At 56.7% G+C, this 57,545-nt stretch carries 54 protein-coding genes, 1 tRNA gene and 5 pseudogenes (2 of these 60 cut by a window edge); 25 read left to right on the forward strand and 35 right to left on the reverse strand.

Features of this window, described 5'->3' with window-relative positions; all coding sequences use genetic code 11:
• From WM40_RS31125 to def, 7 genes are all read right to left on the reverse strand, one after another.
• Positions 1–97 carry the beginning of a sensor histidine kinase gene (locus WM40_RS31125; protein WP_024903466.1) on the reverse strand. 2,528 nt of this gene lie to the left of the window's left edge, so the window shows 97 of its 2,625 coding nt (coding positions 1–97); its start codon is at positions 95–97; its stop codon lies beyond the left edge, outside the window.
• Positions 87–659 carry a DUF4390 domain-containing protein gene (locus tag WM40_RS04150; RefSeq protein ID WP_036009765.1) on the reverse strand — a complete coding sequence of 191 codons (573 nt, stop codon included), beginning with the start codon at positions 657–659 and terminating at the stop codon, positions 87–89. The genes WM40_RS31125 and WM40_RS04150 overlap by 11 nt, the downstream gene beginning before the upstream one ends.
• A gap of 143 nt (positions 660–802) precedes the next feature.
• Positions 803–2,287: a 16S rRNA (cytosine(967)-C(5))-methyltransferase RsmB gene (gene rsmB, locus WM40_RS04155; protein WP_236693378.1), complete on the reverse strand. Its 1,485-nt coding sequence runs from the start codon at positions 2,285–2,287 to the stop codon at positions 803–805.
• 418 nt (positions 2,288–2,705) lie between these two features.
• Positions 2,706–3,566: a zinc metalloprotease HtpX gene (gene htpX, locus WM40_RS04160; RefSeq protein ID WP_046152239.1), complete on the reverse strand. Its 861-nt coding sequence runs from the start codon at positions 3,564–3,566 to the stop codon at positions 2,706–2,708.
• 239 nt (positions 3,567–3,805) lie between these two features.
• Positions 3,806–4,516: a LysE family translocator gene (locus tag WM40_RS04165; protein ID WP_024903470.1), complete on the reverse strand. Its 711-nt coding sequence runs from the start codon at positions 4,514–4,516 to the stop codon at positions 3,806–3,808.
• 111 nt (positions 4,517–4,627) lie between these two features.
• Positions 4,628–5,662 (reverse strand): methionyl-tRNA formyltransferase, encoded by a 1,035-nt coding sequence (gene fmt, locus WM40_RS04170; protein ID WP_024903471.1) that lies wholly within the window; start codon positions 5,660–5,662, stop codon positions 4,628–4,630.
• Positions 5,663–5,777: 115 nt separating this feature from the next.
• Positions 5,778–6,281, reverse strand: a complete 504-nt coding sequence (gene def, locus WM40_RS04175; RefSeq protein ID WP_024903472.1) for a peptide deformylase — start codon at positions 6,279–6,281, stop codon at positions 5,778–5,780.
• A 485-nt stretch (positions 6,282–6,766) separates the two neighbouring features.
• Here def and dprA point away from each other — a divergent pair, with 485 nt between their 5' ends.
• The 3 genes from dprA to WM40_RS04190 all read left to right on the forward strand — a co-directional run bounded on the left by dprA (position 6,767) and on the right by WM40_RS04190 (position 11,747).
• Positions 6,767–8,470, forward strand: a complete 1,704-nt coding sequence (gene dprA, locus WM40_RS27665; protein WP_162199032.1) for a DNA-processing protein DprA — start codon at positions 6,767–6,769, stop codon at positions 8,468–8,470.
• Positions 8,460–8,834 carry a thioredoxin family protein gene (locus tag WM40_RS04185; protein WP_052738163.1) on the forward strand — a complete coding sequence of 125 codons (375 nt, stop codon included), beginning with the start codon at positions 8,460–8,462 and terminating at the stop codon, positions 8,832–8,834. The genes dprA and WM40_RS04185 overlap by 11 nt, the downstream gene beginning before the upstream one ends.
• A gap of 231 nt (positions 8,835–9,065) precedes the next feature.
• Positions 9,066–11,747, forward strand: a complete 2,682-nt coding sequence (locus WM40_RS04190) for a DNA topoisomerase III (protein WP_046152240.1) — start codon at positions 9,066–9,068, stop codon at positions 11,745–11,747.
• Positions 11,748–11,835: 88 nt separating this feature from the next.
• On the opposite strand, the gene WM40_RS04195 is transcribed toward WM40_RS04190, so the two are convergent.
• Entirely contained in the window at positions 11,836–12,879 is a 1,044-nt protein-coding gene (locus WM40_RS04195) for a LysR family transcriptional regulator (protein ID WP_024903476.1), read from the reverse strand.
• Between the two features lie 557 nt (positions 12,880–13,436).
• On the opposite strand from WM40_RS04195, the gene WM40_RS04205 reads away from it, so the two are divergent.
• Positions 13,437–14,444, forward strand: coding sequence for a D-2-hydroxyacid dehydrogenase family protein (locus WM40_RS04205; RefSeq protein WP_024903478.1), 1,008 nt, complete (start codon positions 13,437–13,439; stop codon positions 14,442–14,444).
• Positions 14,445–14,483: 39 nt separating this feature from the next.
• On the opposite strand, the gene WM40_RS04210 is transcribed toward WM40_RS04205, so the two are convergent.
• On the reverse strand, positions 14,484–14,960 hold the full coding sequence (locus WM40_RS04210; protein WP_024903479.1) for an OsmC family protein: 477 nt from the start codon (positions 14,958–14,960) through the stop codon (positions 14,484–14,486).
• Between the two features lie 163 nt (positions 14,961–15,123).
• On the opposite strand from WM40_RS04210, the gene WM40_RS04215 reads away from it, so the two are divergent.
• A tRNA-Lys gene (locus WM40_RS04215) sits at positions 15,124–15,199 on the forward strand.
• 484 nt (positions 15,200–15,683) lie between these two features.
• Here the strand turns inward: WM40_RS04215 and WM40_RS32740 are convergent.
• From WM40_RS32740 to WM40_RS04230, 3 genes and pseudogenes are all read right to left on the reverse strand, one after another.
• Positions 15,684–15,852, reverse strand: a pseudogene (locus tag WM40_RS32740) (IS30 family transposase); the annotation flags it as partial.
• Positions 15,853–15,956: 104 nt separating this feature from the next.
• Entirely contained in the window at positions 15,957–17,114 is a 1,158-nt protein-coding gene (locus WM40_RS04225) for an FAD-dependent oxidoreductase (RefSeq protein ID WP_024903481.1), read from the reverse strand.
• Positions 17,115–17,550: 436 nt separating this feature from the next.
• Positions 17,551–18,279 (reverse strand): SDR family oxidoreductase, encoded by a 729-nt coding sequence (locus WM40_RS04230; RefSeq protein ID WP_024903482.1) that lies wholly within the window; start codon positions 18,277–18,279, stop codon positions 17,551–17,553.
• Positions 18,280–18,364: 85 nt separating this feature from the next.
• Here WM40_RS04230 and WM40_RS04235 point away from each other — a divergent pair, with 85 nt between their 5' ends.
• Together WM40_RS04235 and WM40_RS04240 are read left to right on the forward strand one after the other, a co-directional pair.
• Positions 18,365–19,324, forward strand: a complete 960-nt coding sequence (locus tag WM40_RS04235; protein ID WP_046152243.1) for a LysR family transcriptional regulator — start codon at positions 18,365–18,367, stop codon at positions 19,322–19,324.
• An 898-nt stretch (positions 19,325–20,222) separates the two neighbouring features.
• Positions 20,223–21,782, forward strand: a pseudogene (locus WM40_RS04240) (methyl-accepting chemotaxis protein); the annotation flags it as partial.
• A gap of 189 nt (positions 21,783–21,971) precedes the next feature.
• Here WM40_RS04240 and WM40_RS31130 read toward each other — a convergent pair.
• From WM40_RS31130 to bdcA, 4 genes and pseudogenes are all read right to left on the reverse strand, one after another.
• Positions 21,972–22,115 (reverse strand): annotated as a pseudogene (locus WM40_RS31130) (integrase); the annotation flags it as partial.
• Between the two features lie 94 nt (positions 22,116–22,209).
• A complete protein-coding gene (locus WM40_RS04245) occupies positions 22,210–22,581 on the reverse strand; it encodes a carboxymuconolactone decarboxylase family protein (protein WP_201779119.1) in 372 nt (123 codons plus the stop codon).
• Positions 22,529–22,969, reverse strand: coding sequence for a MerR family transcriptional regulator (locus WM40_RS04250; protein WP_024903486.1), 441 nt, complete (start codon positions 22,967–22,969; stop codon positions 22,529–22,531). The genes WM40_RS04245 and WM40_RS04250 overlap by 53 nt, the downstream gene beginning before the upstream one ends.
• A 297-nt stretch (positions 22,970–23,266) precedes the next feature.
• Positions 23,267–23,980, reverse strand: coding sequence for an SDR family oxidoreductase (gene bdcA, locus WM40_RS04255; RefSeq protein ID WP_046152244.1), 714 nt, complete (start codon positions 23,978–23,980; stop codon positions 23,267–23,269).
• 77 nt (positions 23,981–24,057) lie between these two features.
• Here bdcA and WM40_RS04260 point away from each other — a divergent pair, with 77 nt between their 5' ends.
• Positions 24,058–24,648 (forward strand): TetR/AcrR family transcriptional regulator, encoded by a 591-nt coding sequence (locus WM40_RS04260; RefSeq protein ID WP_046152245.1) that lies wholly within the window; start codon positions 24,058–24,060, stop codon positions 24,646–24,648.
• Between the two features lie 375 nt (positions 24,649–25,023).
• Here WM40_RS04260 and WM40_RS29900 read toward each other — a convergent pair whose 3' ends face one another.
• From WM40_RS29900 to WM40_RS04295, 7 genes and pseudogenes are all read right to left on the reverse strand, one after another.
• Positions 25,024–25,527, reverse strand: coding sequence for a hypothetical protein (locus WM40_RS29900; protein WP_236693379.1), 504 nt, complete (start codon positions 25,525–25,527; stop codon positions 25,024–25,026).
• A 20-nt stretch (positions 25,528–25,547) separates the two neighbouring features.
• Positions 25,548–26,051: an F-box protein gene (locus WM40_RS04270; protein WP_046152247.1), complete on the reverse strand. Its 504-nt coding sequence runs from the start codon at positions 26,049–26,051 to the stop codon at positions 25,548–25,550.
• A gap of 218 nt (positions 26,052–26,269) precedes the next feature.
• Positions 26,270–26,440, reverse strand: a pseudogene (locus tag WM40_RS31135) (alpha/beta fold hydrolase); the annotation flags it as partial.
• Between the two features lie 189 nt (positions 26,441–26,629).
• Entirely contained in the window at positions 26,630–27,421 is a 792-nt protein-coding gene (locus WM40_RS04280; RefSeq protein ID WP_046152248.1) for a substrate-binding domain-containing protein, read from the reverse strand.
• A 114-nt stretch (positions 27,422–27,535) separates the two neighbouring features.
• Positions 27,536–28,030 (reverse strand): DsrE family protein, encoded by a 495-nt coding sequence (locus WM40_RS04285; protein ID WP_052738164.1) that lies wholly within the window; start codon positions 28,028–28,030, stop codon positions 27,536–27,538.
• Positions 28,027–29,034, reverse strand: a complete 1,008-nt coding sequence (locus tag WM40_RS31140; protein WP_236693380.1) for a thioredoxin fold domain-containing protein — start codon at positions 29,032–29,034, stop codon at positions 28,027–28,029. The genes WM40_RS04285 and WM40_RS31140 overlap by 4 nt, the downstream gene beginning before the upstream one ends.
• A 7-nt stretch (positions 29,035–29,041) precedes the next feature.
• Positions 29,042–29,524: an MBL fold metallo-hydrolase gene (locus WM40_RS04295; RefSeq protein WP_236693381.1), complete on the reverse strand. Its 483-nt coding sequence runs from the start codon at positions 29,522–29,524 to the stop codon at positions 29,042–29,044.
• 100 nt (positions 29,525–29,624) lie between these two features.
• Between WM40_RS04295 and WM40_RS04300 the strand changes: the two genes are divergently transcribed.
• Both WM40_RS04300 and WM40_RS27670 read left to right on the forward strand, forming a co-directional pair.
• Positions 29,625–30,887, forward strand: coding sequence for an NAD(P)/FAD-dependent oxidoreductase (locus tag WM40_RS04300; RefSeq protein ID WP_046152250.1), 1,263 nt, complete (start codon positions 29,625–29,627; stop codon positions 30,885–30,887).
• Positions 30,888–30,962: 75 nt separating this feature from the next.
• Positions 30,963–31,403: a protein tyrosine phosphatase family protein gene (locus WM40_RS27670; protein WP_024903497.1), complete on the forward strand. Its 441-nt coding sequence runs from the start codon at positions 30,963–30,965 to the stop codon at positions 31,401–31,403.
• A 278-nt stretch (positions 31,404–31,681) separates the two neighbouring features.
• Here the strand turns inward: WM40_RS27670 and WM40_RS04310 are convergent, their stop codons facing one another.
• A complete protein-coding gene (locus tag WM40_RS04310; RefSeq protein ID WP_024903498.1) occupies positions 31,682–32,140 on the reverse strand; it encodes a MarR family winged helix-turn-helix transcriptional regulator in 459 nt (152 codons plus the stop codon).
• Between the two features lie 54 nt (positions 32,141–32,194).
• On the opposite strand from WM40_RS04310, the gene WM40_RS04315 reads away from it, so the two are divergent.
• The 6 genes from WM40_RS04315 (at position 32,195) to WM40_RS04335 (ending at position 35,999) form a co-directional block, all read left to right on the forward strand.
• Positions 32,195–32,563, forward strand: coding sequence for a VOC family protein (locus WM40_RS04315; RefSeq protein WP_024903499.1), 369 nt, complete (start codon positions 32,195–32,197; stop codon positions 32,561–32,563).
• Between the two features lie 199 nt (positions 32,564–32,762).
• Positions 32,763–32,933: a hypothetical protein gene (locus WM40_RS31145; RefSeq protein WP_157685021.1), complete on the forward strand. Its 171-nt coding sequence runs from the start codon at positions 32,763–32,765 to the stop codon at positions 32,931–32,933.
• 162 nt (positions 32,934–33,095) lie between these two features.
• Entirely contained in the window at positions 33,096–33,662 is a 567-nt protein-coding gene (locus tag WM40_RS04320; RefSeq protein WP_024903500.1) for a carboxymuconolactone decarboxylase family protein, read from the forward strand.
• Between the two features lie 114 nt (positions 33,663–33,776).
• Positions 33,777–34,496 carry an enoyl-CoA hydratase/isomerase family protein gene (locus WM40_RS04325; RefSeq protein WP_236693382.1) on the forward strand — a complete coding sequence of 240 codons (720 nt, stop codon included), beginning with the start codon at positions 33,777–33,779 and terminating at the stop codon, positions 34,494–34,496.
• Positions 34,497–34,552: 56 nt separating this feature from the next.
• Complete coding sequence (locus tag WM40_RS04330; RefSeq protein WP_024903502.1) at positions 34,553–35,224, forward strand: peroxiredoxin-like family protein; 672 nt, start codon at positions 34,553–34,555, stop codon at positions 35,222–35,224.
• 58 nt (positions 35,225–35,282) lie between these two features.
• Entirely contained in the window at positions 35,283–35,999 is a 717-nt protein-coding gene (locus WM40_RS04335) for an SDR family oxidoreductase (protein WP_024903503.1), read from the forward strand.
• Here the strand turns inward: WM40_RS04335 and WM40_RS04340 are convergent.
• The 3 genes from WM40_RS04340 to WM40_RS32410 form a co-directional block, all read right to left on the reverse strand.
• On the reverse strand, positions 35,976–36,908 hold the full coding sequence (locus WM40_RS04340) for a LysR family transcriptional regulator (protein ID WP_046152315.1): 933 nt from the start codon (positions 36,906–36,908) through the stop codon (positions 35,976–35,978). The genes WM40_RS04335 and WM40_RS04340 overlap by 24 nt on opposite strands.
• Before the next feature lie 117 nt (positions 36,909–37,025).
• The gene (locus WM40_RS32405) at positions 37,026–37,421 is read right to left on the reverse strand and encodes an oxidoreductase (RefSeq protein ID WP_413783794.1); all 396 of its coding nucleotides are present in this window, start codon (positions 37,419–37,421) and stop codon (positions 37,026–37,028) included.
• A complete protein-coding gene (locus tag WM40_RS32410) occupies positions 37,411–38,082 on the reverse strand; it encodes an oxidoreductase (protein WP_051504393.1) in 672 nt (223 codons plus the stop codon). Before WM40_RS32410 ends, WM40_RS32405 begins: the two co-directional genes overlap by 11 nt.
• Before the next feature lie 299 nt (positions 38,083–38,381).
• Between WM40_RS32410 and WM40_RS04350 the strand changes: the two genes are divergently transcribed.
• Positions 38,382–39,011, forward strand: a complete 630-nt coding sequence (locus WM40_RS04350; RefSeq protein ID WP_046152251.1) for a glutathione S-transferase family protein — start codon at positions 38,382–38,384, stop codon at positions 39,009–39,011.
• Positions 39,012–39,683: 672 nt separating this feature from the next.
• On the opposite strand, the gene WM40_RS04360 is transcribed toward WM40_RS04350, so the two are convergent.
• Positions 39,684–40,079 carry a GFA family protein gene (locus WM40_RS04360; protein WP_046152316.1) on the reverse strand — a complete coding sequence of 132 codons (396 nt, stop codon included), beginning with the start codon at positions 40,077–40,079 and terminating at the stop codon, positions 39,684–39,686.
• Positions 40,080–41,068: 989 nt separating this feature from the next.
• On the opposite strand from WM40_RS04360, the gene WM40_RS04370 reads away from it, so the two are divergent.
• Positions 41,069–41,515: a VirK family protein gene (locus tag WM40_RS04370; protein ID WP_046152252.1), complete on the forward strand. Its 447-nt coding sequence runs from the start codon at positions 41,069–41,071 to the stop codon at positions 41,513–41,515.
• A gap of 619 nt (positions 41,516–42,134) precedes the next feature.
• Positions 42,135–42,650 (forward strand): GNAT family N-acetyltransferase, encoded by a 516-nt coding sequence (locus WM40_RS04380; RefSeq protein ID WP_046152318.1) that lies wholly within the window; start codon positions 42,135–42,137, stop codon positions 42,648–42,650.
• Between the two features lie 412 nt (positions 42,651–43,062).
• On the opposite strand, the gene WM40_RS04385 is transcribed toward WM40_RS04380, so the two are convergent.
• Positions 43,063–43,557 (reverse strand): NUDIX hydrolase, encoded by a 495-nt coding sequence (locus tag WM40_RS04385; protein ID WP_046152254.1) that lies wholly within the window; start codon positions 43,555–43,557, stop codon positions 43,063–43,065.
• Positions 43,558–43,683: 126 nt separating this feature from the next.
• Between WM40_RS04385 and WM40_RS04390 the strand changes: the two genes are divergently transcribed.
• From WM40_RS04390 to WM40_RS31150, 3 genes and pseudogenes are all read left to right on the forward strand, one after another.
• Positions 43,684–44,505, forward strand: a complete 822-nt coding sequence (locus tag WM40_RS04390; protein WP_046152255.1) for a hypothetical protein — start codon at positions 43,684–43,686, stop codon at positions 44,503–44,505.
• Positions 44,506–44,617: 112 nt separating this feature from the next.
• On the forward strand, positions 44,618–45,343 hold the full coding sequence (locus WM40_RS04395) for a Tat pathway signal protein (RefSeq protein ID WP_330218152.1): 726 nt from the start codon (positions 44,618–44,620) through the stop codon (positions 45,341–45,343).
• 53 nt (positions 45,344–45,396) lie between these two features.
• Positions 45,397–45,486: pseudogene (locus tag WM40_RS31150) on the forward strand (helix-turn-helix domain-containing protein); the annotation flags it as partial.
• Between the two features lie 204 nt (positions 45,487–45,690).
• Here the strand turns inward: WM40_RS31150 and WM40_RS04400 are convergent.
• Positions 45,691–46,002 carry a cupin domain-containing protein gene (locus tag WM40_RS04400; protein ID WP_081764924.1) on the reverse strand — a complete coding sequence of 104 codons (312 nt, stop codon included), beginning with the start codon at positions 46,000–46,002 and terminating at the stop codon, positions 45,691–45,693.
• Positions 46,003–46,187: 185 nt separating this feature from the next.
• Positions 46,188–47,054 (reverse strand): hypothetical protein, encoded by an 867-nt coding sequence (locus WM40_RS29915; RefSeq protein WP_157685703.1) that lies wholly within the window; start codon positions 47,052–47,054, stop codon positions 46,188–46,190.
• A gap of 490 nt (positions 47,055–47,544) precedes the next feature.
• Here WM40_RS29915 and WM40_RS04410 point away from each other — a divergent pair, with 490 nt between their 5' ends.
• Together WM40_RS04410 and WM40_RS04415 are read left to right on the forward strand one after the other, a co-directional pair.
• Positions 47,545–48,786 carry a cation:proton antiporter gene (locus WM40_RS04410; protein WP_046152258.1) on the forward strand — a complete coding sequence of 414 codons (1,242 nt, stop codon included), beginning with the start codon at positions 47,545–47,547 and terminating at the stop codon, positions 48,784–48,786.
• A gap of 5 nt (positions 48,787–48,791) precedes the next feature.
• A complete protein-coding gene (locus WM40_RS04415) occupies positions 48,792–49,532 on the forward strand; it encodes an aspartate/glutamate racemase family protein (protein ID WP_024903516.1) in 741 nt (246 codons plus the stop codon).
• On the opposite strand, the gene WM40_RS04420 is transcribed toward WM40_RS04415, so the two are convergent.
• The 4 genes from WM40_RS04420 to WM40_RS04435 all read right to left on the reverse strand — a co-directional run bounded on the left by WM40_RS04420 (position 49,520) and on the right by WM40_RS04435 (position 56,730).
• Positions 49,520–50,641, reverse strand: a complete 1,122-nt coding sequence (locus WM40_RS04420; protein ID WP_236693383.1) for a porin — start codon at positions 50,639–50,641, stop codon at positions 49,520–49,522. The genes WM40_RS04415 and WM40_RS04420 overlap by 13 nt on opposite strands.
• A 133-nt stretch (positions 50,642–50,774) precedes the next feature.
• Positions 50,775–51,887 carry a HoxN/HupN/NixA family nickel/cobalt transporter gene (locus tag WM40_RS04425; protein ID WP_390174009.1) on the reverse strand — a complete coding sequence of 371 codons (1,113 nt, stop codon included), beginning with the start codon at positions 51,885–51,887 and terminating at the stop codon, positions 50,775–50,777.
• A 91-nt stretch (positions 51,888–51,978) separates the two neighbouring features.
• Positions 51,979–55,968, reverse strand: a complete 3,990-nt coding sequence (locus tag WM40_RS04430) for a hypothetical protein (RefSeq protein WP_046152259.1) — start codon at positions 55,966–55,968, stop codon at positions 51,979–51,981.
• A 258-nt stretch (positions 55,969–56,226) separates the two neighbouring features.
• Entirely contained in the window at positions 56,227–56,730 is a 504-nt protein-coding gene (locus WM40_RS04435) for an Hsp20 family protein (RefSeq protein WP_024903520.1), read from the reverse strand.
• A 395-nt stretch (positions 56,731–57,125) separates the two neighbouring features.
• Between WM40_RS04435 and WM40_RS04440 the strand changes: the two genes are divergently transcribed.
• Positions 57,126–57,545: the 5' portion of a hypothetical protein gene (locus tag WM40_RS04440; protein WP_024903521.1), read on the forward strand. The gene runs 33 nt beyond the window's last position; 420 of the gene's 453 nt are visible here — the first part of the coding sequence; it begins with the start codon at positions 57,126–57,128; its stop codon lies off the right edge, out of view.

Below are 57,545 nucleotides of genomic sequence, written 5' to 3' on the forward strand. Positions count from 1 at the left end.
CGAGTGCCAGTAGCACGAGCAGCAGCGTAGCGGTCAACGCAACCGTCGTGACCAGCACCCGAACCAGCAGAGTCCGCAGATCGACGCTACTTTTCATGATCGGCCGTACTGAAATCAAAGCGGGACCAATCCGAAGACAAGGTCCAGTCGCTATTGTTGACCGCATCGATCTGGAACGGCTTTGGCATCTGCGAGATATCCAGCTCCATTCGGACTGCCGCGACGTAGTGCTCGCCCGGTGCCACATCGTGCTTGTCGATCACCTTCCAGGCCACCACGTGCTTGATCACCGCCAACGCCTGTTCAAGCGTTGGTAACGATAGATACAAGCTGTCACCGGTGGTTGAAACACGATATTCGCGCGTCAACGGTTGAAAGGACAGACGTACCGTCTGTGAGGCCGTAACCGCCTGATCGTCGAACCAATACCATCGCGGACGTGTCAACGTGAACTCGGTGCGGAAATACAGCGGAATCCCCTTGCTGACCGCATCCGTCAAACTATTGTTCAACGTGAAATCGAAACGTGCGTCCAGGTTCCAGCCGCCCGCCGCATCAGCCTGCAATGAGGCCCGTTGGACCGCGATCGTACCGGCATGCGCCGAGGCGGGCGTCATGACACCAACGCCCAGCGACACGAAGCAGAATGCAAACATCATCGCTGGTACGGCACGCGTGAGCCATTTGCGCCGTGCATGCGACGGCGCCACGGCGCGGATCGGCGCGGGCAGCGGCACGGCAAGCAGTGCTGCGAAGGCGCGCCGAGCGCACCGCGCTTGACGAAGGAGAACGCGGAAAAAAGTCACCGTTTTCGAAAACGCGCGTAGAAAAAACCGTCATGATCCGCGTCGGACCCGGATGCCGCGACAACCGGCGTCAATTGCCCTGGGGCATCCAATCGTACCGCATCTTGGCGGCCCCCTTCAAACCAACGCGCCTGTTCCTCGCCTTCTTCCGGAAATATCGAGCATGTGACGTAGAGCAATTCGCCGCCCGACGCCACAGTCTGCCACAAGGCGTTAAGAATACGTCGCTGCGTCTGCACCAATACGCCAATGTCAGCCGGGCGGCGAAGCCAGCGGATGTCCGGGTGTCGGCGTACGATCCCCGAAGCTGAGCAGGGTACATCGGCCAGAACGCGGTCGAACGAACGACCATCCCACCAATCCTCAAGGCGGGCGGCATCGCCAATGCGGATGTCAGCGTGCATGCCCAGCCGCTGCAAGTTCTCAGTGATCCGTGGCACGCGGCCCGCATCGCTCTCCAGTGCCACAAGCTCGATATCGGCCAGCTCCAGCAGATGGCCCGTCTTGCCGCCCGGTGCCGCACAGGCATCGAGAACGCGCATGCCGTCACGCACATCCAACAACAATGCGGCGCGCTGTGCGCCCGCGTCCTGCACCGACACGGCACCCTGCGAGAATCCTGGCAGCCGATTCACCGGCACGGCACGCGAAAGCCTTACACCCGAGGGCGCCGCGGGGTACGCGACTATGCCGGCTTCACTCAGCGTGACCAAGTACGCGTCCGGACTGGATTGGCGCGTGTTGACACGCAAGGTCATCGGCGCGGGTTTATTGCCCGCTTCCAGGATGGCTTGCCATTGCGTCGGCCAAGCGCGCCGCACCGCGTCGATCCACCATTCCGGATAGCTCCAACGCGCAACGCGCTGCTGCGCCACACGCTGGCGCAGAACGGGGGCTTCTCGCAAAAAAGTCCGCAACACGGCATTGACCATACCGCGTGCAAAGCGCGTATCTTCCGCCGCCGCCGCGGCAGTGACCGCCTGATCGACCACGGTATGGGCAGCGTACGGCGCCGCTCGCCCGAACGGCGCGGCGGTCTGCGCCCGCGGCGTCTCGAGAGAGGCGAATGACGATGACTCGGATGTAGCAAGCACGGTGGATGCCGCGTCACGTTCATCGGTTGTGGCATGGACGGGAGCGACTGATTGGTCACCGGCCACGGCTATGGACGCATCGTCCGCCGCGACAAGTAACGTCAACGCACACGCCAGTAAGTCCCGCACCGGCGGCGCGGGGGGCTTTGCGACCATTTCGGCGATCAGCGCATCGGTCAAGCCCAATGCGCGAATGGCGCGATAGGCGATATCTTGCGACGCACCGCGCCAATCGCTGGACGCATGATCCGCCGATACACTAGCGTGCGCCGTCATTGCGGCACGGGCCTGGAAGGCCGTCTGCAAGGCAGATGGCAGTGACGCGCCTTGACGAACAGCACCAACGGCGCTGGCCGCGACATCGAGTGCAAACGCCAAGGAATCCACCGGCAAACCTTCCGCATGCATTTGCCGTGCGACTGGAGGCGTCGATAAGGGCGCGCGCGAGGGAACGGCACCGTGCGTCGCACCGGATGCACCTTTATGCCTGGCAGGGCCTGCGGGCCCTTTCCCGCCAGGCTTAGGCGAGCGGACACCCGCGCCGCGATCTGCATTAGCACGACGATTGGATGGCCGGTCAGACCGGGCACCCAATGTCTTACGTGCAGGTCTTGGCGAGGCAGAGGAACGTTCGGTCATCGGAAGCGACAGTCTGTGATGCTGGAACCGCGCATTCTACTCCGGTCACCGTCCACCATGCCCTTCCCCCACGATAAGGCACTACCCACGAATATTACAAACGGTGCGTACCAACATGGGACGCGACGCATTTGCCAGGCATTGCCGAACAGGCCGACGGTATCGTTCAGGCCGGGTATTGACCCGTCTGCGCCATATGCATCAGGCGGGCGACGCGCTCCTCCGTTGCCGGATGGGTCGAGAACAGCTTGGCGACGGAACTGCCGGACAATGGATTCATGATCATCATCTGTGCGGTAGCCGGATGTGCCTCGGCCGTCGGGAACGGCACACCGCTCGCATAGGCGTGGATTTTCTCCAGTGCCGATGCCAAGGCGGTTGGATCGCCCGAAATTTCCGCACCACCGCGATCGGCCTCGAACTCCCGGGCGCGTGAAATCGCCATCTGAATCAGCGATGCCGCGATCGGCGCGAGAATCGCCACCGCAATCGACGCGATCGGATTCGTCGGTCGTCCTTCTTCGTCGCGACCACCAAAGAACATCGCGAAATTAGCCAGCGCCGAAATGGCACCGGCCATCGTCGCGGAAATCGTTGAAATCAGGATGTCCCGGTGCTTGACGTGCGCCAACTCATGCGCCATCACGCCGCGCATTTCTCGTTCGGACAGCACGCGAAGGATGCCGGTGGTGGCCGCGACAGCGGCATGCTCGGGATCACGCCCGGTTGCAAAAGCATTCGGGGCATCTTCATTGATCAAATACACACGCGGCATTGGCAATTGGGCGCGATGCGCCAGTTCCTGAACCATCCGGTAGAACTCTGGCGCCGTGGATTCATCGACTTCCTGGGCGTTGTACATCCGCAACACCATGGAATCCGAAAACCAGTAAGAGAAGAAATTCATGCCCAAGGCAATCACCAGCGCGATGACCATGCCACGATGACCACCAATCGCGCCGCCAACTACGACAAACAGCGCGGTAATGCCCGCCATCAACGCTGCAGTCTTCACCCAGTTGAACATTGTTCGACTCCGAAATAGGCGCCCCGCGGGCGCTCGCTGTCGATCGACCCGCCACATCACTGAAGATATGGCATGTTGACCGACGTTGTATTGTAAGGTTTTTGTTAGATAAGGGCGAAATAGAAAATTTCAATCCCTTACGCTACCGAGCAATACGCCGCAACACGCGTATGAAACGCTGTCGCGGAAATTTTGTATGCGAGGTCCTCGGTGGGAGGCTGAAACGAGGTGACGGGCGCTCAGCGCGTGATCAATGCGAGCCGGACACCCAAGCCGACGAAAAGGCTACCGACGGCACGATCAATCCAGCGCTTGATGTAGGGATTGGACGCCACGCGGCGCGTGAGTCGTCCTGCAACCAATGCGAGTCCCGTATTCCAAATCAGTGATATCGCGATAAAGACAAGCCCCAGCACCAGGAACGCGAGGCGCTTATCGCCAAGCGTCGGCTCGACGAACTGAGGGAAAAAGGCGACGAAAAATAACACGACCTTGGGATTCAACAGGTTTGTCACGAAGCCTTGCCAGAAAAGGCGATGCATTTGCACCGGGACATCGTTGCCTTGTACGCCGGCTGACGGGACCGGGACAGCGGACTGACCGGGCAGGTGCGGCGGCGCATCGCCTGCCGGGGTGGATACTCGCCATTGCCCACGTACCGCTTGCCGCGTCATCAACATGCGAATACCGAGCCAAATCAAATAAGCGGCCCCGACCCATTTGACGATCGTGAAGGCTTGCACCGATGCGGCCAGCAATGCGGCCAAACCAAGGACGGTCAACGTCAAATGGACACAGCAACCGGTGATGATGCCCAATGCCGAGGCCAGGCCGGCCCGCGGACCACTGCTGATGCTACGCGCGACGATGAAAGCGGAATCCGGCCCGGGCGTGACCGACAACGCGATGCACGACAGGATGAACAATGAAAAATGCGTGATGCCAAACATGACTTCTCCACGGACGCAGTACGGGGCTGACTGGTCAACGCGATTCTACGGTGATGATGGCCCCGCGGCAATTCGGCCATCTGGCCGACTATTACGACGCGACAGGCCCGCTTACGATGGGTTCACTATGAATCGCTGACCAACGGAGACCGGAAAGCCCGTGAGGAATTCCCGTACCGCCAAGCGCTTGCCGCCCGGCTTCTGGCATGCCAACAATCGAATTGCCTGCTGCGCGCCGCAAGCAACCACCAGCCCGGAAGCGTCTGCACGCAGCACTGTGCCTGGAAGCTCCGCGGCGGCGTTTGCAACGTCGTCGGCAGGCTCGGCGGCCCAGATCTTCAGCGTGACACCGTCAAGCACGCCGGTCGCACCGGGAAACGGATCGAATGCCAATATCTGGCGAGTCAACGCATGAGCGTCCCGCCCCCAATCCAATGCGCTTTCCGCCTTCGAGATCTTCTCGGCGTACGTGACGCCCTCGCCAGGTTGCGGCGTGGCGTTCAGGTGCCCCGCCCTCTCAAGTTCCGAAAGCGTCGCGACAATGGCGGCCGCCCCGGCCTCCGCCAATGCATCATGAAGCAACGCCGTGGTCGTGCGAGCACCGATCGGCACCGTGACACGCGAAATCATCGCACCGGTGTCAAGGCCCGCATCCATTTGCATCAATGTGACACCGGTTTCGACATCCCCTGCCTCGATCGCGCGCTGTATCGGTGCCGCGCCGCGCCAACGGGGCAGCAGCGACGCATGGATATTGATGCAGCCGAACCGGGGCAGGTCCAGTACCCATTGCGGCAGAATCAGGCCGTACGCTGCCACGACCATGACATCGTGCGGCGTGGCGTTCAACAAAGCATTGGCGGCGGCGGCTTCCTCGGGGTAGCGCCCGTCGAGGCGCAACGACGTCGGTTGCGCGACAGGCAACCTGCGCGCCAACGCCTCTCGCTTGACCGCGCTGGGATGACACTTCATGCCCCGCCCTGCCGGACGATCGGGTTGTGTCAGTACCAACGGCACAGTAAAACCCGCGTTGTGAATTGCCACCAGTGCCTGTGCGGCGAACTCCGGCGTTCCGGCAAAGATCACGCGCAACGCATGCTTGGCAGCGTCGACCCCGCGGAGCCCGGTACTTATCGGCGCACCCATCGACGGGGCTTGATCGAGATCCCCGGGAGCAGGAGAAGGAGACGTATGAGACATGGAACAGGCATCCGGGCAAGGCAAAATGGGCACATCGCCCGAAAATCGCGCGAGCGCGACGTCAGACGTTCGCAGCCTGTTTCTTCAGCTTGGTACGAACCCGATTTTGCTTCAGCGGCGACAGATACTCTACAAACACCTTGCCCAGCAAGTGATCCATCTCGTGCTGGATACAGATGGCCAGCAGACCTTCCGCCTCGATTTCTCGCGACTGGCCTTTTTCGTCGAGTGCCTTTACCCGTACCCGCTCGGAACGCTCGACATTGTCATAGATGCCGGGCACGGACAAGCAACCCTCTTCATTCAGCTTGCGTTCTTCGCTCGCCCAAATGATTTCGGGATTGATCAGGACGATCAATTCGTCCCGTGCCTCAGACACATCGATCGTAATAACACGTTCGTGGATGTCGACCTGCGTCGCCGCCAGACCAACGCCGGGGGCGTCATACATCGTCTCCGCCATATCCCGAATGAGCGTCTTGATCCGGTCATCGACGGCCACAACCGGCTTGGCCACTTTGTACAGTCGCTTGTCCGGGTATTTCAATATGTTCAACAACGCCATGATGTCACCTGCCTCGGCAATGTGCGCGCCATGCGATCGATCAGCCATAACCTGAACGGTCTATTGCCTCGAGTCGACTGCCGCGTAATTACGGCGTTCATACAAGCCACGGCGCGCGCTTTTTGCCTACCTTTCGAATCGACAAGTTTAGCATGCCTGCCGTCGCGTTCATGCAACAGTCTGTTTGTACAAGGCATCATCACGCAGGGCTGCGTTGGGTCGCAGCCTGGACCGCAAGCGATGTTCGCAGGCAACGTGACGACAAGCGCCACAGAGATCACGGGAGCAGGCGCACGCAAGCGTCGATCAGCCTGCCGCTCAAACAGAGAGCCTCAGGAGGAAACGGTGCAGGCGGGTACCACCAACCAACAAACCAATCGAGACAACGGCCGCCAAGGACACACTGCCATGACACGACGCTCCTGCCCTCGTAAGGGACCCCACCACCGAACAGAACGCTGCGGGAGCCGATGGGGGAGGTCGATATGAAAAAGGAAGCACGCACGCTATGCAATGCGGGCGGCACAATTGACGCACCCGATGGCACCGCGGCACAGTCACCAGGCTCTACGCGCCCGCCCGGCACCGATAGCCTACCCTATCCTGGAGAATCGCTCGCCTCGTCACGGGTGGCGCACAAGGGCCATTTGCTGGATTGGGCTGATGACCGCGAGATTACCGCCTGGCTCGACATCGCCGCGCTTCCTTTGCGCTATCGGCGGGCATTCGCCGCTGACTGCCAAAAACGCACCATCGGCGCGGTCCACGACGCGGCGGCACAGCCCAGGCCTACGGATTTTGCCCAGCAGTGGATCGCACGCACCGTGCGGTCAATGGCAGGAACATTAGCGATAAGCGCTGGCGCGGCACACCCGGCGCTGCCTCAGGATGCGATGTCGCGCGTTGCAACGCTCAAAAACTGGCTGCGCGCGCCGGGACGACACCTGCTGACGTTGCTCGACGACGATTACCCATCGCGCTTACGCCATTTGGAAGACCCGCCTCCATTGCTGTACGTACTGGGAGATATCGATTGGCTGCATCAGCCGATGATCGCCATTGTCGGCAGCCGTCGCGCGAGCGCCCAAGGCAATGAATCAGCTGCGTTTCTCGCGGCAGCGCTCGGCGCGCGCGGGTGGTCCATCGTCTCCGGACTCGCCGAGGGAATCGATGCCGCCGCCCACCGAGCGGTATTGCCCGGCAGCACCTACCTTGCGACGTATCGCAGGGACATGCCGGAATCGGTGCCCATCAGTACCATCGCGGTCATCGGGACGGGGATTGACCAGGCCTACCCGGCATGCCACCGATCATTAAGCGAGTCGATTGGCCAGCATGGCGCGGTGCTGTCCGAATGGCCATTGGGCACCCCACCAAAAGCCGCCCATTTTCCGCAGAGAAATCGACTCATCGCCGCACTGGCGCATGGTGTCGTGGTCGTGGAGGCGGCGTTGCGATCCGGATCGTTGATCACGGCCCGACTGGCCAATGAGCTGGGCCGTGACGTTTTCGCGCTGCCTGGCTCCATCTTCTCGCCGCAGGCGCGGGGCTGTCACGCCCTGATTAAGGACGGCGCCACGCTCGTCGAATGCGTCGAAGACATCATCGACACGCTGCCTCCCATCGCCGAGGCTTTCAGCAGCGGAACGCTACCGCGGCCCACATCCACTCCAGCAGCATCACCGGCGCACACCCCAAACGGCAGCCCGGTACAAATGCATTGCCGCTCGATCCCTCCGGCTCGTGCGGATCAAACGGTTAGCGTGGTCGGCATTGATGCCAACAACGATCACGTGGCGGTCAGGGCACACCACCGGGCCAGCACCGTCCTTGCCGCACGGACGATCGATGCATGGCCGAGCGACGAGCCCGTGCTGGCAGCGTTGGGGCATGATGCCGTCACGCTCGATATGCTCTGCCTTCGCACGGGGCTGCCGGCAGCAGCGGTCGCGGCGACGTTGGCCAGCTATGAGATCGATGGCATCGTCGTCCACAGTGGCGGGCGCTTTACGCGATTGCACGCGCCCGGACGATGCAAGGTACAGCGGAACGTGCTGAAATCAACCTCATCCCCGAAGCACGCCCGCGAAACCAGCGTTGGCGCAATTCAGGCAGCCACGGGAAACGTGGTAGAGTCGGCGGCAGATTCCGCCCCAAGACAGACCGAGGCAGACGAGCGTGCTATTTGATCTGGACAATACGGACGACGAGACGACTATCCGCGCCCGGCTTGACGCCGGAGCGACCCTGGTAGCCTGCCTGTGCGCGCAGTGGTGCGGATCCTGCCGCGATTATCGCGATGTCTTCACCGGACTGGCGAAGACGTTCCCACAGTATTGTTTCCTGTGGGTGGATGTTGAAAATCAGGCAGATCGGGTTGACGCATTCGATGTCGAGAATTTCCCGACGATCGTCATTGAGGATGCGGTTGCGACTCGGTTTGCCGGAACACTGTTGCCGCAACGCGGTATCCTCGAACGGCTACTGAACGAAGTGCCGCAGTTGCCGGGAAACGGTACGGCCCCGACGCTGCGCGCTGCGTTGGCAGTCTAAACCCAACAACCACCTGTCGATTTCGCCGGTGTGCAGGCAGGCCGGATCGGCCCGCAAGCGTAAAGCGGAACCGCAAACGGCAAGGAAGATTGAGGCGGTGAATGTTTTGATCGTCGTCGGTTGTGTTATAAAGCGTCGAAACGGTGTGACCCCATGGCGTTACGGTACCGGAGTCTCGCGGTCCGACACGTTACCCCTGGCGTCAGCCCTGTATATAGAATAGCGTCCATCATGTCCAAAGCTCTGATCATTGCCGAGAAACCTTCTGTCGCGAATGACATCGCGCGGGCGCTTGGCGGCTTCACAAAGCATGATGAGTACTTCGAATCCGATGACTTTGTCTTGTCATCGGCAGTCGGCCATCTGCTCGAGATCGCCGCTCCCGAGGAATACGACGTCAAGCGCGGCAAATGGAGCTTCGCGCACCTGCCGGTGATTCCGCCGCACTTTGACTTGAATCCGATCGCGAAGACCGAGTCCCGTCTGAAGGTCCTGTCGCGGTTGATACGGCGCAAGGACGTGGACCGCCTTATCAATGCCTGTGATGCCGGGCGCGAGGGCGAGTTGATCTTCCGCTACATCGCGCAGCATGCAAAGGCGAAGCAGCCTGTGCAACGGCTTTGGCTGCAGTCGATGACGCAAGGGGCGATACGCGAGGGGTTTGCCCGGCTGCGCACCGATGAAGAGATGATGCCACTGGCCGATGCCGCGCGTTGCCGTTCGGAAGCGGACTGGCTCGTTGGCATCAACGGCACGCGCGCCATGACCGCATTCAATAGCAAAGGCGGCGGCTTCTTCCTTACCACCGTTGGCCGGGTGCAAACGCCTACACTGTCGATCGTCGCCGAACGCGAGGAAAAGATTCGTCGTTTCGTCCCGCGCGACTATTGGGAAGTGCATGCGGAATTCGTCTGCGCCGCCGGTTTCTATCAGGGGCGCTGGTTCGATCCAAAGTTCAAGAAGGACGAGTTCGACCCGGAACAACGCGACTCGCGACTCTGGAATAAGGCTGCGGCGGAATCGGTGGTGGCGGCGTGTCGTGATCGCACCGGCACCGTGACCGAGGAAGCCAAACCGTCGACACAGATGTCGCCGGCGCTGTTCGATTTGACGACCTTGCAGCGGGAAGCAAACGGCCGTTTTGGTTTCTCAGCGAAGAATACGTTGGGTCTGGCGCAAGCGCTGTACGAACGCCACAAGGTATTGACCTACCCGCGTACCGATGCGCGCGCACTGCCGGAAGACTATATCCCTACGGTCAAGACCACGCTTGAGATGCTGAAGGAGGACAACAACTACCTCCCGCATGCACGCAAGATCCTGGATCAGAGCTGGGTAAAACCGAACAAGCGGATTTTCGATAACTCGAAGATCAGCGATCACTTTGCGATTATCCCGACCACGCAGCCGCCGAAGAACCTGTCGGAACCGGAACAGAAGCTGTACGACCTGGTGGTCAAACGTTTCCTCGCCGTATTCTTTCCCGCCGCCGAATTCCAGGTCACCACGCGGATCACCGAAATTGCCGGTCATCGCTTCAAGACCGAAGGCAAGGTTCTGGTGTCGCCAGGTTGGCTGTCGATCTACGGCCGGGAAGCCCAGGGCGATGACGCCAACCTGGTCCCCGTTGCAAAGGACGAGAAGGTCAAAGCGGACTCCGTTACCGCGCAAGGACTGGTTACCAAACCACCGGCGCGCTACAACGAAGCGACGCTGCTTTCGGCAATGGAAGGCGCCGGAAAACTGGTGACGGACGAAGACCTGCGTGAAGCCATGGCCGGAAAGGGCCTGGGCACGCCGGCCACCCGCGCGGCCATCATCGAAGGCCTGCTCGCGGAAAAATACCTGATCCGTGAAGGCCGGGACTTGATCCCCACGGCAAAAGCGTTCCAGTTGACCACGCTTTTGCGCGGCCTGGACGTCAAGGAATTGACGCAGCCCGAATTGACGGGTGAATGGGAACATAAGCTGTCGCAGATCGAAAGCGGCTTGTTGAAGCGCGATGCGTTCATGCGCGAAATCGCGCAGATGACGCAGACCATCGTCAAGCGAGCAAAGGAATACGACTCGGATACGATTCCTGGCGATTACGCCACGCTGTCGACGCCTTGTCCGCACTGTGGTGGCGTGGTGAAGGAAAACTATCGCCGCTTTGCCTGTACGAAGTGCGAATTCTCGATCTCGAAAATCCCCGGCGGTCGTCAATTTGAAATTGAAGAAGCCGAGGAATTGCTGCGCGAGAAACAGATAGGGCCGCTGTCGGGATTCCGCAGCAAGATGGGACGTCCGTTCTCCGCTATCTTGAAGCTGGTGGAAGACAGCGATACGAAGAACTACAAGCTTGAATTCGATTTCGGCCAGGATAACGGCGAGGAAGGTGGCGAACCGCCTGATTTCTCCGACCAGGAACCGGTTGGTGCCTGCCCGAAATGCAGTAGTCGTGTGTTCGAGCACGGGATGAGCTATGTGTGCGAGAAATACGTCGCTCAACCACGTGCCTGCGACTTCCGGTCCGGCAAGGTTATTCTGCAGCAGGAAATGAGCCGCGAACAGATGGCGAAACTGCTGGGGCCGGAAGGCAGAACCGACTTACTGACGAACTTCAAATCGTCGCGGACGGGCAGGAACTTCAAGGCCTTCCTGGTCCGTCAGAAGGATGGCACCGTCGGTTTCGAGTTTGAAAAGAAAGATCCGGCCGCCAAGAAAGGGGCTGCGCGTAAAACCGCCAGGAGCACATCGACAGAAGAAGGCGCCCCGGCGAACGACGATGACGGCGTAGCCATGGCGACTAAAAAAGTGCCCGCAAAAAAGGCTGCCGCGAAGAAAATCGCAGCGAAAACGGCTACCAAGACCTCGGCCAAGAAAGCTGCCACGAAAGCGGCATCAAAGCGCGCAGCAACCAGCGATGCCTGATTGACGGGGGGACGGGTACCGGTGGGTTACCAGCTCGGCCCACCAGCAGGTAACCTGCGGTGACTCAGGAAGGGTGGCGCGCCTCGTCTTACTGCGCTGGAACCGCTTCGGCGTGGAGTCGCATTGCGTCGAATGCCCCCCTGCCGCCTAAATCAGAGTGCGCCGCCGTCCCCACCTCTTCGCCGCTCGACAGCGGTGATGCCACACCTTGCATAGGCGCGCCCCATTTCTCGATCTGCTCGACCGGTTCCTCGAAATGCGCAACCAGATGATCAATGAATGTCCGCAATTTCGCCGGCATATAGCGGCGGCTGGGGTACACGACGTGAATATCGATTGGCGCCAGTCGGTAGTCAGTCAGCAGCGCCGTCAATGTACCGGCCGCCAGATCCCGCCCGATCAAGTAGCTCGGCAGCACGGCGATACCCGTACCGCGCAGCGCAAACTGTCGCAACATTTCGTAGTTGTTTGCCAGCAGCACACTGGCCGGTCGCACGCGCGTCTCACCGTCCGCGCCTTCGAACACGTACTCGTCGTCCGAGACCGAGGCATTGAGCGTCACACACGCGCGTCCGGCCAGCATCGACGGATGGTCGACCTGGCCATGATGGGCCAGGTAATCCGGTGACGCGCAGACCACGAGAGAACCCGTTGTCAGGCGACGGCTGACAACACTCGCACTACGGATATTACGAGCGATTGCAATGCCGACGTCGAACCCCTCCTCGACAAGGTCCACGCCTCTGTCTACCAACGTCACATCAGGCACGACCCGAGGAAAGCGCCCGGTGTAGTCGGTCAGCACCTGACCGAGGTTGTGCATACCGAACACGACGGGTGCGACGATACGCAAGGTGCCCACGGGCTCATGCGTGCGCTCGAGCACCATCTGTTCCGCGTCGTCGAGTTCTTCCAGAATTTGTTTTGCGCGTTCCAGGTAGACCTGCCCCGCTTCTGTCAGGGACAAACTCCGCGTCGTGCGGTTCATAAGGCGGGTGCCCAAGCGTCCTTCCAGGTCCGCAACGTGGCGAGTGACCACCGCGTTGGACATATCGAGCTGGGTCGCTGCCCGTGCAAAGCTGCCCAAATCAGCAACTTTCACAAATACGCGCATTGACTGCAATTGATCCATAACCACTCCGATTCAGCGTCGCGCAACGGATGCGCTCGCGGCGTCTTCCGATTTCCTCGAAACACAAGACGAATTGTCCTCCTTCGCGGCAATATTTGCTTGGCTTAGCAAGAAACTTATCGCGATGGCGCGGTCAAACCGGGTATTGACGTAAATTTCCGTGCTTTTTTTACATCGTCGCCCGCATTTACGGGAGCTGGCGGACACGACACGCGGGTGCAGCCAGGAAAAAATCCTCGGAAAGTAGGCCGACCGCGCAAGAATCGCTTCCGGAACGCAATCTTCGCGCCAAGCGTCATTCGAATGTCACCATCCTCAAAATGGATGTGGTCTTGCCCCCGTTTATGTATCTGCGTGCAGTGCCCCCCTCTGCTTGCCCATTACTCGCAGGACAATCAGGCGGAATTATTTGAAAACGACGCACCACGACGAGGCACCCGGATATCGCAACGGCATGTAAAAGAAGTTGAATCGATTGCAAAAATCGGCATCAATTACGTATTCGTTGGTTCAACAAATGGCGCCGTGCAAGCGGTGCAGCTTTTGGAGACAGAGTTTTGAAAATTGCGATCCTCGACGATTATCAGGACGCCGTGCGCAAACTCGATGCCTTTGCATTGCTGGCCGACCATACGGTCTCGGTCTATAACAATAGCGTGCGCGGCGTTGGACACCTGGCGAGCCGTTTGGCCGACAGCGAAGCACTGGTGCTGATTCGAGAGCGCACGAAGATCACAAAGTTGCTGCTGGACAAGTTACCGAAGCTGAAAGTGATTGCGCAAACGGGCCGCGTCGGTAGCCATATCGATCTGGAAGCGTGTACGGAGCGAGGCATTGCGGTGCTGGAAGGAAAAGGCTCACCTACGGCACCGGCCGAGTTGACATGGGCGCTGATCATGGCCGCGCAGCGCCGAATCCCACTTTATATTGCGAACCTGAAGCAAGGCGCGTGGCAGCAATCGGGATTGCGGGCGGCGTCGATGCCGCCAAATTTCGGCATGGGCCGCGTTTTGAAGGGGCAGACGCTTGGCATATGGGGATATGGCAAGATCGGCCGATTGGTTGCCGGCTATGGGCGCGCGTTCGGGATGAATGTGCTGGTCTGGGGCCGCGAGTACTCTTTGGGTGCGGCACAGGCGGACGGAATGGAAATTGCCACATCGAAAGAAGCGTTTTTCGAACGCGCGGATATATTGACCGTGCACCTGCGCCTGACCGACGAAACGCGGGGCTTGATCACGCTCGACGACTTGTCATTGATGAAGCCGGACGCATTGTTCGTCAACACCAGTCGCGCGGAATTATTGGAGGAAGACGCGCTGATCGCGGCGCTCCAGCGAGGGCGTCCGGGCATGGTGGCGGTCGATGTGTTTGAATCGGAGCCTATTCTGCAAGGCAATATGCTGCTACGGATGGAGAACGCCATCTGCACGCCGCATATCGGTTACGTCGAACGCGAGAGCTATGAGCTGTACTTCGACTACGCGTTTCGCGCGCTGCTGAATTTCGAGCAAGGCAGCAGCGAAAACATCGTCAATCCAGATGCGATGATGCGACGTCGATGATTCAGCGACGCACCATGCGGTGAAGCGAACCGATGCCGGCTACAGGTTGGATAGATCGATTACGGGCTCACAGCGAACGGGGAAGTTTACAGAGTTCGCCAGGAAGCACGCGTGATGCGCGTCGTTGTGTAGCGATGCGGCCAATGCTGCGTCGCCACCAACGCCGATGGTCACGCGTGGCCGTAATATCACTTCCGTAAAGCAGCCCGGCTTGCGCAGGTTGCCTTCGTCCATCGTGCCCTCGGCGTCATCGACATAGCCGGTGACAACGATGCCCTTGACGGCGGCAAAGTGCAAATACCACAGCATATGGCAGCTCGCAAGAGATGCCAGGAACAGGTCCTCCGGATTATGCCGCGCAGGATCCCCGCGGAATGCCGGGTCGCTGGAACCTTCGATGGACACCTTGCCGGGAATGCGAACCACATGATCACGGGTGTAGGCGTCGTACGCGGAAGTGCCTGTACCTCGGTCGCCCGTCCATACGATCTGGGTCCGGTAAGAATGAATCGTCATCGCAAACGCCTGTAGAAAGGGAGCGGAATGCATATTGTCGCGTGATCGCCCCACACGCGTTGCTTGAATATCACACGCACAAACAATTATCTCGAATAGGAGAATTTTTTGACCACGGGGACTTGCGCACGTCGAAATTCATGTGCATAATCTCGCTTCTGTTGGGGCGTTAGCTCAGTTGGTAGAGCAGCGGACTCTTAATCCGTAGGTCGAGTGTTCGAGTCACTCACGCCCCACCAACCGAATTCATCTGTAGAAAATCAAGCACTTACGCGGAAGCGTCGGTGCTTTTTTTTCGTCTCGCGTGGGCGTGATGAGCCATCCAAAACTGGTGTTTGCCGGAAATCTACCGGAACGCAAGAATTCAGACCAAGCGAACTCAATCTCTCGCAGGAGTCTGGAATGGCATACATCAGTCAACGCGGTGAATACGGGCGCGCGGAAATCCGTCGGAGCGGGTACAAACCCGTTTATCGGAGTTTCGATACAAAGCAACAGGCTCAGAAGTGGGCGCGCCGAGTCGAGGGGAAATGGACTCCGGCTCATTCATCGACCGATCCGAGGCCGAGCGCACTAGCTTAAGCGACGCACTGCAAGTGGGTCATATTTCGTTGCAAATCAAAATGATGACAATCCGGAGCGGCTGAAAAGCGATGCCGCGCGAGCCCCTTGCAAGCGTCATCTCATAAAACAATACGACACCACTTGAACAGAAGCGGTGAGCGCCATAAATAGCGGCATTCCACCACGTCGGCGAAACCAGCGCGTTCCCGTGGCTTGCGACACCCCGACCGCGGCGGCAGTCCTTCTCACTTATGATGCCAGTTGCAACCTGCGACCCAAGCCAACGCTCAACCTCTTTCAGATGCAACGGCGCACCAGGCAAGCGCAAAGCGCCGCGCCCCGTGAATTGTGGAAGTCACTCCCCGTACGACCCATGCCCCCCCCCGAGAGTAAGGGGTTGCGACAACCAGTTGAATCTACTGTGTTGACCTGTCAGGGTGATGAGAACATTTCCAACAAACCTTGAGGCGCGTCATCGCCAAAGAAACGTCGATGATTCTGCGCAGTGCGTTCAGCAAAGGCGGTGCTACGACGATAAAGCGCTTGTTCATACGCGGTCAGCGCCGACTCAATGTCACCTGGATGGTCGCATAGCGCTTGGGCAAGTTCGGCCCCGTCGAAAATAGCGAGATTGGCTCCCTCGCCCGCGAACGGGGACATGAGATGCGCCGCATCGCCCACGAGTGTCACGCCGGGGACACGCGCCCATCGATGATCTATTGGCAGTGCGTAAATGGGCCGCGCTATGGGAACAGTGTCGCCCTCCGTAATCAACGCCCGAAGTGCAGGAGCCCAACCTTCAAACTCCTTTGCGAGGCGATGCAGTGCAGCCGTCCGTTGGCTGACATCAATGGCCTCTATCCATGCCTCGTGCTTGTTCAACGCGACGTAGGTATGCAGCGTGCCGTTCGCGTAACGGTGCGCCAAGATCCCTTTGCCCGGTTCAACCGCCATCAACGTTCCGCTGCCGATCGCTTTTGCACTGGCTGCGTGGCGGGTATCTCCGTCGAAAAGACTGATCGAGACAAACGTCGTCCCGGTGTACGCCGGCTTTGCAGAAGATAAGAGGGGACGAACCTTCGACCATGCACCGTCGGCCCCAACGAGCAGGTCCGTCATGACAGTTGCACCATCGGCAAATTCCAGCATGTGCCGCCCATCAGCAAGGTGGGTCGCCTTCGTGAACTTGCAGCCCCATTGAATGGCATCAACAGGAAGTGACGCGATAAGGAGGCGGCGTAGCGTACCGCGGTCCACCTCTGGATTGACTGTGCTGTTTGAACCGGGCCTGTCGAGCAAAACGTCGCCGTACCTGTTAACAACACGCTTGGCATCCTCGCCTGGCAAGGCAAGACGAAGGAATTCGTCGTAGAGGCCGGCAGCCTTCAGCCCAAGCTGGCCGTTGTATTCGTGGATGTCCAACAAACCACCCTGCGCTCGTGCATCAGACGACATTTCTGCTTCGTAGACGGTTGCTCGTATTTCATTCACGTGCAAGACGCGTGCGAGCGTCAATCCGCCAAGGCCCGCGCCAATAATCGCAATGCGGGGATGGTGCGAAAAAGATAAGGAATCAAGGTGGCGGTTCATGGCGCGTTCCATTAACTACGAACATGCGCACCGACTGTGCGAAGGTTCATAGGAAGTCCGACGTGGGTCGGGGGAAACGCTGGCCAACCTTGCACGATGTGCTTTGGTGACGTGTACGCGACTATCGAATGAATAGTGAAGCCCAAGAGCAGCACGATCGACAGCCGTTTTTCGCGGTTTTCAGCGGAGATTCTCGCACGAGCCGGCCGCTCAGGCAACGTTGCCCCCTGTTGGACACTTGTTTCCAGCCACAAAAAGCATCGAAACCCATTGAGCGCTAATCTACGTGAAGATAGTGCGGCCGAAAAGCAACGGCTTATCAGCATACTGGACGTCATTGTGACGCTTCAGGTCCCTCGTCCATCCAAAATTGATCGACCTGTCACAACGAGGCGCTTTTCTCTCGCGCTGCCATTCGCAGCATGCGATAAACGCATTACCAAGGAATCTGATTGCGTTCGAAGTAGAAACGCCCCGATTTTCCGGTTGGGTCTTGTGTAGCAAGCCAGACGATGCCTTCTGCAGCCTCCTCCACCGTACGATAACCCGAGTGGTTGTTAAAATCGGTGGCGGTGTAGCCTGGATCGACAGCATCGACCTTGATATTGGCTGAGGCGAGTTCCTTCGCAAAGGCCAGCGCGATAGCATTGAGAGCCGACTTCGAAGTGTTGTATCCGAGAAAATTGACGCCATAGAACTGGTTAGCTGGATCAGACAGCCAGCCAAGCGATCCCAACCCACTGCTCACCATCACAACTGTGCCTCGCCCAGCGGATTTTAGTAGCGGCACGAACGCCTGGGTCACACGAATCGATCCAAAAACGTTGGTCTCGTACACAGCCCGGATATCGTCGATCGGTTGCTCGCTTGGTGCTGTTTGCTGATTACCGGCAATGCCTGCATTGTTGACCAATACATCAAGTCGACCGTCTTCGTCTCGTACGCGTGCTACGGCAGCAAAAACGCTGTCCTCCCTGGTTATATCGAGCGGCAGTAGTCGGACGTCATGGCCCTCTGCCAATAATGTCTTGACGGCTTTCTCGCCGCGTGTCGCATCACGGCAACCGAGCCAGATCCGATGACCCAACCGACCGAGTTGCCGAGCCGTTTCGTAGCCGATGCTCCTGTTCGCCCCCGTGATCACAACAGTTTTGGTGGTGTTCATGTTTTCTTCCAGAATAAGTTTCCGGCTTCTTTAATTCGTTCGGCAATTTCTGATAATCTCATAAAAATCGAATGGACTGATCGCCATGCCGAACAATAACGATGACGAATCCAATCTGGATCTGCTTTCGGTCTTCCTCGCTGTTTTAGATACCGGAGGTTTTCGCGCCGCGGCTCAAAGGCTGCGCCTGTCTCCCTCGACAGTGAGCGAACGGGTCGCGCAGCTCGAACAACAACTGGGCGTGCCGCTATTGATCCGCACCACACGAAGCGTCATGCCGACGGAAACGGGGCGCGCACTTGCTACCCGTATTGCTCCGCTAATAGCAGAAACGCGCGTCGCCCTGCGGGATGCAGCCAGCTCGCGAAATGTCGTACGCGGACGTCTGAAGATCAACGTAACGGGCGCCGTGATGGTCGATATCCTGCCGCCGATTATCGACCGCTTCATGGAAGCGCATCCGGAAGTGCGAGTTGAAATCATGGTGGATGATCGACTCGTCGATATCGTGGCGGCAGGTTGCGACGCTGGAATCAGGTATGGCGAACATTTGGCGCAAGATACTATCGCCGTGCCAATAGGACCGCGTTATCAGAGAATCGCATGGGCTGCGGCTCCGGGGTACCTGGCGTCGCGGGGCGTTCCGAAACATCCAAACGACTTGCTGAATCACGAATGTATACGGTTGCGTTTTTCGAGCGGCGCTGTCGTCGAATGGCAATTCGAGTGCGGTAAGGAGAAAGTCAAGATTGATCCGCCCGGCCGCATCATTGTCGGCGTGGATGGTGTTTCCGCGGCAATCGGATTCGCGCGCAAAGGGCACGGTGTCATCGGTACATTCGGAAACTGGCTAAACCCCTATCTGGAAAGCGGTGAGCTGCTTGCGGTCTTGCATGACTGGTGGCCTACATTCGAGGGACCGCAGTTGTACTTCTCGAACAGATTTGCATCCGCCCCACTCAGGGCGTTGGTGGAATTGGTCAGGGAGGAGCAGCATGCTACTCAACGCTCGCATGTTGCAGCTGACTCCGCTCAAAAGCCTTAATGCCTGCTCGCCGTGCTACGCCAGCTAACGCTCCGCCCTCGCGGCCTAGCGCGTCGAGCCGGGCAATTAGCATGTGTCCGGTTGGAAATCGAGACGGCGATGCTGCCGGATCGAAGCCAGTTGAATCCGCCACTTTAAAAACGGCGCATTACACCCTTGCCTACCGATAAACTTCGAAAGCGCAATATGATGCCGCTCCTCGAAGAAATATCAGTTCAGTTTTTTACCGCCAACACCGCCATGTTCACACTAGACCGACATGGAGAACATTACAGGTATCTCGCAGCAGAGATGGCGCATTTATTAATAAGAAATACCATGTATTAACGATCAGAAGTTTTTGATCTTGGAAATCTCTGGACCGCCGAGATATCGATATCAGTGCGGCGCCACTATCGCCACCCTCCACTCTTGAACTATGCGGATGCTTGGCGCGCCAGCTGATTTCCTGCACATAATCGTCGAAACATTCGTCCGAGGTAAGGCGACTTCTTGAGCCATGTGCAAGCAACCGATTTTTTTTATGGATCATGGCACTTTTATTGACCAGACAGCAACTTGCCAGATGACAGAGTTAGCTGTTTACCAAGCAAAGGCTTTAGACCTCATCGTAGCGCGGCAGTAAGGTCGACAAGCCAAGTTTTCAAGCGATTTTCGATGTGACGTCGCCCATGATCTGCGGCGGCATCACACTGGGCCCATACATGAGGATGGTGTCACATCTACAAAAATCAGGCTAAGAATTCTTGGGTGACGGCTTCAGTAAAAATAAATCGTACCGTAAAAGCATTTGTGACAAGCAACCACTTCGCCGGTGTTGCCCTACCCCCTCCGGCTCGGTCTTCGCAAGGGGTAGTATTTACCGATTATCGGGTTGATTGACATGGGCCAACTAAAAATGAATTTCAACACGATCTCCGTCAAAGGGAAACTCTCCATAGGATTTGGCTTGCTTAGCGCGACAGTGCTAATCGTTTCGGTTATCGCACTCAAATTATTAGGTGAAGCAAATGAACGCTTCACCGACTATATAAACGGAATCAGCGCGCGCGCCGACTCCGTGCACAACGTCCGGACTGCAGTTGACCGACGCGCGATTGCCGCACGCAATATGGCCCTTGCTACAAAGCAGGCGAATCTCGAAGCGCAGCGGGTGGCTGAGGCAGAGGCCCAGGACGACGTTCAGGCAAACCTACGGAAGTTGAACGAGCAGATTTCCAGCGGAGCCGACGTTACAGAAAAGGCACTCGGCCTCGTCGGCGCCATCAACCAGATCGAAGCGAAATATAGCGTAGTAGCACAAAACATCGTTGCCCTGGCTTTGGCGAACAAGAGGGAGGAAGCGATCGCTAAAATCAACGATGAATGCCAGCCGCTTTTGGCTGAACTTATCAAAGCCACGGACGCATACGCAAGTTACACGACAAGCCGAGAGGAGGCCCTCGTCCGTGAAAATAACGATAGCTATGCGAAACAAAGAATCGTTCTTATTTTTATCTGTATCAGCGCGCTTGCCACAGCTATGATAGCCGGAAGCCTTATTGCGCGTGGCCTCACGCGCGCGCTTGGAGCGGAACCGGGAGAACTCAGCGAAGTAACGCAACGCATAGCAAATGGCGATCTAAGTCCGGTCGCGCGGGCCAGCGCCGCGCCAAACGGCAGCGTGCTGTCGTCGATGGGCGTAATGCAGGCCAGCCTGGTCCGTTTGATCGGTGATGTCCGAATTGCCGCCGATAGCATTGCCACGGGATCCGGCGAAATCGCTTCAGGAAATGCCGACTTGTCATCCCGTACAGAACAGCAGGCGGCTTCGCTACAAGAAACCGCTTCCAGCATGGAGGAATTGACGTCGACGGTCAAACACAATTCCGAGAATGCACAACAGGCGACCTCCATGGCCACCAGCGCCTCAGAGGTAGCGCAGCGTGGAAGTTCGGTGGTGGGTCGTGTGGTAGAAACCATGGACCAAATCAGTGGTAGTTCAAACAAGATTGCCGAGATTACGGGAATTATTGAAGGGATCGCATTCCAGACAAATATCCTGGCGCTCAACGCAGCGGTGGAGGCGGCAAGAGCCGGAGATCAGGGCCGTGGGTTTGCAGTCGTTGCCGGCGAGGTTCGTAATCTCGCGCAACGCTCATCCAGTGCCGCGAAGGAAATCAAAGACTTGATCAGTACGTCGGTACAAAAGATCCAGACGGGTTCATCTCTTGCACATGAGGCAGGCAAGACGATGTCCGAGGTCACGCAAGCCGTTGTGCGGGTGACAGATATCATGTCGGAGATCGCAGCGGCTTCGACCGAGCAAAGTCGCGGTATAGAACAAGTCAATCACGCCATCACACAAATGGATCAGGTAACACAGCAAAACGCTGCGTTAGTCGAGGAAGCAGCGGCGGCTTCCTCCTCCCTTGAGAATCAGGGACGTCAACTGAACAAGGCGATCGGATACTTCCGGCTAGAAACCGTTGCCACGCTCAGATGAGTATCAAAATCACGCACATACCGGGCGGTCGTTAACTCTCGATACAACACCTCAGTGTCCAACGCTGATCCGATTTCGGCCGATCACCGAATCTCCGCCAAATTGCTCTTTCGGCCAAATTCGGGACACTGGACGACCAAACGGAAGCTAAAATTCTGTCTGTTATGTCATGTCGAGAGCATAGTCGATCTCAATGCCAAGGTATCGAACAATACTTTCGCGCTTGGTGTGTCCAAGTAACAAATGCACTGCACGGTGATGCTTCGTTCGACGATAAATCAACGGCGCTTTCGTACGGCGGATGGAGCGGGAACCGTTGACCCTTTCGCTTGGGAAGGCATTACAAACCGCATCAAGGGACTCGTCCAGGACCCAGGCTAGATCACACGATGCCGTGGACTCAATTCGAGAATACTTCCTTCGCGACAAATAATCCGTTTAGAGCGGCGGGAAATCCGGCATATACCGACATCTGGATAATAATTTCGACTATCTCGCCACGACTCAGGCCGGCATTCAGTCCCGCAGCGATGTGAACCTTGAGTTGAGGCAGCGCGTTACCCATTGCGGTCAATGCCGCTACAGTGGCAATTTCACGAGAACGGATGTCAAGACCAGGTCTTGAGTAGATGTCTCCAAAGGGAAACTCGAAAAGGTATCGCGCGAAATCCGGCGCGACATCGGCCAGCGCGCTGATCACTTTTTCGCCAGCCTCGCCATCAATCTCCGACAGAACTCGACGGCCTCTTTCTAACCGGCTTTCTGAGTTTATCTGCTGGTGCGCTATGTCGTTTTGCACTATCGTTCATCCCGAGAGAGTGAGTATATCCAGCTATCTTTGTGTCGAGAACGAGCAGGCAAGCTTGAAGTTCAACGATGCGGGCAAGGACACTATCCCGATGCGCCGCTAACAACTGCACGCGTTCGCTTTCGGTCTGGACACCATCGGACCGTAGTCGGGCATAACGCAGCATCTCCTGAATCGACATTCCCGTCGTCTTCAGGCGACCGAGAAACGCTATCCAAACGAGAATGGCGGGTTCATAAATCCGCTGCCCTGTACTATCCCTCCGAGCAAGCGGCAGCAGGCCAATTTTTTCGTAATACCGAATCGTATGGACAGTCAGCCCGGTGTGGCGTGCGATATCCCCAATCTTCATTGCTGCCTCAGCGTATCGACATTCGGGATGTTGGGACTTCGAGTGCAGTTTAAGTCAAGGCCTTTTTATCGTGGTTTCAGAAAAGGAGCAAGGCCTCCTCTTTACACGGTGGCGCAGGGCATCGCAATGGCGATCAGCGCAGACCGCGTTTGGTGCTCTTGCTCAAACCATGCCGGTCGATCTGGACCGCTGTGCCATGAGGCAAGAAGGGAATGCATTTGCAACGCGTCGACCTCGTGCCTCACCGCCACGAGCCTTTGGTGAGAAGTGCGACCAACCGCCCCTGCACGCGCGGGACTACGCGCCAAAACCTCCGTCGATCGTGTGCATCGCGCCTGTAACGAAGCCAGCCTCCGGTCCGGCGAGCCACGCGACCATTGCCGCAACTTCATCCGAATGTCCGTGGCGTTTGATGGCCATAAAGCTATGCATGAGGTCTTTCATCGGTCCATCCGCAGGGTTTACTTCGGTATCGATTGGCCCTGGTTGCACGACGTTGATCGTAATCCCACGCGGCCCGAAATCACGCGCCAATCCGCGCGCCATGCCCTGTAGGGCGGATTTGCTCAGTGCGTAGGAAGCCATGCCGGGAACAGGCATTCTGTCTCCGTTCACGGATCCGATCACAATGATTCTGCCGCCTTCCGGCATCCGCCGCGCTGCTTCGACGGAAGCATGATACGGTGCGTGAACATTTATCCGAAGCAGTTGGTCGATGGCGTCCGGATCCTGCTCCAGCGCGTCACCAAAAACGCAGATGCCGGCATTCACCACCAGAATATCCAGCGGACCGGTGGTGCGGACCCGCTCAATCACCGCGTCTCGGTCAGCGCTATCGGTCATAACCATCGTGCTTCCAGTTTCGCTCGCCAATTGCTCGGCCGATTGGGGCGATCCTGCATAAGTAAAGGTCACTGTGGCGCCACCGGCCGCGAACCGACGGACAATCGCCGCACCAATTCCACGGCTTCCGCCGAGTACTAATACGGACTTCCCTTGGAACGAGGACATCACGTTTCCTCCCCAATTAATGTAATATTATTTACATAATAAACACGCCAGGAACGTCGTCAAGGATTTTTGTAAAAATGATTACAGATATTGGAAAGCGTCGCGGCCGCCCTCGCCGTTTTGACCTCGACGAGGCCATTGCCGTTGCGCAGCAGCTATTCCACGCACGTGGCTATGACGCAGTCAATATCACCGATATCACCGCCGCTCTCGGCATCAATCCACCGAGCTTCTACGCCGCGTTTGGTAACAAGGCTGGCCTCTACACTCGCATCCTCGAACGCTACGCTCGCACAGGCGCTGTACCCTTGACGGACCTTCTCCGTGCTGACCAACCGGTGGCTGAGTGTCTTGGCGCCGTGCTTGAGGAGGCGGCTCGTCGCTATGCTGTCAATCCCGGAGCTACGGGCTGTATGGTGCTGGAAGGGATTCATAGCAGCGACGCTGAAGCGCACATTGCCGCCTGCGCCGTTAAGAATGCTGCCGAACACATGATTCGTAGCTATATAGCGGACCGACATCCCGATGTGGCGGACGAACTAACGGATTTCGTCAGCACTACAATGGCGGGCATGTCCACCCAGGCTCGCAACGGACATAGCCTGAATCGGCTTATCGCCACCGCGCGTCTTGCCGCCATGGCGCTGGCACAGGCCCTTCGGACTTGACGGCGGCAGCATCAATCAATTCGGCGCGATCCTTATCGCTAGGCTGTTGAATAAATCAGAACATAGGGAATTGATTCGCGCTAACGCGTGCGAAGCGCGCGGGAATGGCCGTACTTTCGATACTTCAACCATTCGTCAACAAATCACAGAATGACAGCTCGGGCCGAAACCCTGACACCCGGCAGATGGAGCAGCGTCGGCCAAAGGTGACCTTTAACAACTTGGTTGCCGTGACCGATGTGCGACGCCAAGCGGGCGTAGCTGCAAAAAATTTGAAATACGGATGTGACGGTCGGTTCTCGGTAAGGGCCACAGCACCTATCAACGTCCGGCAAAAATTTGTTCAAGCAAAATAATGCATAATTTTTAAAGTTATTATTTCTCCCACCAGTGGTCACCCCGATGAAATCGGCGAAGCATCGCATCCTGAATTTGATCACTATTATAATTTCCTTGGTCCATAAACCAACCTGCGACATGAATCTTGACCTTGTCGGAGATACGACCGCCTGATCCATCATATTCTTTAGCGAATAGCCCGATTTCGCTTTGCAAATACTCAACTTGTATAGGTACCGCCAGCAGCGAGTCGAGCATTGCGGGCCAAAGCGCTTTATCTGTCATCTTTAACAGATCGCAAGGAGACACGCGACAATCATCGAAAGTCTGGCGTACAGCCCACCGTGCCACTGCAAGGTCCATCAAGGAGAGTGCATCGGATAAGGATTCAGGAGGCACATTTATCATGCTCTCCTGCTGGGTAATCAGATTACAAACAGCATCAGCATCAAATTCAGCAACCGTATCTTTATCAGAGTTCGGGTGATAAAATACCGGATCGTCCCGTTTAGCCGCAACCACCGGTGCGGACCAGAACAACGTATTTAGCACCTTTTGTATTAAGGACGGTTGAATCTCAGACACACTGATCGTAACGTCAGCTCGTTTTTAAAAAATCCGGGAACCGTTGTTTCCAACACGGTCACGGGTACTGTCACCAGCAAATCACGTAGTATCGAAGGCCGCATCGCTGAAACGTTGACAGCGCGCATGGCGTTAATCGCAACGTTTTGGCCACGTTTCAGATCTGCTAAGAGTGATGGGATCCGATGCCCCAAATCCCCATATGATTCCGCGGCTCTCGCATAAAAATCTTGGATCATAAGAATAGATTGACGCTGCAACAATACTTCAGTATGAAATCGCTGGCTTGTCGAGGTTATATTAAGTAAATCATCTTTCGGAAGGAAAGATGCGATATTAATAATAAGCTCATCCGGTAGATTGGGCACATCGCTTCGATGCACGTTTTTTTCAGGATCAGGACGTACTTCATCAGCGCGCGAGGTGTCGTAGGTTACCCATTGCCATAGGCTCGAAAGCGCATTTCTTGCGATATCCATTTTGCGTTCTCCTAAAAACGGACAGTAGATGAGATTGAGTAACCATCAACCTTATTTAGTTCACGTTCTTAGCAAGATCGCTGCACGCCATATCACGTGCTCATCATTACAGATATCCTGCCCGCCGCGTATCTTCTTGAAAAAGTGCCGGCTGAGCATGTCGCTCATTGGAAAAACTATATGGCGCAATCGGCCAAAGCCCGCGGCCTGGTCATATGTATGGCGCCAGCTTCGCGTTGGCACATCCATCCTAAAGATGCTGACCAGAACGCATCGCCCAAGGTAAAGTTTCCTTCGATATTGAATATCCTGCGGACGTACGCGGGATAAGCATGGGCGAACAGCATGGCAATCGCCCGGCCAACAGAATGACCAACTACATCGACGGATTTGCTTGCAAAGTGGGAGGAGGTCGGGAGCACCACTCTCTCGTTTCAAGCATCAGCAAACAGTGCGGGATTTATCTTTTCGCCGCAACATACGACGGTGGAACAATGATCGATCCGTAACGTATATTGCGCTGAAAGACGTCCATCTCCAACTTAAGAAATGACGCCTTTAAGTACGATTCTCCTCACTTACCCCCCCAGCTCATGATTTTGCGGAGCTTTCGTGAGCCAGCCCCAATGTGCAAAAATCTTCGCGCCGTCAGGCGACTTCAAGAAATCCACGAATTGCGCGGATGCCGGGTTTGCAGTCCCACGTTTTGTGACTGCAACGCCAGCGTCACGATAGATGGCATAGCGCGCTTCAATAGGAACAACATCCGCTAACTTTGGATTTGCCACTTGCCAGATGTTCCAAATCAGCCAGACATCAATATCGGGTTGATCGATCCACGTCTTGCAGGCGACCGCGCTATTGCCTGCATACGAGACGATGTTCTGCCTTAGCATCTTCACGGCCTGGATGTCACCGGTGCGCCCAGCCACATCTTCCCATACGCCATTCTGACCAGCGCCATTGACGACCAAGACTTTGACGCCGGGTTTTAGCAGATCCGCAAACCCCTGGATATGATGAGGGTTGCCTGGTCGAACGAGCATTGCCATGGGGCGCAAGTACAAAGGCTGCGGTGACTGGGGTGTCAATTGATCCGGCAAACTAGTCACAAAATCGGACATCATGGTTTCCGATCCGCTGAAGATCACATCAGCGTCGCCTTTTGCGCTCTCGATCCACTGACCGGTGGGACCCGCCGTGACATCAACGTTAATGGCGGTCTTCTTGAGGAACGCTGCCGCCGCTTCCTTCATTGCCGGAGCAGGCCCACCCGGTCCATAAACGTGCAGTGTTGGCGGTGTTTGTGCCATGACCGTGCCCGTCATGGTTATCAAGAACAGGGCCACTACCGGTCGTTTGAAATGCATGATGTTTAATCTTATTTAAAGTGGTTATATTTGATAACGTTATTTGCAACAAGCTGCGCTCATGGTCTTTCGATCGCCAGATAGTCGAGTTCCACCGTAATATCGCGAGACCGGCTAGAGGTTCATCAGACTGTATCCCTCCTGCTGCAGGATCGGCAAAGCAGTGAGTGCCGCCAAAGCGAGGGTGACGCCGCTCCTTCGTTCGTCAGCAGGGATGTTGTTTCCATGGAACGCTTGTGCACAAACGGTTAGCTCGACGCCGACTGCTAATAAGGCATCTATTATTTTTGCATTAGGATTCGCGATGCCATGGCGCCGTTGATACGCAATGTCTGCAAGAATGCAAGTTGTCGCTGCACCGTGGATGACTGCCGAAAATTCCAGGTGATCGAGCGGAACGCCGGACATGCAGTAAAGGTTCACCGCGCGTGCAACTCGTTGTAGAGCGCTATGCGGTGCCTTGTCATCTTGTGATGCGCCAGATATCGAAAACACGACTTTGTAAGAGGCGCCGGCATCGGGAACATATGAGGCGTCGACCGGAAATTGCACTTTGCCGAAATCGGGTAATGCGGAAATGTCTATGGGGCTCGCGGCGGGTTTTGTCATTTTGCGTTCAATCCTTCATTAAGTGCCGACAAGGATAGGGCACCTACCTGTTGCGCACCGTTTCCGTAGACGATGGTTGGCGTGCCTGTAATCCTTAGGCGTTTGGCGAGTGCCAGATTTGCTTCCACTGGTAAATCGCTGCAGGCGCTCGCTGACGAAGGTTTTTTGCCCAATAGCATCCACGCGTTCCATGCGGCGTTGCTGTCCCTTGAGCACCAGATTGCCTCGGACATTGGCTTGGAGTCCGGTGCCAGGATAGGGACTAAAAAAGTGTAGATCGTGACATCATCAAGACCCTGCAGGGTTTGTTCGAGCTTCTTGCAATAGGGGCAATACGGGTCCGCAAAAATGGCGATCTTGCGCCGTCCTTGACCATGGATCGTCTTGATAGCGTTGCCAAGGGGAAACGCGTCGAAATCGATATGGTTTTCTTTTTCAAGCCGGGCCACAGTTAAATTCTTGTGCGTGCGAGCCTCTATCATCTGGCCGACGAGCAGGTAATTTGCCGCGCTGTCGGTGTAGATAATCTGCTTGTCGACGTCGACTTCATAGAGCCCGGACAAAGGCGTGGTACTCACGCTCGACACGGTCAGTGACTGGCCGAGGTTACGCCGCAATGCCTCTTGCATATGCGCCACTGTGGGCGGTGCGATGCTCATCGTTTGCGCTGCCGATGCACTGGTGCACCAAGACAGCCCACAAACGATCAATGCGGTCGCTACGCTTTGTGCCCGGTGAAGTAGGAGATGTTTCATCGTGCGCTCCAGGCGTGATACAGCATATACGCGGCCACGGAAAAAATCATTGCAGAGAGCCAGATTTGCAGGCAAGGCAACGTCCATCATTTTGGGATTAGGCAAATTCAGCGATTCTATGTTCGCGACATACTCGGCGTCTGTCTTCCCTGCAAGGCGGCGATCGAACCGCCGCTCCTCACCAATACCTGGGGCGGTCCACCTTTTGTAGTCGTGGCCGGGATAAAGGACGGTGTCGTCGCCTAGCAAGAAGAGCTTATTCACGATGGAGTCCCATGAACAATGGGCATCCCCTCCTTGAAAATCGGTGCGCCCACAGCCCCGGATGAGCAGGGCGTCGCCTGTGAAAACTGCTTCGAGTGCCCCCCAGATCCGATACGAAGCTAAACGATTCGTCGGTGTGCCCAGGGATATAGAGCGATTGCAACACCAGACCGTCGACCTTAATGAGATCCCCCTCGTTGACGTGCTCCGATACACAGCTTGCTTTGGATAAAGCGCCCATGACGGTCGTGCAGTGGGCCACATCACGTAAATCGCCCAATGCCGTAATGTGGTCAGCATGGGTGTGCGTATCGATCGCATGCACCAAGCGAAGATCAAGCTCATGGATCAAACGTAGATATTGTTCCAGTTGCTCTTTGACCGGATCGATGATGACTGCTTCGCCACCGGCCCGAGAGGCAAGAACATACGTGTACGTACTCGAAGTGATATCGAACGATTGGCGGAAAAGCACGGGAGAACCTCGCTCGACATACTTTATTACTTTTCTATATATGCTTATATCTAAATTCGAATATAATATTCGAACCGCACCTTGTCAACGGAGAAAAGTCGTGGCCTCGGACCTGGACGTGCGTAAGTCTTATGCGGTGGTGGTGGTTGGCGGAGGCGCTGGAGGCATCGGCGCGGCCGCCCGTTTGAAGAAAATGGAGCCATCGCTCGACATCGTCATCATCGACCCGGCCGAGTACCACTATTACCAGCCAGCCTGGACCTTAGTGGGCGGTGGGCAATTTGCAATCAACGATACGCGTCGCCGGATGCGCGATTGTGTGCCAACGGGTATCGACCTTATTGCCTCGGAGGTCACAGGGTTTGAGCCTGAGCGCAACGCCGTCGTTTTGGACGGCGGCGCGCGGGTGAACTATAAGTATCTCGTCGTGGCCGCCGGCATTCAGCTCGACTGGGATGCGATTGAAGGGCTGACCGAGACACTCGGGCAGAACGATGTCACGAGTAACTACCGCTTCGATCTTGCGCCTTACACCTGGGAGTGCGTCAGGCGATTCAAGGGCGGTACGGCCATCTTCACGCAACCGCCCATGCCGATTAAATGCGCGGGCGCTCCGCAGAAGATCCTCTATCTGGCTGCAGACTATTTCCGCAAACACCATGTGACAGCAGATATTCAATTCTGCACACCGGGACCGTCTATGTTTGGCGTGCTGTTTTTCTCGAAGGCATTGGACCAGGTGATGGCCGACTATGGCGCCAAGCCTTGTTTCGGGCAAAAGCTTGTCAAAGTCGACGGCCCGAACAAAACCGCTTATTTCGAGATAACAAAGGAAGGGGAAAAATCAGTCGTCTCCACGCGCTTTGATATGTTGCATGTGGTACCGCCGCAAAGTGCACCAAAGTTCATCAAGGAAAGCCCGTTAGCGGACGCGGCGGGCTGGGTGGAAGTGGATAAAAGCACGCTGAGGCACGTTCGTTTTGCCAATATCTATGGCATTGGCGACTGCACATGTACGCCGAACAGCAAGACGGCGGCGGCAGTGAAGAACCAGATACCGGTCGTGGCGACCAATTTGATGACGGCGCTACGCGGGCGCGGCACGTCCATGACCTATGACGGTTATGCTTCGTGTCCGCTGACGACCTCTGCCGGACGCGTAATGTTGGCCGAATTCTGCTATGACGGCGTGGTCACACCGACCTTCCCGGTGGACCCTCGTTCGCCACGTAGATTTTTCTGGTGGCTCAAGCGTCGCTTCCTGCCTTGGCTGTACTGGAACATTGTCCTGAAAGGCAAACGATGGCCCTTGACGCATAAACGCCGGCAGTTAACCGATGCTTTGCCGCATATCGCACCGTAGTTCACATTCAGTACTGCGCTGCTATCGCAACCGCAATACTGATATCGCAACAAGCATCTGTGATAGGAGTGGAATATGACAACAGAGGTTCCTGGTTTAAAACGGCCAAAACTAGATGTCGCAATCAGCGGCCAACCTCCTATTGCTTTCTTCGGGCAGGCAAGGTCCAAAGGGTTCAAGGCCATCCTGAACTTGCGCCCCGCTACGGAACAAGTTGGCTTTAACGAGAGTGAAGAAGTGGCGTCGGCCGGTCTACGGTATTTCTCTATACCTATCGCAACTGTACAGGATTTGACGCGGGCGGCGGCTCGCGCACTCAACGAGATTGTGAGCGACTCAGAAAATCTGCCGATTCTCGTGCATTGCGCTTCAGGCAATCGCGTCGGGGCGCTTTTTGCGGTACGCGCTATGTGGGAACAAGGAGAGTCATTAGACGACGCGATTGCAATCGGACGAGAGTGCGGTTTGAGCAAAATGGAAGAGGACGTACGTGCCCACCTACACGGGACGGAGTAGGTATGCATTCGCGTTAGCAGCGCCTACCCTTATATCTAAAGTGACCGCCACTTTCGGTAGCATTATCATTTTGCAAATTGTGAAGACAGCATAAAGTTCATTCCTTTCGCCGTCCGTTCTCAGCGGGCCGAGCGGATATTCACCAGCCTTGCCGCTATGTCCGTTATGGTCGGCGGTCGTCTCTGTTTCGGCCGTAGCCGAAAATCCAGCGAACGTTGGTAGCGACGTCCAAAGCGGACATATGCGATTGTGCCGCTACATTCGTGCCGTGTTCACTATTAGCTGGACGGGGCGTCCGCCAGGGCAGCGGCACAGCGTTTGAGCAGGTCGCAAAGAATCTGGGCCTCCTCAGCCGAAAGCCCCGAAAGCATCTGACGCTCCACCGCATCGGCAGCTTTCGCGCCATCGGCGACCGCCCTCTTCCCATTTGTTGTCAGCTCGGACATGATGACTCGGCCATGCTCTGGATGCGGGCTTCTCACGATCAAGCCTCCTCGCTCCAGATTGACGAGGATTGCTTGCATGGTCTGCGGCGTCACGAACGCCGCACGCGCCAACTCGGCATTCGAAATTCGGGGATTGTTAGCGACCGCAAGTAAGACTGCGTTCTGAGGTGCGGTGATGCCCAACTGACCAAGTTCAGCATCCAGGCGTTGTCTCAATCGATGTTGCGTAATCTTCAGGTTGTAGCCTATCCAGTCGCCCCCGGTTCGAGGCGCGGTCTTTTCCTTTGACATATCAGCATCCTTACATTAATATCAGCACACTGATATTACTTTACCGGATTGAAAATGACAACGCCGATCGGCCCCGACTTCATTGCCTTACAGGTGCGCGACCTCGCTGCATCACGCAACTTCTACGTCGAAATCTTCGGATTCGAAGTGTCGACGCATTGTCCTCCGGGAGCGGTCATATTTAAGACCGAACCGATCGCTTTGGCACTGAGAGAGCCTCTGCGCCCGCTTCCGGAATCAGGCGCACTTGGTGTTGGCATGACGCTCTGGATTGCCTGCCCTGACGGCGACGCGCTGCACCAGCTCATTGTCGAACGAGGCGGTGTCATCCTTAGCCCTCTCGCTGACGGCCCCTTCGGGCGCTTCTTCGTTGCCAGCGATCCTGATGGCTATGCGATCACCTTTCATACGGCGCGAAGCTGAATCCTATCCCGAGGTCCGACGAGCGGCGGTAACCATACGGTAAGCGGACATCCTATAAATTATAAGGAATGACCGTTCAGGCCGAGCTACGGAAGTCGGTTCCTTCATTCTGATCGTCCCAGGTTCGGCCAGAGCGGTCATCTGGGGTCGCGCTTCTGACCGACTGCTTGGTATCAAGTAACGGCCATCGTACAGAAGCATGACCGGATTGTTGAGTTGCGTGGAAATCTTCCCCGCAGCCAAAGTCACTATCTATACCGTCGCGACTGTTCTAGTGCAGCCGTCGCTGGCCATCAGCGTTGACGAAAACACTGGTGTTCCGTTGCTGAGCTTCTACTACGCAGTGGCTTCGTCAAAAATGCCGCAATAATCCACAGCGTCTACAAACGCGCATGTCTTCTCACAGACCGACTCGATAGCTCCCACACTTTATGCTTTTCAGGAATGGGTGTTATGTCCGGTAGCGGTCTACCTCGAGATGCCGTTCGCCGCGATCATTTGCTCACTGACACACACAACAGAGAGCAAACAAATGACGACCTTCAACACCTACACGATCGACACCGCACCGGCAGCATCCAAGGCCGTACTCGAAAAAACCAAAGCGGCTTTCGGCTTTGTGCCGAATCTTCAAGCCAATATGGCCGAGTCACCAGCACTACTGGAGGGTTACGCCACGCTGTGGGATCTGTTCTCGAAGAGCTCGCTGACGGCGCATGAACAGCAAGTGGTATATCTGACGTCAAACTTCGAGAACAACTGCCATTATTGTATGGCAGGCCACAGCACGCTGGCGAAGATGATCAAGATGGATGCAGATGTTATCGCCGCACTGCGCACTGGTACTGCCTTGCCCGATGCCAAATTGGAAGCACTACATCGCTTCACCACGCTTGTGGTACGCGAACGCGGCTTTGTACCAGACGCAGACATTGACGCCTTCTTGGCCGCTGGCTACACGCGCCAAAACGTCCTCGAGGTGATCCTCGGTGTCGCCACCAAGGTGATGAGCAATTACACGAACCATATCGTACACACCGAACTCGACGGCTTTATGGCAGGCAACGAGTGGACCAAGCCGACCATGGTCGCAGCTTAAGTCTTACCGCGGAGAGTTGCATCGGCTCTCCCTCACGTCCCGTTCCATCATTAAATATCAGGCGCTGCAATGTCCACTTTTGCCAAATACAAAGACGCTTACTCGAACGCTTCAATGACACGCTCGGACTCGGGCGTGCTTGAGGTGAAGTTTCACACGAACGGCGACAAGCTCGTCTTCAACGGTCACACCCATGAGCAGTTCACGGATATGTTTCATCAAATCGGCGAGGACCCGGAGAACCGCGTCGTCATTCTGACGGGCAGCGGCGATGCTTTCATGGATTCGATCTCGCCCGAAGGTTTTGATTTCTTCACGCCGCGCGGTTACGACAAGATCTTCCGCGAGGGTCGCAAGATATTGATGAATATCCTCGATATCGAAGTGCCGATGATAGCGGCACTCAATGGTCCTGTGCTGCTGCACTCCGAGTATGTGCTGCTATGCGATATCGTCCTTGCGATACCGGAAACAGTTTTTCAGGATATGCCCCATGCAGCTTTCGGTATCGCGCCGAACGACGGGGTCCATCTGCTCTGGCCGGAAGTGCTTGGCAGCATTCGCGGTCGGTATTTCGTTCTGACGCAACAGAAAATCGATGCTCTGGAGGCGAAGTCGCTCGGTGTGGTCAATGAAGTCGTTGCTGCCGGCGACTTGCTGACCCGCGCGCGGACCCTGGCCGAAACCATCGCTAAGCAACCGTATCTCACGACGAAGTACACACGGATCGGCCTGACACAGCGACTTCGCCGTGTGATCGAGGAAGGCATCGGCTATGGCCTGGCGCTCGAAGGCATCACCGCGGCTGAAGTTGCGCGCTCGGCAGTTGCATGACGTAGCGGCTTGGACTCCCTGAATAGACACCTCCCAATTCTTCACTGAGAACCGACATGTCATTACAAGATAAGCTCGACGCATTCAAAGCCGATTTCAAAGGCGGTAAGGCACCCTATTTTGCACCGCCCGAAATTCATCCGATCATGGAGCGCGCGACGGCAGAATTGATTGCCAGCGGTCAAGCGGGACGTGCCATCAAAGCCGGCGATATTGCACCGTCCTTTACGCTGAAGGACCAGGATGGCAACGAAGTGTCATCGGTGGAGATGCTGAAGAAAGGTCCGTTGGTCGTCACGTTCTACCGCGGTGTCTGGTGTCCGTACTGCAACATCGAACTGCAGGCGATAAACGAGGTGTTGCCGCAGATTCAGGCATACGGCGCCAACGTTGTCGCAATCTCGCCGCAAACGCCGGTCAATAGCCGTAAAGCCGTACGCACTAACGAGCTGGATTTCCCGGTCTTGAGCGACGTCAATGGGCAAACGGGTGCGGATTTTGGCTTGCGTTTTGCACTGCCGGACTATCTGGTTGATCTGTACAAAAACCTTAAGAACGATCTGCCAGCATTCAACAATGACCCGCTCTGGACGCTACCGATGCCGGGGCGCTATGTGATCGGACAAGACCGTGTGGTACTGTACTCAGAAGTGAATCCCGACTATACGCGCCGCCCTGACCCGTCGGACATGTTCCCGGTTCTGAAAAAGGCCACTGCGAAGGCGTAAGCCGTCGCGCTCGCTGCCCCGCTGCCCGTGGCGCGGCGTTTTTATTGGAGAAATGGCAATGACACAGCGTACTTTTTTGGTCACCGGCGCGACCAAGGGGATTGGACTGGCGCTCACCGAGCGGCTTTTGCACAGCGGGCATCAGGTCGTGGGACTCGCGCGTGCGATGTCCGATTTTCCTGGCGAATTGGTGCAGGTCGATCTGTCGGACCGCATCGCAACGGATGCCGCGTTGCGCGACCTACTCGCGCGCTACGAATTCGACGGCGTCGTTAATAACGTCGGGCTTGTAAAACCACAGCGACTGGGCGACATTGCGCTAGACGATATGGATGACGTCTTCGCACTGAATCTGCATCCTGCTGTGCAGGCAGTCCAAGCCTTGTTACCTGGCATGCGCGCGCGAGGCTGGGGACGAGTCGTCAATATTTCGAGCCTAACGGTCTTAGGTATCGCACAGCGTACCGCCTACGCGGCTGCCAAAGCGGCATTGGTCAGTTTTGCGCGGTCATGGGCGCTGGAACTGGCGCAGACCGGTATCACCGTTAATGCCGTGTCACCCGGACCGACTGAAACGGAATTATTTCGCGCTAACAGCCCACCTGGAAGCGACGGGGAAAAGCGCTATCTAAGTGCCGTACCGATGGGCCGGTTTGGTAAGCCTGACGAAATTGCCGCAACGATCGCGTTTTTGCTATCCGAAGAAGCGGCATTTATGACGGGGCAAACCCTGTATGTCGACGGCGGAGCGTCAATCGGCAAGCTGGCTTTCTGACGAATGATGGGTGCTGGTATCGATACCGGCACCCATGATTTCTTCAACGAACGCAATAAAAGCGCGGGCTTTGGCACTCACTAGCCGGCCCGACGGAAACACTGCCCATAAATCGATCGCTGGCAACTCCCAATCGTCGAGAACTGTGCGAACATGCCCATCAGCCAGCTGATCGGAAAACATCCACTCGGATGCGACGGCGAGTCCTAAGTCCCCGAGCACGACGGCACGAACACCCTCGGCCGCGCTGACACTCACTCGCCCTCCGACGACCACTGCAACCTCTTTGCCGTTTTGGCTAAATGCCCAGGACTCACCACCGCCTTGTAGAGAATAAACGATCGCCTGGTGCTGGCTAAGATCTGCGGGCATCTTCGGGACACCCGTCTTCGCAAAATACGCGGGCGTCCCAACGACGACTCGGCGGCTGCGCGCAAGGCGTTTTGCCGTCATCGTTGAATCGTCCAGATTACCCATGCGCAGCGCCACATCAATGCCCTGCCCTAAAAGATCGATGGTACGATCATCCATGACGACATCAATCTGAAGATCGGGATGTCGTGCCATGAACACCTTGAGTGACGGCAGGATGTGGAGGCGCGCGAACGTCACCGCCATGCCCACGCGCAAAACACCGGCGAGACTAGTCGATGAGTCACGCACGACTTGCTCGGCGGCCTCAACCTCTTCGAGTGCGCGCTTGGCGTGCTCGTAGAATCGCTGCCCCGCGTCAGTCGCGGTTAGGCCGCGTGTCGATCGCAGCAAAAGACGTACGCCGAGGCGCTCTTCCAGCTGTGCCACTGACTTTGACACCGCAGGCTGGCCCATTTTGAGTCGCTTTGCTGCCGCTGAAAACGAGCCGGCTTCCACGACACTGATGTAAGTTTCCATCGCGGCCATTCGGTCCATGCCAGCCACTCCTTGTGTCACGTTTGTGTTTAATAAACAAGCGCAAAGACGCCAGCCAGGCGTCGGGGTGTATCCACACGTGGCTGGCGTCTTGTCAGCTTTCGTCAGGTCACTACCTTAAGCCGCTTCCGTTGCCGAATACGAAGGGTAATCGATATACCCCTTCGCGTCACCGCCGTAGAATGTCGATCGATCGTAGTGACTCAGCGGTGCGCCTACTCGCAAGCGCTCGGGGAGGTCTGGATTCGATATGAATAAACGGCCAAATGCGACAAGATCGGCGCTGCCCTCGTTAATAATGTGACTTGCACTGTCGGCGGTAAAACCGCCTGCAGCGATGATCGGTCCCTTGTATACACGACGCAGTTGTGCCGCCGAGAGTGCTCCGGCACTTGCCGTAACATCGTCGTTACCGCGAACACGTGGCTCAACCACGTGTAGATAGGCCAATCCATAGCCATTTAAACGTGCCGTCACATAGATGAACGTGCCACGTGCGTCACTATCGGCCATCGTGCCGTAAGAACTCCCTGGTGACAAGCGGACCGCGATCTGATCGGCATCCCCAAACGGTATTGATGGCATCGATCACCTCAAATAAAAAGCGCGCCCTGTTCTCCAAGGAACCGCCATAGCTATCGGTTCGATGGTTTGAGCCATCCTGTAAAAACTGATCCGGTAAATAGCCATTCGCGGTGTACAGTTCAACACCGTCGAATCCAGCGCGCTTTGCCAGTTCAGCACCGTGGCGGAACGTCTCAATCACGGAAGCGATTTCAGCAGTAGCTAGTGCGCGTGGCATCACCTGAGCTGCTTCGATCACGTCACCATTTTCGTTGAGAATAGCCGCGTGTTCAAACGCCTGAATCGCGGAGGGAGCGATAGGCGTTACACCGCCGGTGTTCGCTGGATGCGCTTGCCGACCTGCGAGCCACAATTGCAAGAAGATACGACCGCCATTCTCGTGGACGGCATCTGTGACCCGTCGCCAACCGAGCACTTGCGCCTCTCTATAAATACCAGGCGCTCCGACATAAGCAATCCCTAACGGGGAAACAGCTGTGGCAGCTGATATCAACAATCCACCCGGCGTCGCCCGCTGCTTGTAGTACTCGACCATCAAGTCACATGGGACATTGCCCGTGTCGGTACGCATGCGTGTCAGAGGTGCCATCACGACGCGGTGCTTGAATGCATAACGACCAACGGAAAATGTTGCAAAAAAGCGCGTTCATATCACAAATCCTTGAGTGTGGAAGTTGCTGCCATGATCGCGACTCGACGGTCACGAGGGTAGATCGACGAAGGTGATAAGAGTCATTCCTCTGATGAGTAACCGTATCAGGACGACAACGAGCGCACACAAATATTCTTCAATGGAATAGTGCTTATCACTGTCCCATGGCTTCAAGGACTTCGCAACTTGGCGCATAGTTCGTTCATCGAACACAACGCACCCAAAGGTTCTTCGCCATGTATAAGGTCTACGCTTTCGCCACCCCGAATTCCGTCAAAGTGCCGATCGCGCTGGAGGAAATGGGACTGGACTATGAGCTACACGCTGTCAACGTTCGAAAAGGTGAGCAAAAGGGTGACGCCTTTGTCGCAATGAACGCCAATGCAAAGGTGCCCGTGCTGACCGACGCGACGGGGGATTTCGTCTTGACTGAGTCTGCAGCTATTTTTGTCTATTTGGCGGAGCGTCACGGCAAGCTACTGTCCAATGATATGGTGATGCGGGCACGCACGTTTGAGCAACTGTTCGCACACGCATCCGGCCTCAGTCCGGCGTTTGGTCAGGCAGGGTATTTCTTGAAGTTTGCGCCTGAAGTGATGCCGCATGCCATCGAACGCTTCAGCAGCGAAGCCAACCGCCAATTGAGCTTATTAGATAACGTTCTCAGTAAGCGACGCTTCGCTGCTGGTGACGAACTCTCAATCGCCGATATCGCCCATTTCGGATGGATATGGCGCCGTGCATTTCCGGATGTATCGCTCGCACACGCATCCAACGTACAGCGATGGTATGACGAGCTAATGGCTCGACCGGCATTCGTGCGTGCGATTGACAAACTCGAGGCGTTGTCCACGTCTAGCAATTGAAGCGACGCCAGCATTTGATGCTGAGAGCAAAACGCACACGCGCCTTTGAATCGGTCAAGGTACAGACGCGAGACTTCAAGTGCCTCTCGTCTCTCGACGTCACATCACACCGCAAAATTGGGGACTTATAATGAGCGTTGAATACTATTTCGCCATATCGCTGGCTAATTTTCTGTATTTTTGGGTAAAGAGTCAGAAGACGAGATGACTTTTGAACAACAATGGGTAGGTCCATTTTCGTTCACGCAGCGGTCGGCCGATCCTCGTATGCTATTCGAGCAGAAAATTAGCCAGGTTTCATCCGTCGATTTCCAGGACAAGCCATATTGTCCGGGCTCGCGCAGCCAACGATATCAGAAGTTTTTTTTGCGCGAGCCACGCGAAGAATATCCCTCGCCTTAACCACAACCCGGCCGGCGCTCTAGCGTGCCGCATTGAGCATGCGTATGTCCTGCAACGCGCAGCGACCGTTTTTCTGACAGTTTTGGACACTGCTAGATCTAACGTCGAAAGTCCGCTTAGGCCGAGCTACGGAAGCCGGTTCCTTCATTCTGATCGTCCCAGGTTCGGCCGAAAGGGACACTCGCCTGCTTCTAAGTAAGCGACCCAAAAGAGGCGGAAAGCGGTCATCGTGCTAGAGCAGGTTTTGCTTCGGCGCGCTGCGGTCAGCCATCAAGATCCAGTAAGGTTGCCTGTCGTAGTCGGCCCGTCCCAACCTTCTAGATATTTTGTGAGATCGTCTTCCACATCGATGATTCGAGACCGGTAGAACAGATGCATAGTTGGCCGCATTTCCTCTTGCAACTCGCCATTCGCGCCTTGGGCGATCAAGTTGTTCGGCACGACACGCATACCAAGGCGATTTGTACCGAACATCGTTTCGCCGCATCCTACGCAAAACGTACGCGATAGCTGCCTGTCTGGATGAGAAAAAGTTGTCGGGCGACCTGCTTGTACAAGGACCTGTTCCGGCGACCATGCGGTTGCCGATAACATTGGCGTGCTATAAAAATCGCGACACGATTGGCAGTGACACTTCAGGTCCCTTGTCCATCCTAAATCGATCAACCTTTCACGACGAGGCGCTTTTCTCTCGCGCTGCCATTCGAGCATGCGATAAACGCATTACCAAGCAATCTGATTGCGGTCGAAGTAGAAGCGCCCCGATTTTCCGGTTGGGTCTTTTGTAGCAAGCCAGACGATGCCTTCTGCAGCCGCCTCCACAGTACGATAACCCGAGTGGTCGTTAAAATCGGTGGCGATGTAGCCTGGATCGACAGCATCGACCTTGATATTGACTGAGGCGAGTTCCTTTGCAAAGGCCAGCGCGACAGCATTGAGAGCCGACTCCGCTCAAAAGGCTTATGAGATGCCAGCTAACGCGCCACCCACGCGACCTAGCGTGCCAAAAGGAGCAATCAGCGCATGTCCGGTTGAAAATCGAGACGGCGATGCTGTCAGCTTGCAGCCCCTGCTGGATTGAAGCGATCACTTCTCGCCCTGCTCGCCAAGCACAGATTGCAACTTTTTTCGCTCACGTAGCACCAGAATTGCTTCGCCATATGCTCCATGTAAGTCCTTTGCGCTCCATGTGCTTTTCCATTTTCATGCTAATCAGTCCTTTCCCGAAGGTAAGTACCTAAGCAGATTTCAGCAAATCAATAAAAAATCGTGCAACGATTAGCTTATTAACAGCGATGTCTACGACCAAGTTTTCCTTATGGGTTACGAAATGACCCTTCGTCATCTCTTCGCTCGTTAACTTTTCTCGCCGAGATGCTTGTGCGACAATGACGCTCCTTTATTCGGCGCAGTGCACCGTCAACGTATTCGAACTAGAAAATGCATCATTCTTGGATTTGATAAGAACTACTTGCTCTCATCTCCCAGATGTCACTGGCTGCTAGGCAACACATCCTGCTGAACTGGCATTACGTCTTCCAAATTGACAGCAAGATGATTGACCTGGACACCCTTGTGACGAAGCGTGAGTTGGGGGCGGAAATTTCGGCGGCTCAAGCTTATAACTCTCTATTGGCGAGAAAGGACCATCCGTAATGAAATTCCTATCTGTTGCATCGCTGTCCGTCATTTCGCTTTGCATAACCATGCCGCTTACTCTGGCCCAAGCAGCCCCAGCAACAGCGTTGTCAAGCCTGGCCGAGATCGAGCAAGCGCTCGACCAGGGCGCGACCGTGGCGGTCTCTCTCGACCTGAGCCGCTGCCAGCCCGACGGTGCCACCACGCGTGCCGGAAAAGCCAAGGGCGGCCTGACCATCAACGGCTATCTTGTCATGGACGGCGTGCTGAGTTTTTCAGATAGCCACCCGACTGTGGGGAAAAACGGGGAACCGCTGTGGCAGTTTCTACGTTACCAAGTCAAGCCGGACAAGACGGTGATATTCACCGCCGACATGTTTCAGTTGCCTGCCTATACGAGGCTCGGTGAGCGTATCTCGTACAAATGCGGCATGAATGAGGGGATCAGGTTTATTCGGCAATGAGCGGTAAGCATGCATCGCCACGCCGCCCCCCGCTCGTCATGCCGCTCGGGGCAGCATTTTTCTACGCCGCGTTTGGTAACAAGGCAGGCCTCTGCGCTTGCATCCTCGAACGCTACGCTCGCACAGACGCGTACCCTTGACGGAGCTTCTCCGTGCTGACCGACCGGTGGCTGAGTGTCTTGGCGCCGTGCTTGAGGAGGCGGTTCGTCGCTATGTTGTCAATCCCGGAGCTACGGGCTGTGTGGTGCCGGAAGGGATTCATAGCATCCACGCTGACGCACACGTTGCCGCCCTGGCTCTGGCACAGGCCCTTTGGACTTGACGGCGGCAGCATCAATCAATTCGGCGCGATTCTTATCGCAAGGCTGTTGAATAATCCTCATTACAGGTGAGCATGATCACTAAATTTGCACTGCGCTGGACACCGGGTTTTTGCTCAGAATAGCCGCCGCCAACAAACACTATGAGACACAGTTTGCACTCGACGGCAGTAGCTGCTTCGGGGCGGCCTCCGTTTGTCGGCTACCGGCCGCACACCACCGTGTCAGATTGTATGCCTGCGGAATTGTGCAAACAGAGAAAATGCTACGATGGATGCCAAGAACTGAAATTGACCGACATGGCAGAAAACAAAATCTCACTGCGCGAGGCTGCGTCCGACGATGCGTTGCACATAGCTAGGCTGCATACCCGAAGTTGGCAGCTAGCTTACTCTCACATCCTGCCCGCCGCGTATCTTCTTGAAAAAGTGCCGGCTGAGCATATGGCTCATTGGAAAAATTATATGGCGCAACCGGCGAAAGCCCGCGGCCTTGTCATGTTGGCCGAGTGCAAAGGAGTGCCGGTTGGTTTCGTTCGCGCCGAAAATGTGGATGACTCGTCGTACGGAATACTGCTTGACTGCCTTCATGTGCTCGCAACCCATCAAGGGTGCGGGGCGGGAAAGTTAATGATTGACGCCGTGCGTAGATGGACCAGGAAACAAAATCAGAATCTGATGCATCTCTATGTACTTGAAGGCAATCTTCGTGCGATCGCCTTCTACGAGCGAAACGGCTGGCGATTTGAAGGGACTAAAGCTAGTTTCATCGACACAACGCCAGTGATCGACCATCGATACCTCATGGAAGTGTAGATTGTCGTCGATTTAAGAGGGCGCAATGGCTGTCCTTTCCTGGACGATCTCAGAAATCTCCAACGCGCGACAGGTGATGCATCTCACTCGCCCCCTGTCTGCCCATAAGCGGTCAGCCGTCGAATCGCGGCCGAACGCCTGCTCAGACCGAGATTCGGAGGTTCGCTGCGGTCCTGCAGTCGGCAGCTTATTTGCCCCGAAAAGGACATTGGCCTTCAATCTTCAACGGCCGTTTTACGCTATGAAGCCGACGAATAAGCGCTGACACATCCGAATCAGCCACCCAACGACCAATAGTGGCTGTCACTGCAACTATCATTTCGCATATTGACAGCAATTCTGTCGAGACCGGGTTATTTATGGGATGGTCGCGGCATGCTCCGACATCAACCCTTAAAAGTTGCCACTCGATTTACAAGCAGCGAACTGTGAATTGCTCTCCATCCTGAACGACATGGGCTGGCACTAATTGGCCCTTTGCCAGAAGCTCGCCAAGGACAGCGGGCCTGATATCAAGTGACCATAACTGCTCGCGTGCGAACCACACGAACTTGAGACTTTTGCTTCCTTCCACGCCATAGTGGTGCTTCGTTAAGTCAAGCATCGACGACCCCGGCTTTAATATGGCAGCAAAGTACAGTCCGATTTCGTGATGTGGCTGGCCTTCATGGGAAAAGAAATTCTCAACGGTCCACAACAGATTCCCAACATCAATATCCGCGCCGACTTCTTCGTGCATCTCTCGGACCACGGTTTGTTCTGCGCGTTCACCAGGCTCGACTCGACCACCCGGTAAACACCAGAAATTCTGACCTTCGATTTGGTGTAATAAGATGTGTTCAGACAGCGTGATAACCGCTGCGGCACGAAAATGAAAACGGTGGCTGCCAACGTCGAATGCAATCATAACTTCCCCGCCAAAGAACGCTACGACAGACCCCAGACAACAAAACCATTCTCCATCATGACGCGTTGTCACTGCAAGGTAACGTTCTATCTGTAGAAATACTATTTTAAAAAACACCAACAGCCCGTGACGACCTCCCGCCGACGTTTCTTATCGCACGCTTCGCAAGCTGCCGCGACCGCCTTGTTGACCGATGCATCAACCGCATCCGCGGCGGGGGGGCGCGCCACATCTGACCACATTTCTGAGAGAAATTTGACAGCGGCAATGCAAGAGAAGCTATCGGCCGAATTGCACGACACCGCCACCGCCCGCACCCTTGTACCAACCATGCTGGATATTGGATTGACGTGGGATCTACCATTAATAGCAGCATCCCAAGTCACTTCAATCGTCGCTTACAGTTTTGGCAATCGACCCAATGCCGCGAGCGGCAACACGTCCGCCACCGCAACTGCGCAGGCGGCGCTCCCGGACCCGGGACCGATCAATGAAGCACTCGCGGATGCGGTTCATCAGCTTTATCTACTGACCGGCGCGAAAGTGTACGCACAGTGGGAGATTGCCCGATTCCTTGCCTCGAAATACCGGATGACCAGCGCCAACCTGCAATCGATCGAGCCGAACATTGCAAGCGATGGCTCCGTGACGTATCTCAGCACCGATGGCGTGGCGGCCGCAATCATCGGCTTCGCAGGAAGTGCTGCGGCACTCGGAAACGTCGGGGTAGTGGGACATCGCGATCACGCAAAACGGTGTATTGAAACTTCACAGGCGCGCGGCATGAATGCAGCAGCAGTCCAAGAAATAACATTACCGGTCAACTACGATGCGCTATCGGGACAACCGTGGACGCGGCGTCGCCACCTTTACCTCGTACACGATATGTATGCGCAATTGATGGCCAAAAGCGCGGCACTAACAAGCCAGGCCTGCCCCGAGGGTTGAGTTTTTTTCACACGCGAACCCCGTAGGAAGCCCCCTTGATTCTTGCTATCTCATTATTATGACATCTCGCAGAACATTTATTCGTTCGACATCCGTTGCCGCGGCGCTTCCCGTGATTGCATCAACCGCAGGAATCAGCAAGACCGTCCAGGCGGCAAGTGCTGCAACACTTGATGCCGATCTAAAAAAGCAAATGCTTGCAAAACTTACGACGGAACTGAACGATGCGCACACAGCAGCCATCGAGGTGCCTTATCTACACGACATCTTTTTCTCGTGGGATTTACCATTCATCCCCGCAGCCCAGATTAGCAGTATCATCGCATTCAGTTTCGGAGATCGTCCGGGCGCGTCCACGCCGCTACCTGGCCCCATTAACGAAGCAATCGCTGACGCGGTAAATCAGCTGTACACACTGAAGCCGGTAATGGTGTACGCACAAGCAGAAGTGGCGAGCGTGCTCACGACCAAATATGGCATGAGCACAAACAACCTCCAGTCAGTCCATCCCCCGGCCGTAGCGAGCAGCGGCAAGGTCACGTACCCTACGCTCGACGATGTCGCCGTTGCTATCCTCGCCTTGAAGACAAACGCAGCAGCACTGGGCACCGTGGGCGTGATAACGCATCGGGACCAAACCAAGCGGGCAATTCAAACCTGTACCGCACACGGCATGACTGCGTATGCGCCAAACGACATAACCCTACCCCGCAACTACGACCCCCACGCTTCGCAACCGACAAGACGACGGCGTGATCTATTCCTCTTGAATGACATGGCAAATCAGTTTGCTTCGCTTCGATTGCAGTTAATTACCGAGGAATATCCAAACGGGTAAGCACTAACCGTATTCAGCACGGTGCCGTCTGTCGACATGGCACACTAAAACGCATGACGCTCTCAAATATCGCGGATCGGCTTGGTTTCAGCGACCTATCGAGCTTCTCGCAGGCGTTCAAGCGTTGGTACGGCGTGGCACCGCACCGCGCGTATATCGCACCCGCATGGCGCAGAGCAAGCAAGGCGATTGATACAATGCCGCATTGCCAGCCCCCCCCCTTATTAGTAAGCCAATCGGGGCGACGTGTCACGAATCGGCGCGCCACGACAGTATAAAAAGCAACGGTATCAAATGGCAAAATGACGTTTAAGGGCCTTTAACCGTCTTGAAAAGCGTCGTACGACTCACATGCTGCCCTCACGTTCGACAACCAATATCCGGGCCTCTCCACGTGGATGCGCAACGTGCTCGCAGCCGACGCCAGCAAAAAACACATCGCCTACGGACAGCACGGCGATCTGTTCGACGCCGGACTCCCTGTAGTGCATATCCACTGTGCCGTCCAGAACAGCAAAAACCTCTTCGCCGTCATTCACATGCCATATATAGGGTTTATCGGTCCAATGCAGGCGTACCGTCGTGCCGTCCATATTGGCGATTTCGACCGCGCCCCATGCTTGCGGCGAAGTGAATTCCTTACCTCGGATCAATTTCATCAGTGTCAGGCGCGAAAGCGTTAGTAATCGGATCTGATCGAATTGATGAAATTATCGCTTATTTCAAACTGGAAATCGAAAAGTTAGCGGCATGCGTCTTCATCCCGCATCCGCCAAGCGACATTATCGTTCACAAGGTAACCAGGCACCTGACCCACCAAGGCTTCCGCGCGCGGCAGAGCGTATTAGATAGCGGCAGGATCAGGCACGCCTGCATCAATACGCCGTGCCTCGATGGCCAATGCGTGTTTCTGGTCTGCTGCAATCATGGTGAGCTTTTTGTCCTTATCAAAGAAAACTAACGCGATTATTTTGTCAACCGTGGCACTTGCCGATGACAACGCATCGTCAGACAAGATAAAGTAACGGGCGTCGGCTGCAGCGGTCAGTACCTTCTTGAAGATTTTTCCGTCCACGTCCTGCATCTTAAATGTCCCATCGGTCGCAATCGACACCGTGAGGGGGCCCGTAGTTTTCTGCCCTTCCATGCGATGACCGTTATACTCTCCCGCAATGTCCAACAAGGTCAGCGCTTCTTCATACAGTGGTTCATACTGTAAAACATAAGGCGCTGTCGAGAAACTGCCGTTGACATCCGCCAGCGTCAACTGAAGTTCACGCTGCGCCTTGAAGCTTCCCAGATAATCCCGCTGCACTACAAATTGCTTGCGCCCGACTTCCGGAGGATTAACAAAAAGGGACATTTTTCCTGGCTGAAGGTGCCCTTCCCCTCCTGTGCGCACCATTACCTCCGGTGAAAAAAATATCCGAGCCCCACCGTCAAACGTGCCAAAGGTGCCATGCGGGGTAACAGCCAAAAATACAGGACGTGCCTTCGCGGTTGCTTCACGCGAATAAAGACCCATCGCACCTGTGTCCGCCCTCACCGCCTCTCTCGCACCTCGTCTTCCCTTATCTACCACGCTGTCAACGACCCGACTTACCGCATCACCCGCGTCGGATAGTTTGTCACCCTTATGACAACCTGTCATAGCAAAAGGTATAGCAAAAAGTAATCCTAATGAAATTTTTCTTACGCAAAATTTATTCATGAAACTATTGCTCCTGATATTTACTCGCCTTTTCTTATATAAAAGAACAATGAGACTACTTTAGGACAGTGCGAAAATACAAAACGCATTACGAACAATAAGCCAACAATAGTTGAGGGGAAGCGCAATAAAATTTACAAAACAGATGGAAGACCGTCCATAACGGCCGCGTGACGGCCTTTTATCTTTGCCCGCGTTGAGATACATCTCAACGTTGCATCTGATCAGCGCCGCCAGGACGCGCATTTCATTGCTTTTGCATCAATACAGATAGTTGCTTCTTCCGCTCCCTCACATCTGCGGAGCAACTGGGCTACAAAGCGGCCTTGATCTTCTCCCGCGTTGTATGCTTTCCCCTAGATCCTTTGGGTGTTGTCCAAAGATCCAGGCCAAGTCGGGCCCATCCCTCCCATCGCCTTTTATCATCGTGGTATAACTTGTCAAATCAATTTAATAGACGGGCCGGTTTGCCTTTCCGAACCTTTTACTCATGCCATCCGTATTACCCTTTTTCTATGACATCGCGCTGTTTATCGGGATACCCTGGCTGATCTGGGTGGCGTTGCGCCGCTCCTTGCCTTTGGCCGTCGTGCCAATTCTGCTCGGGTTGATCCTGGCAACCGCACGACTACCGATGAAATCCCTGGGCCTCCCATCAGTGCCAGGCGACCAGATCGGGTTTATCGGCGTCGTCCTGCTCGCTTTTACCGCGGGGCTCGAAACACGTCACCCACCGGTGATCACGGGTCGGGATGGTGGCAGCAAGACCATTGCACGGCCCCCTCTCAAACCATTGCGCATTGCCAGCGCCGCCGCGCTGGCGCTGGCGTTGCCGTTCGTGACCGGTACACTGGTCAGCCGCTTTCATTTGCTCGACCAGGCAAACTGGGTTCCGCCGCATGGCAATAATTGGATAAGCGCCTGCACCATCGGCTTATGCATCGCAGTCAGCGCGCTGCCCGTATTGGTCGGTCTGCTACGCGAACTGACGCCCGAGCAACAACCGCTAGGCTTTATCGCGCTCAGTGTCGCCTTGATAGACGATGCGGTGCTATGGCTGGGATTGGCCACCATTCAACTTGCGGCAAACGTTGGTACAAGCTTGCATTGGGGGAAGACGCAGATAATGGCCATCGGCTGCCTTGTATTGCTCGGCGCCATGGGCTGGCTTGCGGAACGTCATGAGAAACCTGTCCATCCCATCATCGCCTGGATGATCGCGGCCGTGTTCCTGGTCGGCGGGTCCTGGTGCAGCGCACGACTGGGCATTCACGAGTTGATCGGCGCCTTTGCCGCAGGCGCATTGCTGCCGCCGCGATGGATGCGCCGCATCCATATCGAACGCTTGGGGCAGATCAGCTTGATTGCCCTGGCACCGCTCTTCTTCGGTCATAGCGGCTTGAACATCGACGGCCGGGTCATGGGTTGGGCAGCCATGTCGGCAGCCCTATTGCTGCTGCTGGTTTCCGCAGTCTCTAAAATGACCGCGCTATGGATACTGCCGCCGGTGGCCGGCCTGGATGCACGCGAGCGCTGGGGAATTGGTACCCTCTTGCAATGCAAGGGATTGATGGAAATCGTTGCCGCCACCGTGCTACATAAGCAGGGGCTGTTATCGGAGTTTGCCTACGCCGCATTGGTGACGCTCGCTGTCATCTCGACGACGATGACCAGCCCGCTGTTCAAGTTACTGATGTGCAAACGTCACATGCGTACCGCCGTTACGGGATAACCCATATGAAAATCAATATCGTGAATCCGAATACCAGCGCCTCGATGACGCAAACCATCGCGGACGGCGCACGCCGCAAGGCGGCACTCGGCACAACATTGCGAGTGGTCAATCCCGACGCCGGCCCCCCTTCGATTGAAGGATGGTATGACGACGCGATGGCCGTGCCGGGATTGCTCTCGGAACTGAAACGAGGAGAGGCCGAAGGGGCGCAAGCGCACGTGATCGCCTGTTTCGGCGATCCGGGGTTGCATGCGGCACGAGAGTGCGTGCAAGGGCCGGTGCTGGGGATTGCTGAAGCGGCGATGCATGTCGCCAGCCTTATCGCACCCGGCTTCACGATTGTCACCACCCTCGGCCGTGTCAGGGATATGACCTGGCACCTGGTGGATCGGTATGGCATGCGCGGCTTCTGCCGCAACGTGCGCGCGATCGATGTCGCGGTATTGGCGTTGGAGGAGCCGGGCTCGGCCGCGCGAGAGAAAGTGCTGCAGTCATGCCGTGCAGCGCTGGAGGAAGACCATGCCGAAGCCATCGTGCTGGGCTGCGCGGGGATGGTCGATTTCTGCGAAGCACTGGAACAGGAACTGGGCGTTCCTGTCATCGACGGCGTCACCGCCGCCGTCAAGCTTGCCGAGGCGCTCCTCGGCCTGGGCGTGCGCACGTCGAAACGCAGCGGCTTTGCCTTCCCACTTCCAAAGACCTATAGCGGCGCCATGGCGCCGTACAGTCCTCAGAAATTGTGACGCACCCCGGTGGCCAGCAGTAGTTGATGACGCCCGTTGGACGGATCGAAGCCATTGAGCACCGCCAGTTGACCGTCGGATGCGCGCTGTCCGACCCACTGAACATAGACGTTTGTCCGGGGTGACAACGTATAGATGGCCTGCATGCCTCCTGTCAACCATCGGCTGCTGGCCGACGCATGCGTGTATGACACCATCGCCGTAAGCTGCAAAGCGGTGCTGGCCTGGTAACTGACGTTCCACTCCATATTGCTGAAGCCGATCGACGCAGCAGGCGATCCGTCGGACGCGTCGGCAACCCCGGTGTAGACCGCACGCGAGTAGGAAAGCGCCGACGTAAAAGCGCCTATTGTATAGCTGGCGCCTATACCGAAAGTATTTTGTCGACGTGCACTCGCATCGGCATAATTCACTACGTTGCCCATCGTCGGCGTCAGAGGCAACGGCTGCGCGTCATACGCGCCGCCCTCGGTGGTTCCCAAGCCATCCACACGCAGATACGCGCCGCCGATCTGGAAATCGCCCGCCTTGAAACGGGCGCCCACGCTATAAGCGCGATTGCGCGACATGCCGGCCGACGCATTCGAAAATGCATACATGCCGCCGAAGGTGACGCCGCCGATCTCGGGGCTCGTGTACTTGATCGCGTTCGAGGCGAGATAGGAATTGTTCGCGTTGTCATTGTCGAACGGATGCGCGAATGCCGTACCGCCGCTGTTCCCCGTCAGCGTAAAAGGCGCAAGGAAATCGTACATCCCATCGTACTGGCGTCCGAGCGTCACCATGCCGAAACGCTCGCTCGCAAGGCCGACATACATCGGATGATCATTTATAAGGCTACCGTCGGTGGACGAGAAACCGTGCTCGAGCCGGAACAACGCGCGCAGGTCGCCGTTCAGTGGCTCACTGCCACGCACCCCCCAATAGGAACCATCGATCAGCCCCTGGCTAGCACGCCAGGATGCGCCACCCGCCGGTTGATGCAGATAGGCGATGCCGGCATCGATCTCGCCGTACAACGACACTCCGGCCACGCCATCGGCATCGTCCGATGCAGCGTGGGCAACTGTCGCATGCAGTCCCACTCCCCCCAAGGAAAGCGCTGCCATTGCAGCGGCACGACCGGACAATATACGAAGAATCCTCCAAGCCGAGCGACGTATTCGCATCGATCGCGGTGAACAAGTGTTTGACTGCAGACTGTTATTACCCGAACAGGAAAACGTGACAATCCGTTCGTCTTCAGTCGGATTCCGCGCATCCCGTGCGCACACAGTCCAACTCCGCATAACCACGCCACCTATAAACCAAGACCGATACGAACCAGCCGGCCAGAAACAACGCCACGGTGCCGTAACCGAGCCAGCCCATATGATCGCCGAGCACGCCGACGCTATCCCAAAAAGGTCCTTTCAGGCTTAGCTTGTCGGCAATAAGCGCCAGTGCCTCTATGCCACCAATGCAGAATGCAACAACCACAGATAAGGCTGTTACCGTCAAGTTGTAATAGAGTTTGCGGATGGGCCGTACAAAGGCCCATCCATAGGCCCGCACCATCAGCAGACCATCGGTCGTATCGACCAAAGTCATTGCGGCAAGGAACAGGGCCGGGAAAATCATGATCGCCCCCGTCGTCATGCCTTGACTCGCGCCGTTCGCCGACATCCCGAGCAAGCCGACTTCTGTTGCGGTATCAAAACCGAGCCCGAATAAAAAACCGAGCGGATACATATGCCAACTGCGCGAGACGAGCTTGAACGCCGGACGCAACAAACGTGCGAAAAAGCCACCGCCCGCCAGCAATGTATCGATACCGGCCTCCCGATAGGGTAGCCCGTGACGTACGCGTTTGAATGACGCCCAGACGGAACGCAGGATGACCAGATTCATCATCGCGATCACGATCAGGAAAAACGCCGATACGCCGGTGCCAAATGCACCGCCAATCTCGCGCCAGTACGACACGCGCGCATCGTCGAAGAACGCGCCACGCATGGCATGGATCGTCACGGCGATCAGCGCCGAGGCCAGCACAACGATGGTTGAATGGCCGAGGGAAAACATCAACCCGACGGTTGTCGGCCGCTGACCATCTTGCATCAGTTTGCGCGTCACATTGTCGATAGCGGCGATGTGATCAGCGTCGACAGCGTGCCTGAGGCCAAAAGCATAGGCAAGGCCACATGTCCCAATCAATAGCGGGTAATGGTGGAAAGTCGCAATGGCCCAAGCCCATGCGGCGATATTGCCGGCAAGTAGCACCGCATAGAGCGCGCTGACCTTGACGCGGAATGAAGCGCCTTGGCGAAAGAGGGACACCGGCAGCATCAGCCTGGGGCGTGAAAGTTTGGACATTGCCACGAGAGGACAAACCTCCGGTCGGGCGCGCGCCCGGACATGACGCGCGGCGTTCGAAATTATGGATCATACAACCTTCCAAAAAAAATCACCCCCCGTGCGTGCGGGCCTGCCTGCCGCGTCGAGCAGTGCGATCGAGCCGCTCCATCGTTGCAAAGGACAACGCTTCCGAGAATATTTCCCGTTCGCCGACGGCACTGGTCGTCGTATTCCATTGCACGGCGAAATTGACGCCCGGCGAACGCGCCTGACGTGAACGCTCCTTGCCTTTCTCTTCCACCGGTATCCACGACTCGGGATCATCGGCAATCTTGTCGATTTCGGCTTGAAAGGCGTCATGGGCGGCGCGCGCGGCAAGCAGCCGGGGATCGGGTGGCCCGGGCCGTTGCAACCGCCCGTTCGGCGCGCGGCGCGTCGCCTTCTCGATGATCGTAGCTTCAACCAATGCGTTTGTCGCCAACGCCGACAGACCATCGATCTCCTCGGCTTTGTCACGTCGCAGTCGCCATCGATGAAAATAGGTCTGATTCGGCATGCGATTCGCCATCGCGTCGGCAAGATGTTGCACGAAGCGCCGGGTCGCCTGCTCGTGCGCGGCCGCGGCTGATGTTCCCAGGGGCGCCTGATTGGCGTAAAACGCGATCCAGCGCGGGCGCTGGGCCTGCATGGCACGGCAGTATGCATGGGCGTCGGTATACTCGAGATCGACCAGACAGGCGCGACTGACAAGCCGACCGTTCTCCCGTACGCGTTGCACTTTCGCCTGCCGTGAGCGGTCCTTGAACGCAACGTTGATCGAGGGCGCATCCAGGGAAACCACCCCCACGCTCACCGCCCCGCTACCGTCCCCCGCCTCCGAGGTCCCGCCGATCGTACCGCCCAGACGCCCGATCAGACGATGCCCCCTTCCCACGCGATGCTGGGTCACCTGCATCCGACCACTGTGCTCGTCGCCATCCAGCCAGCGGCGTGACGTGTATTCGTAGGCAAGGCCGGCGTTGACCCCAAGCCGCATCCAGGACGCGGGGCCGAACAGGCGGAACGACGGACCCGCGTCGGCGGACACACCATGCTTCTGCTGCCCATTGCGGCCGTCCATCCAACCAATGGAGATGTCGGGGTCGTCGATAAAGCACCGCGCGAGCCGATTCCATGAACCGCGGGCATCCTTGCCCTCCGCCAGATCGCGCTCTGCCTGTGCATCACGATGTCGGCGTAGCACGGTACGTGTGCTACCGTTCGGAAAGATGACATGGGCCGTTCCTGCAACGGGTGCTGGCGTGGCCGTGCGATCCTCTCTGCTGGTGACAGTGGCAAGCGGCAACTGACCATTCAAGCGTAACGATTCGTCAAACAGGTGTGAAACGATCTGCTCGGCTTTCTCCAGCATCCGTGCGTCGCTGTAGGATCCACCATTCCCGGCAACTCGGCGTGCGACCCGCAGCATCACGCCACGCGGCCGTTGCCGTGCATCGGAGTACGGCACGCCTTGCAACGTCAGGCCCGCACGAAACCGCGCCAGGCCCACGTCAATGTCATACCCGAGTAGCACACCCGCCCCGGAATGCGCCGAGAGGGTATCCGCGGTGCCAACGAAAACATCCACTCCTTGCGTATTGCGGGCGATTTCGACAACCGCTTCCCGTTGTCGGCTTGCGCGCAGATCCAGGCGCGGCGCAATGGGAATGCCCGCGAGCCCGAGCGCTGTCGACACGTTCGCGGACAGGCCGCGCGTGCTGACGCCAATGCGATTGCCATCGCCCAGGCGCAATCGCGAACTCGACGGCAACGCACGCGCCACGGCCTGCAAGGTTCTGCGGGCCAAGCTCACCGGATCGTCGCCAGTCAGCATCTGGACATCGTTGACCGTGACGCGAGCATCACCATTCGCGACGCCCGAATGAGCGGTGCGGTGCGCGCGGCCTATCGGCACCGGCGGCGCGTCGACTTCGCCTGGATGCGCCAGTTTTTGCGCGTGCGTCAGCGCCGCTTGAAATGCCGGGCTGGCATGGGGACCCGCGCGGTGCAACCAATCGGTCAGCACGGCAAGCGCATCGTCGGGCGTCATCGTCGGCAATACGTCAGCGGCTTCGGTTCGCACCGAGGGCGGAAGCGCGGCAACGGCCGCGTCGATACCATCCCGCATTGCCTGGTGTTCGGCTTTAAACGTTTTCCGAGGCACGCCTTGCGTACCGAAACGGACAAGCGCCGACAACGGTGAGCGCCGCTTGCCGAACAAGCGCGGCAGATAATTCCGTGTTTGTGATTGTGCAACGCGCGGAATCGTTTTCGCCGTAAACTTGTGCAGACGGGCGCGCATGAACGCATAGTCGCTACCTGGACCATCCTTCCGAAAACCTTGCTGCCAGGCGAAAAAATCACCTATGGCGTCCGCATGAAGGCGACTCGCGTCCCCCTGCGCGCGCAGCATCTCCAATGCCGCCGCGCCACTACGCCATGCCAACGGCGCGGATCGCCATTGCCGCACATTCGGTCGCGCCGGATCACCGATAGCGGGGGCACGATGCCGCGCGATCACCGCGGCAGGCGACGGATCCAGTCGCGATTCCAGCGCAATGCGGCCTGTCACGCTACCGGGATAGGCCGCGCGCGCACCATCCGCTGTCACACGGCTCTCGCTTTCGTACGCACGCATCGGTGACGCATCGTCCGGCTCCAATGCCGCCGCGACCTGCAACATCATCCGTTGCGCTTCACGCCGATGAGCGTGCTCAGGCGGCACATCGACCAGATCGCCCAATGCATTTCGTGGTCGTCTCTCCCCCCTTAACCGCATTAACGCATCGAAACCCGGTGCCGTCCGTGCCATGTTCCGCGCAAGCCGCCACGCGTGCACTGCCTCCGGCGTATCGGCATGCATGCGGTCGGGCTGCGTGAAATCGAGTTGGCATACCGCGTCGAGAATCGGCACCGCCTGTTCCGCGTGCATCACCCCTAAGCGATGCAGTGACTGTACGACCAAGACACCGCTCTCCCGCGCGGCGGGCGACACCGCCGGTCCCAAACCACGCAGCGCGCGATGCACATGCTCGGTCGCCGCGCGATCAGCACGCAGTTGATCGAGACTTGGAAGTTGCACCGCCGCCGCGCCAGCATGCCCTGGCGGCACATTGTGCGTTTGCGCGCGTGCTTGCGCCGGCAACGCGTTTTCGATCCAACGCCTCCACGCGGCAGCATCGCGTAGCGCGCCGATCGCAGACGCAGGGGTGCGATCCGGTAACGGGCCAACCGGGTACAGCCCGATTACGCCATTATCGGACGCCACGTTACCTACGTTGCTCTCACGTGCTTCAGTTCGCATCGGATGGATTGCATGCTGCAACGCGGAGACCAGCCGCGTGGGATGCAACGTCAGCGCAAACGACTTCGCCCGACGCGTTTTCTGTTTTTCCGAGACACCATCAACCCATTCGCTCTGGATGGCATGCGCGTGCGCGTTCTTCGCCAGCCTATCCATTTTCCGGTCAGGGGAAGGACGGTGCGTGGTCGTAATGTCTGTCGCGGGAAATGATGCCGCTGATGCATGTGCCGTTGCGGCGGTCGGTGGCGACGCATCGAGCGGAGACACATTCAGGATTGCCTGCGCATGCACTTGCGCTTGCAGGCGTTGCCGCGTAATGACGTGTGCCGCCGTGTCGTCGGTCCCCTGGCGCAGGTCACCGTCAGTCACGCTGCCTTGCTTGAAATCCGCCGGATCGCGCGGGTATCCGTGCCTTGCGGAGTGGAATAGCGCCGTGTTGATCTCGATCGAGCGAGAAAGAAACGTCGACGCGCGCGAGGCGGTCATCTTTCGTTTTGCGCGCGACATCGCCGACGATAATCGGCCGAGCGTTGTCTCCGTCCGCGGACGCAGCAAGGGAGGCGACGCCGGCGATGTGTGAGCAGGTGGATGCGATGGCGCGAATTGCACGCCACCATGCGTCGCGATGCGCGCCGACATCTGGGTCTGCGGGCCGCTCGGGGCCGCATCGTCACGGCCATTGTCCGTTTGTAGTCTCTCGTCGCGGGAATCCCCGGACGGCCAGGCTATGCCGTCGGTGGCCGGCGTGTTCATCATGGCAGCCTTTCCTTTACCTCTGCGGTCCATCAAATTGCATGTCGGATGTGACAGCAATAAGCCGCTACCGAAGCGATATCGCGTCTTGCGAAGAAAGCGTCAGGAAAAACACCGCGTTGAACCGCATCGTGCAGCACACCCTATTTTCACGCTACGATGCAATACGCCCCCGCTTGCCATAAAGCAAGCGGGGGCGTAGACAACGTCACCGGCGTTATGCGTGCCGGCAAATTCGGAAGAATCCGCCAGCCGTCTTCATCACGCGACGACAGTTTCCGTCGGTGCGGAAGCCGCCTTTTCCGACGGCGCGGCATGTGATTCGGCGGCATCGATCAGCCGAGAACCCGCGCCAATTTCGATACGACGCGGCTTCAATGCCTCTGGAATTTCCCGGACCAGTTCCACACACAACAGGCCGTTATCCAGACGCGCGCCAGTTACCTTTACATGATCCGACAACTTGAAACGGTGTTCGAAGTCACGTTCCGCAATGCCGCGGTGCAAAAAGGTACGCTGCGTGTTTTCAGCGCGGCGACGGCCCGTGATCTTCAAGGTGTTGCGTTCCGTTTCGATATCCAGATCACTGCGATCGAAACCGGCAACCGCCATCGTAATGCGGTATGCGTTTTCTTCCACCAGTTCAATGTTGTAAGGCGGGTAACTCGGCGCCCCCTCACCGCGCGATGCATCATCGAGCACACGGGCAAATTCATCAAAACCGATCACCGAACGAAACAACGGAGCAAAGTCATAGGTACGCATGGTCATATCCTCAAAGTAACAAGCGATAAAGTTGGACGGGCCTCCCAATGAGCACCCGCCTGATACCGATATGCGCCTTGCTCAACACTTTTCAAGAGTGTTTCGAACGATTTTTTTTGGGCGATCGCCCCCTTTCGTCGCGTCCTTTTCTTTTCGCCGTTTCTGTTGCTTAACAGCGCAGACGTTGCGTGCGTGCTTCATTACCCGTTTTTTCATCGCAACTTTCGCTTAGCCCTCGATATACAAAGGACCTCTTTATTTCCAGTGTCAAATTCACACAGTGCGTTTTAAAAACGAAAATTTCGGTTGACAGTCACACTTTGTTTGAAGACAAGTGATTGACAGCACTGGGAAACAAGGCAACACTGCGCGGGTTTATCAACGAGGAGAAGAAGATGCCGAAGGGAATCAAGGCCACGCCGCTGGCTAAATTGGAAGCTAGCGCCGCGAAGTTGGGTGAAGCGGCAAAGAAGGCCTTGGCGAAGACCGCCGAAGCACGCAAGGATGCAGCTGAAAAGGTTGCACTGTACGAAAAGGCAGTGAAGGCGGCATTGAAGGAAGCCCAAGCAATCATCAAGGCTGGCCCGGCGAGCAAGAAGGTTGTTGCAAAGAAAGCGGCAACGAAGACTGCCGCGAAGAAGGCTGTGGCAAAGAAAGCCGTTGCGAAAAAGGCCGTTGCAAAGAAAGCGGCAACGAAGCAAGTCGCCGTGAAGCCGGTTGCAAAGAAAGCCGCCGCGAAGAAGGCACGCGTGGCGAAGGCTCCGGTTGCCGCAAAGAAGACCCGCGCACCGCGCAAGACCGCTGCCACGGCACCG

The sequence above is a fragment of the Robbsia andropogonis genome, from assembly GCF_000970345.1.
In the GTDB taxonomy this organism is placed as follows: Bacteria; Pseudomonadota; Gammaproteobacteria; order Burkholderiales; family Burkholderiaceae; genus Robbsia; species Robbsia andropogonis.

Excerpts from the sequence above, each read along its gene's own strand:
- WM40_RS04235 (WP_046152243.1), top strand. The coding sequence starts at position 18,365 with ATGCCGAACAATAACGATGACGAATCCAATCTGGATCTGCTTTCGGTC.
- WM40_RS32410 (WP_051504393.1), bottom strand. The coding sequence starts at position 38,082 with ATGGCACCTCTGACACGCATGCGTACCGACACGGGCAATGTCCCATGT.
- htpX (WP_046152239.1), bottom strand. The coding sequence starts at position 3,566 with ATGTTCAACTGGGTGAAGACTGCAGCGTTGATGGCGGGCATTACCGCG.
- WM40_RS04230 (WP_024903482.1), bottom strand. The coding sequence starts at position 18,279 with ATGAACACCACCAAAACTGTTGTGATCACGGGGGCGAACAGGAGCATC.
- WM40_RS04340 (WP_046152315.1), bottom strand. The coding sequence starts at position 36,908 with ATGGACCGAATGGCCGCGATGGAAACTTACATCAGTGTCGTGGAAGCC.
- WM40_RS31145 (WP_157685021.1), top strand. The coding sequence starts at position 32,763 with ATGACCGGATTGTTGAGTTGCGTGGAAATCTTCCCCGCAGCCAAAGTC.
- WM40_RS04250 (WP_024903486.1), bottom strand. The coding sequence starts at position 22,969 with ATGAAGATTGGGGATATCGCACGCCACACCGGGCTGACTGTCCATACG.
- WM40_RS04410 (WP_046152258.1), top strand. The coding sequence starts at position 47,545 with ATGCCATCCGTATTACCCTTTTTCTATGACATCGCGCTGTTTATCGGG.
- WM40_RS04150 (WP_036009765.1), bottom strand. The coding sequence starts at position 659 with ATGATGTTTGCATTCTGCTTCGTGTCGCTGGGCGTTGGTGTCATGACG.
- WM40_RS04280 (WP_046152248.1), bottom strand. The coding sequence starts at position 27,421 with ATGCATTTCAAACGACCGGTAGTGGCCCTGTTCTTGATAACCATGACG.
- WM40_RS04270 (WP_046152247.1), bottom strand. The coding sequence starts at position 26,051 with ATGGATATCGCAAGAAATGCGCTTTCGAGCCTATGGCAATGGGTAACC.
- WM40_RS27670 (WP_024903497.1), top strand. The coding sequence starts at position 30,963 with ATGACAACAGAGGTTCCTGGTTTAAAACGGCCAAAACTAGATGTCGCA.
- WM40_RS04225 (WP_024903481.1), bottom strand. The coding sequence starts at position 17,114 with ATGAACCGCCACCTTGATTCCTTATCTTTTTCGCACCATCCCCGCATT.
- WM40_RS04385 (WP_046152254.1), bottom strand. The coding sequence starts at position 43,557 with ATGATTGCATTCGACGTTGGCAGCCACCGTTTTCATTTTCGTGCCGCA.
- WM40_RS04325 (WP_236693382.1), top strand. The coding sequence starts at position 33,777 with ATGACACGCTCGGACTCGGGCGTGCTTGAGGTGAAGTTTCACACGAAC.
- WM40_RS04400 (WP_081764924.1), bottom strand. The coding sequence starts at position 46,002 with ATGAAATTGATCCGAGGTAAGGAATTCACTTCGCCGCAAGCATGGGGC.
- WM40_RS32405 (WP_413783794.1), bottom strand. The coding sequence starts at position 37,421 with ATGGCCGATAGTGACGCACGTGGCACGTTCATCTATGTGACGGCACGT.
- def (WP_024903472.1), bottom strand. The coding sequence starts at position 6,281 with ATGGCGTTGTTGAACATATTGAAATACCCGGACAAGCGACTGTACAAA.
- fmt (WP_024903471.1), bottom strand. The coding sequence starts at position 5,662 with ATGGGTGCGCCGATAAGTACCGGGCTCCGCGGGGTCGACGCTGCCAAG.
- WM40_RS04435 (WP_024903520.1), bottom strand. The coding sequence starts at position 56,730 with ATGCGTACCTATGACTTTGCTCCGTTGTTTCGTTCGGTGATCGGTTTT.
- WM40_RS04190 (WP_046152240.1), top strand. The coding sequence starts at position 9,066 with ATGTCCAAAGCTCTGATCATTGCCGAGAAACCTTCTGTCGCGAATGAC.
- WM40_RS04285 (WP_052738164.1), bottom strand. The coding sequence starts at position 28,030 with ATGACAAAACCCGCCGCGAGCCCCATAGACATTTCCGCATTACCCGAT.
- WM40_RS29915 (WP_157685703.1), bottom strand. The coding sequence starts at position 47,054 with ATGAATAAATTTTGCGTAAGAAAAATTTCATTAGGATTACTTTTTGCT.
- WM40_RS04320 (WP_024903500.1), top strand. The coding sequence starts at position 33,096 with ATGACGACCTTCAACACCTACACGATCGACACCGCACCGGCAGCATCC.
- WM40_RS04315 (WP_024903499.1), top strand. The coding sequence starts at position 32,195 with ATGACAACGCCGATCGGCCCCGACTTCATTGCCTTACAGGTGCGCGAC.
- WM40_RS04260 (WP_046152245.1), top strand. The coding sequence starts at position 24,058 with ATGATTACAGATATTGGAAAGCGTCGCGGCCGCCCTCGCCGTTTTGAC.
- WM40_RS04335 (WP_024903503.1), top strand. The coding sequence starts at position 35,283 with ATGACACAGCGTACTTTTTTGGTCACCGGCGCGACCAAGGGGATTGGA.
- WM40_RS04210 (WP_024903479.1), bottom strand. The coding sequence starts at position 14,960 with ATGACGATTCATTCTTACCGGACCCAGATCGTATGGACGGGCGACCGA.
- WM40_RS04165 (WP_024903470.1), bottom strand. The coding sequence starts at position 4,516 with ATGTTTGGCATCACGCATTTTTCATTGTTCATCCTGTCGTGCATCGCG.
- WM40_RS04195 (WP_024903476.1), bottom strand. The coding sequence starts at position 12,879 with ATGGATCAATTGCAGTCAATGCGCGTATTTGTGAAAGTTGCTGATTTG.
- WM40_RS04380 (WP_046152318.1), top strand. The coding sequence starts at position 42,135 with ATGGCAGAAAACAAAATCTCACTGCGCGAGGCTGCGTCCGACGATGCG.
- dprA (WP_162199032.1), top strand. The coding sequence starts at position 6,767 with ATGAAAAAGGAAGCACGCACGCTATGCAATGCGGGCGGCACAATTGAC.
- WM40_RS04430 (WP_046152259.1), bottom strand. The coding sequence starts at position 55,968 with ATGATGAACACGCCGGCCACCGACGGCATAGCCTGGCCGTCCGGGGAT.
- bdcA (WP_046152244.1), bottom strand. The coding sequence starts at position 23,980 with ATGTCCTCGTTCCAAGGGAAGTCCGTATTAGTACTCGGCGGAAGCCGT.
- WM40_RS04420 (WP_236693383.1), bottom strand. The coding sequence starts at position 50,641 with ATGGCAGCGCTTTCCTTGGGGGGAGTGGGACTGCATGCGACAGTTGCC.
- WM40_RS04415 (WP_024903516.1), top strand. The coding sequence starts at position 48,792 with ATGAAAATCAATATCGTGAATCCGAATACCAGCGCCTCGATGACGCAA.
- WM40_RS04350 (WP_046152251.1), top strand. The coding sequence starts at position 38,382 with ATGTATAAGGTCTACGCTTTCGCCACCCCGAATTCCGTCAAAGTGCCG.
- WM40_RS04310 (WP_024903498.1), bottom strand. The coding sequence starts at position 32,140 with ATGTCAAAGGAAAAGACCGCGCCTCGAACCGGGGGCGACTGGATAGGC.
- WM40_RS04330 (WP_024903502.1), top strand. The coding sequence starts at position 34,553 with ATGTCATTACAAGATAAGCTCGACGCATTCAAAGCCGATTTCAAAGGC.
- WM40_RS04425 (WP_390174009.1), bottom strand. The coding sequence starts at position 51,887 with ATGTCCAAACTTTCACGCCCCAGGCTGATGCTGCCGGTGTCCCTCTTT.
- WM40_RS04370 (WP_046152252.1), top strand. The coding sequence starts at position 41,069 with ATGAAATTCCTATCTGTTGCATCGCTGTCCGTCATTTCGCTTTGCATA.